General features: G+C 58.0%; 58 protein-coding genes and 4 tRNA genes. 19 read left to right on the plus strand and 43 right to left on the minus strand.

From position 1 onward, the window contains the following. From VN622_07770 to VN622_07800, 7 genes are all read right to left on the minus strand, one after another. Positions 1 to 138, minus strand: a 138-nt coding sequence (locus VN622_07770) for a GTP-binding protein (protein ID HWR35749.1), incomplete at its 3' end; no start/stop codon positions are given. Between the two features lie 11 nt (positions 139 to 149). Continuing rightward, on the minus strand, positions 150 to 500 hold the full coding sequence (locus VN622_07775) for a hypothetical protein (GenBank protein ID HWR35750.1): 351 nt from the start codon (positions 498 to 500) through the stop codon (positions 150 to 152). A gap of 99 nt (positions 501 to 599) precedes the next feature. Continuing rightward, positions 600 to 675 (minus strand) — tRNA-Thr (locus VN622_07780). A gap of 41 nt (positions 676 to 716) precedes the next feature. Continuing rightward, positions 717 to 791 (minus strand) — tRNA-Gly (locus VN622_07785). Positions 792 to 835: 44 nt separating this feature from the next. Then, entirely contained in the window at positions 836 to 1063 is a 228-nt protein-coding gene (locus VN622_07790) for a hypothetical protein (protein HWR35751.1), read from the minus strand. A 73-nt stretch (positions 1064 to 1136) separates the two neighbouring features. After that, positions 1137 to 1224: transfer RNA gene (locus VN622_07795), tRNA-Tyr, on the minus strand. Positions 1225 to 1474: 250 nt separating this feature from the next. After that, positions 1475 to 1550 (minus strand) — tRNA-Thr (locus VN622_07800). Between the two features lie 313 nt (positions 1551 to 1863). Between VN622_07800 and VN622_07805 the strand changes: the two genes are divergently transcribed. Next, positions 1864 to 2919: a hypothetical protein gene (locus VN622_07805; GenBank protein ID HWR35752.1), complete on the plus strand. Its 1056-nt coding sequence runs from the start codon at positions 1864 to 1866 to the stop codon at positions 2917 to 2919. Between the two features lie 330 nt (positions 2920 to 3249). Here the strand turns inward: VN622_07805 and VN622_07810 are convergent, their stop codons facing one another. Continuing rightward, complete coding sequence (locus VN622_07810) at positions 3250 to 4155, minus strand: M23 family metallopeptidase (GenBank protein ID HWR35753.1); 906 nt, start codon at positions 4153 to 4155, stop codon at positions 3250 to 3252. 455 nt (positions 4156 to 4610) lie between these two features. Here VN622_07810 and thiL point away from each other — a divergent pair, with 455 nt between their 5' ends. The 3 genes from thiL to VN622_07825 all read left to right on the plus strand — a co-directional run bounded on the left by thiL (position 4611) and on the right by VN622_07825 (position 7021). After that, entirely contained in the window at positions 4611 to 5570 is a 960-nt protein-coding gene (gene thiL, locus VN622_07815) for a thiamine-phosphate kinase (protein ID HWR35754.1), read from the plus strand. 7 nt (positions 5571 to 5577) lie between these two features. Then, a complete protein-coding gene (locus VN622_07820) occupies positions 5578 to 6180 on the plus strand; it encodes a phospholipase D-like domain-containing protein (protein ID HWR35755.1) in 603 nt (200 codons plus the stop codon). Between the two features lie 343 nt (positions 6181 to 6523). Further along, positions 6524 to 7021, plus strand: a complete 498-nt coding sequence (locus VN622_07825) for a hypothetical protein (GenBank protein ID HWR35756.1) — start codon at positions 6524 to 6526, stop codon at positions 7019 to 7021. Between the two features lie 80 nt (positions 7022 to 7101). On the opposite strand, the gene VN622_07830 is transcribed toward VN622_07825, so the two are convergent. After that, a complete protein-coding gene (locus VN622_07830; GenBank protein HWR35757.1) occupies positions 7102 to 7779 on the minus strand; it encodes a ribonuclease HI family protein in 678 nt (225 codons plus the stop codon). Between the two features lie 19 nt (positions 7780 to 7798). Next, entirely contained in the window at positions 7799 to 8554 is a 756-nt protein-coding gene (locus tag VN622_07835; protein HWR35758.1) for a metallophosphoesterase family protein, read from the minus strand. A 214-nt stretch (positions 8555 to 8768) separates the two neighbouring features. Here VN622_07835 and VN622_07840 point away from each other — a divergent pair, with 214 nt between their 5' ends. Continuing rightward, positions 8769 to 9515 carry a M15 family metallopeptidase gene (locus tag VN622_07840; protein ID HWR35759.1) on the plus strand — a complete coding sequence of 249 codons (747 nt, stop codon included), beginning with the start codon at positions 8769 to 8771 and terminating at the stop codon, positions 9513 to 9515. A gap of 15 nt (positions 9516 to 9530) precedes the next feature. On the opposite strand, the gene VN622_07845 is transcribed toward VN622_07840, so the two are convergent. From VN622_07845 to VN622_07865, 5 genes are all read right to left on the minus strand, one after another. Further along, positions 9531 to 10529, minus strand: coding sequence for an ABC transporter ATP-binding protein (locus tag VN622_07845; protein ID HWR35760.1), 999 nt, complete (start codon positions 10527 to 10529; stop codon positions 9531 to 9533). Positions 10530 to 10745: 216 nt separating this feature from the next. Beyond that, positions 10746 to 11591: a prohibitin family protein gene (locus tag VN622_07850; protein HWR35761.1), complete on the minus strand. Its 846-nt coding sequence runs from the start codon at positions 11589 to 11591 to the stop codon at positions 10746 to 10748. Positions 11592 to 11801: 210 nt separating this feature from the next. Beyond that, complete coding sequence (locus tag VN622_07855; GenBank protein ID HWR35762.1) at positions 11802 to 13385, minus strand: acyl-CoA carboxylase subunit beta; 1584 nt, start codon at positions 13383 to 13385, stop codon at positions 11802 to 11804. Positions 13386 to 13566: 181 nt separating this feature from the next. After that, positions 13567 to 14127 (minus strand): hypothetical protein, encoded by a 561-nt coding sequence (locus VN622_07860; GenBank protein ID HWR35763.1) that lies wholly within the window; start codon positions 14125 to 14127, stop codon positions 13567 to 13569. A gap of 131 nt (positions 14128 to 14258) precedes the next feature. Continuing rightward, entirely contained in the window at positions 14259 to 14711 is a 453-nt protein-coding gene (locus tag VN622_07865; GenBank protein HWR35764.1) for a GatB/YqeY domain-containing protein, read from the minus strand. Positions 14712 to 14871: 160 nt separating this feature from the next. Between VN622_07865 and VN622_07870 the strand changes: the two genes are divergently transcribed. Next, complete coding sequence (locus tag VN622_07870; protein ID HWR35765.1) at positions 14872 to 16092, plus strand: hypothetical protein; 1221 nt, start codon at positions 14872 to 14874, stop codon at positions 16090 to 16092. A 186-nt stretch (positions 16093 to 16278) separates the two neighbouring features. Here the strand turns inward: VN622_07870 and VN622_07875 are convergent, their stop codons facing one another. Then, entirely contained in the window at positions 16279 to 17385 is a 1107-nt protein-coding gene (locus VN622_07875; GenBank protein HWR35766.1) for a site-2 protease family protein, read from the minus strand. Positions 17386 to 17538: 153 nt separating this feature from the next. Here VN622_07875 and rsmD point away from each other — a divergent pair, with 153 nt between their 5' ends. Continuing rightward, the gene (gene rsmD, locus VN622_07880) at positions 17539 to 18162 is read left to right on the plus strand and encodes a 16S rRNA (guanine(966)-N(2))-methyltransferase RsmD (protein HWR35767.1); all 624 of its coding nucleotides are present in this window, start codon (positions 17539 to 17541) and stop codon (positions 18160 to 18162) included. 98 nt (positions 18163 to 18260) lie between these two features. Here the strand turns inward: rsmD and VN622_07885 are convergent, their stop codons facing one another. Next, positions 18261 to 18818, minus strand: a complete 558-nt coding sequence (locus tag VN622_07885; protein ID HWR35768.1) for a hypothetical protein — start codon at positions 18816 to 18818, stop codon at positions 18261 to 18263. Between the two features lie 328 nt (positions 18819 to 19146). On the opposite strand from VN622_07885, the gene VN622_07890 reads away from it, so the two are divergent. Both VN622_07890 and VN622_07895 read left to right on the plus strand, forming a co-directional pair. Then, positions 19147 to 19536 carry a RidA family protein gene (locus VN622_07890; protein ID HWR35769.1) on the plus strand — a complete coding sequence of 130 codons (390 nt, stop codon included), beginning with the start codon at positions 19147 to 19149 and terminating at the stop codon, positions 19534 to 19536. Between the two features lie 168 nt (positions 19537 to 19704). Continuing rightward, positions 19705 to 20118, plus strand: coding sequence for a CBS domain-containing protein (locus tag VN622_07895; protein HWR35770.1), 414 nt, complete (start codon positions 19705 to 19707; stop codon positions 20116 to 20118). Positions 20119 to 20179: 61 nt separating this feature from the next. Here the strand turns inward: VN622_07895 and VN622_07900 are convergent, their stop codons facing one another. Beyond that, positions 20180 to 20656, minus strand: coding sequence for a hypothetical protein (locus tag VN622_07900; GenBank protein ID HWR35771.1), 477 nt, complete (start codon positions 20654 to 20656; stop codon positions 20180 to 20182). 201 nt (positions 20657 to 20857) lie between these two features. On the opposite strand from VN622_07900, the gene hslV reads away from it, so the two are divergent. Both hslV and hslU read left to right on the plus strand, forming a co-directional pair. Next, on the plus strand, positions 20858 to 21442 hold the full coding sequence (gene hslV, locus VN622_07905; protein HWR35772.1) for an ATP-dependent protease subunit HslV: 585 nt from the start codon (positions 20858 to 20860) through the stop codon (positions 21440 to 21442). A 114-nt stretch (positions 21443 to 21556) separates the two neighbouring features. Continuing rightward, positions 21557 to 22999, plus strand: coding sequence for an ATP-dependent protease ATPase subunit HslU (gene hslU / locus VN622_07910; GenBank protein HWR35773.1), 1443 nt, complete (start codon positions 21557 to 21559; stop codon positions 22997 to 22999). Positions 23000 to 23117: 118 nt separating this feature from the next. Here hslU and VN622_07915 read toward each other — a convergent pair whose 3' ends face one another. From VN622_07915 to VN622_07985, 15 genes are all read right to left on the minus strand, one after another. Continuing rightward, positions 23118 to 23519, minus strand: a complete 402-nt coding sequence (locus tag VN622_07915) for a cytochrome c3 family protein (protein ID HWR35774.1) — start codon at positions 23517 to 23519, stop codon at positions 23118 to 23120. Positions 23520 to 23906: 387 nt separating this feature from the next. Then, the gene (locus tag VN622_07920; GenBank protein HWR35775.1) at positions 23907 to 24404 is read right to left on the minus strand and encodes a protein-disulfide reductase DsbD domain-containing protein; all 498 of its coding nucleotides are present in this window, start codon (positions 24402 to 24404) and stop codon (positions 23907 to 23909) included. A 6-nt stretch (positions 24405 to 24410) separates the two neighbouring features. Further along, the gene (locus tag VN622_07925; GenBank protein HWR35776.1) at positions 24411 to 25070 is read right to left on the minus strand and encodes a TlpA disulfide reductase family protein; all 660 of its coding nucleotides are present in this window, start codon (positions 25068 to 25070) and stop codon (positions 24411 to 24413) included. Between the two features lie 30 nt (positions 25071 to 25100). Then, the gene (locus VN622_07930; GenBank protein HWR35777.1) at positions 25101 to 25823 is read right to left on the minus strand and encodes a cytochrome c biogenesis protein CcdA; all 723 of its coding nucleotides are present in this window, start codon (positions 25821 to 25823) and stop codon (positions 25101 to 25103) included. 90 nt (positions 25824 to 25913) lie between these two features. Next, positions 25914 to 26354, minus strand: a complete 441-nt coding sequence (locus VN622_07935) for a hypothetical protein (protein ID HWR35778.1) — start codon at positions 26352 to 26354, stop codon at positions 25914 to 25916. Between the two features lie 244 nt (positions 26355 to 26598). Then, a complete protein-coding gene (gene fsa, locus VN622_07940) occupies positions 26599 to 27267 on the minus strand; it encodes a fructose-6-phosphate aldolase (protein HWR35779.1) in 669 nt (222 codons plus the stop codon). Between the two features lie 39 nt (positions 27268 to 27306). Continuing rightward, positions 27307 to 28140, minus strand: a complete 834-nt coding sequence (locus VN622_07945) for a fumarylacetoacetate hydrolase family protein (protein HWR35780.1) — start codon at positions 28138 to 28140, stop codon at positions 27307 to 27309. A gap of 84 nt (positions 28141 to 28224) precedes the next feature. Then, positions 28225 to 29322 carry a hypothetical protein gene (locus VN622_07950; GenBank protein ID HWR35781.1) on the minus strand — a complete coding sequence of 366 codons (1098 nt, stop codon included), beginning with the start codon at positions 29320 to 29322 and terminating at the stop codon, positions 28225 to 28227. A 257-nt stretch (positions 29323 to 29579) separates the two neighbouring features. After that, the gene (locus VN622_07955) at positions 29580 to 31328 is read right to left on the minus strand and encodes a glutamine--tRNA ligase/YqeY domain fusion protein (GenBank protein ID HWR35782.1); all 1749 of its coding nucleotides are present in this window, start codon (positions 31326 to 31328) and stop codon (positions 29580 to 29582) included. Between the two features lie 42 nt (positions 31329 to 31370). Further along, a complete protein-coding gene (gltX, locus tag VN622_07960; GenBank protein ID HWR35783.1) occupies positions 31371 to 32867 on the minus strand; it encodes a glutamate--tRNA ligase in 1497 nt (498 codons plus the stop codon). 431 nt (positions 32868 to 33298) lie between these two features. Further along, positions 33299 to 35152 (minus strand): M14 family metallopeptidase, encoded by a 1854-nt coding sequence (locus tag VN622_07965; GenBank protein HWR35784.1) that lies wholly within the window; start codon positions 35150 to 35152, stop codon positions 33299 to 33301. A 160-nt stretch (positions 35153 to 35312) separates the two neighbouring features. Then, the gene (gene ispF, locus VN622_07970; protein HWR35785.1) at positions 35313 to 35888 is read right to left on the minus strand and encodes a 2-C-methyl-D-erythritol 2,4-cyclodiphosphate synthase; all 576 of its coding nucleotides are present in this window, start codon (positions 35886 to 35888) and stop codon (positions 35313 to 35315) included. A gap of 74 nt (positions 35889 to 35962) precedes the next feature. Further along, the gene (gene ispD / locus VN622_07975) at positions 35963 to 36700 is read right to left on the minus strand and encodes a 2-C-methyl-D-erythritol 4-phosphate cytidylyltransferase (GenBank protein ID HWR35786.1); all 738 of its coding nucleotides are present in this window, start codon (positions 36698 to 36700) and stop codon (positions 35963 to 35965) included. A 99-nt stretch (positions 36701 to 36799) separates the two neighbouring features. Further along, complete coding sequence (locus tag VN622_07980; GenBank protein ID HWR35787.1) at positions 36800 to 37420, minus strand: outer membrane beta-barrel protein; 621 nt, start codon at positions 37418 to 37420, stop codon at positions 36800 to 36802. Positions 37421 to 37562: 142 nt separating this feature from the next. After that, positions 37563 to 38702, minus strand: coding sequence for a PIN domain-containing protein (locus tag VN622_07985; protein HWR35788.1), 1140 nt, complete (start codon positions 38700 to 38702; stop codon positions 37563 to 37565). Between the two features lie 815 nt (positions 38703 to 39517). Between VN622_07985 and VN622_07990 the strand changes: the two genes are divergently transcribed. Beyond that, entirely contained in the window at positions 39518 to 40516 is a 999-nt protein-coding gene (locus tag VN622_07990; GenBank protein ID HWR35789.1) for an NADPH:quinone oxidoreductase family protein, read from the plus strand. An 87-nt stretch (positions 40517 to 40603) separates the two neighbouring features. On the opposite strand, the gene VN622_07995 is transcribed toward VN622_07990, so the two are convergent. The 3 genes from VN622_07995 to VN622_08005 all read right to left on the minus strand — a co-directional run bounded on the left by VN622_07995 (position 40604) and on the right by VN622_08005 (position 42284). Then, positions 40604 to 41029, minus strand: coding sequence for a hypothetical protein (locus VN622_07995; GenBank protein HWR35790.1), 426 nt, complete (start codon positions 41027 to 41029; stop codon positions 40604 to 40606). A gap of 3 nt (positions 41030 to 41032) precedes the next feature. Next, on the minus strand, positions 41033 to 41485 hold the full coding sequence (locus VN622_08000; GenBank protein ID HWR35791.1) for a hypothetical protein: 453 nt from the start codon (positions 41483 to 41485) through the stop codon (positions 41033 to 41035). A gap of 67 nt (positions 41486 to 41552) precedes the next feature. Next, positions 41553 to 42284 carry a PEGA domain-containing protein gene (locus VN622_08005; protein HWR35792.1) on the minus strand — a complete coding sequence of 244 codons (732 nt, stop codon included), beginning with the start codon at positions 42282 to 42284 and terminating at the stop codon, positions 41553 to 41555. Positions 42285 to 42667: 383 nt separating this feature from the next. Here VN622_08005 and VN622_08010 point away from each other — a divergent pair, with 383 nt between their 5' ends. After that, entirely contained in the window at positions 42668 to 43012 is a 345-nt protein-coding gene (locus VN622_08010) for a hypothetical protein (GenBank protein ID HWR35793.1), read from the plus strand. Positions 43013 to 43269: 257 nt separating this feature from the next. Here VN622_08010 and VN622_08015 read toward each other — a convergent pair whose 3' ends face one another. From VN622_08015 to VN622_08030, 4 genes are all read right to left on the minus strand, one after another. After that, positions 43270 to 43776 (minus strand): hypothetical protein, encoded by a 507-nt coding sequence (locus VN622_08015; protein HWR35794.1) that lies wholly within the window; start codon positions 43774 to 43776, stop codon positions 43270 to 43272. Positions 43777 to 43894: 118 nt separating this feature from the next. Beyond that, positions 43895 to 44548, minus strand: a complete 654-nt coding sequence (locus VN622_08020; GenBank protein HWR35795.1) for an RDD family protein — start codon at positions 44546 to 44548, stop codon at positions 43895 to 43897. A 160-nt stretch (positions 44549 to 44708) separates the two neighbouring features. Then, positions 44709 to 46514: a single-stranded-DNA-specific exonuclease RecJ gene (gene recJ, locus VN622_08025; GenBank protein HWR35796.1), complete on the minus strand. Its 1806-nt coding sequence runs from the start codon at positions 46512 to 46514 to the stop codon at positions 44709 to 44711. Positions 46515 to 46517: 3 nt separating this feature from the next. After that, the gene (locus VN622_08030; protein ID HWR35797.1) at positions 46518 to 46982 is read right to left on the minus strand and encodes a hypothetical protein; all 465 of its coding nucleotides are present in this window, start codon (positions 46980 to 46982) and stop codon (positions 46518 to 46520) included. A gap of 227 nt (positions 46983 to 47209) precedes the next feature. Between VN622_08030 and VN622_08035 the strand changes: the two genes are divergently transcribed. Both VN622_08035 and VN622_08040 read left to right on the plus strand, forming a co-directional pair. Further along, the gene (locus VN622_08035) at positions 47210 to 47488 is read left to right on the plus strand and encodes a DUF507 family protein (protein ID HWR35798.1); all 279 of its coding nucleotides are present in this window, start codon (positions 47210 to 47212) and stop codon (positions 47486 to 47488) included. Then, a complete protein-coding gene (locus VN622_08040) occupies positions 47485 to 47760 on the plus strand; it encodes a DUF507 family protein (protein ID HWR35799.1) in 276 nt (91 codons plus the stop codon). Before VN622_08035 ends, VN622_08040 begins: the two co-directional genes overlap by 4 nt. Positions 47761 to 47822: 62 nt before the next feature. Here the strand turns inward: VN622_08040 and VN622_08045 are convergent, their stop codons facing one another. Both VN622_08045 and VN622_08050 read right to left on the minus strand, forming a co-directional pair. Continuing rightward, entirely contained in the window at positions 47823 to 49292 is a 1470-nt protein-coding gene (locus tag VN622_08045; protein ID HWR35800.1) for an NAD(P)-dependent oxidoreductase, read from the minus strand. A gap of 110 nt (positions 49293 to 49402) precedes the next feature. After that, entirely contained in the window at positions 49403 to 51304 is a 1902-nt protein-coding gene (locus tag VN622_08050) for an alkaline phosphatase family protein (GenBank protein HWR35801.1), read from the minus strand. 323 nt (positions 51305 to 51627) lie between these two features. Here VN622_08050 and queG point away from each other — a divergent pair, with 323 nt between their 5' ends. From queG to VN622_08065, 3 genes are read left to right on the plus strand one after another with little or no spacing between them, the layout of a single operon-like run. Further along, positions 51628 to 52740 (plus strand): tRNA epoxyqueuosine(34) reductase QueG, encoded by a 1113-nt coding sequence (queG, locus tag VN622_08055; protein HWR35802.1) that lies wholly within the window; start codon positions 51628 to 51630, stop codon positions 52738 to 52740. Beyond that, positions 52737 to 53105 carry a PilZ domain-containing protein gene (locus VN622_08060; GenBank protein ID HWR35803.1) on the plus strand — a complete coding sequence of 123 codons (369 nt, stop codon included), beginning with the start codon at positions 52737 to 52739 and terminating at the stop codon, positions 53103 to 53105. The genes queG and VN622_08060 overlap by 4 nt, the downstream gene beginning before the upstream one ends. Before the next feature lie 52 nt (positions 53106 to 53157). Then, a complete protein-coding gene (locus VN622_08065) occupies positions 53158 to 54999 on the plus strand; it encodes a tetratricopeptide repeat protein (GenBank protein HWR35804.1) in 1842 nt (613 codons plus the stop codon). Between the two features lie 58 nt (positions 55000 to 55057). Here VN622_08065 and VN622_08070 read toward each other — a convergent pair whose 3' ends face one another. Then, positions 55058 to 55261, minus strand: a complete 204-nt coding sequence (locus tag VN622_08070) for a cold-shock protein (protein HWR35805.1) — start codon at positions 55259 to 55261, stop codon at positions 55058 to 55060. Positions 55262 to 55727: 466 nt separating this feature from the next. Between VN622_08070 and VN622_08075 the strand changes: the two genes are divergently transcribed. Further along, a complete protein-coding gene (locus VN622_08075; GenBank protein ID HWR35806.1) occupies positions 55728 to 56645 on the plus strand; it encodes a YihY/virulence factor BrkB family protein in 918 nt (305 codons plus the stop codon). Positions 56646 to 56649: the final 4 nt, after the last annotated feature.

Raw genomic sequence — 56649 nt, forward strand, 5'->3', positions numbered from 1 at the left:
CCGGAACTTGATGTTCGGGTTGTGCTTCGCCAGAACCTTCGTGATCGCCGCCGTCAGCGTCGTCTTGCCATGATCAATGTGCCCAATCGTCCCAACGTTCACGTGCGGTTTGCTGCGGTCAAATTTCTCTTTCGCCATTGCCTTATGCCTTAGTAAGAACGGTAAATTCTTGCGAACTTTTCTCGCAGACTTTCGTCCACGACTTCTAACTGCGTCAGGTAGAACTCGCGCATCTGGCCCTTGTCGGCGACCGTCAGCGCTTCATACAGCGAATGCGCCGTCGCACTGGAGTTGCCGAGCACTTCATCGACCTGCTCCAGCACGCCCCTGGCGAGCACCGCGTCGAAATCGCGGATACCCACACCCTTCCGCTCCAACAACTTCAGAAACCGCTCGACTTGCCCCGAAGCAAAAACTCTCCGAAGCGAGCCCCGCAGTTCACCAAACTGCGCCTTGTTCTGAATCTCAATCCCGGCCTGTTGGAACTCTGACTGAGACATTCGTCCGTCTTCCGCAAGGATGTATCTACAGTGCCGTCGTCAAAGAACAAACAACCAGACAGCGACTCTCCGCTGACTGATTGTTGCTGGCCGAATCTATGGAGCCGATGACCGGGATTGAACCGGTGACCTCTCCCTTACCAAGGGAGTGCTCTACCAACTGAGCTACATCGGCCCGCATACTCATCGCGCAAATCGCGATGAAAACCTAAACTCTGGAGCGGGAGACGGGAATCGAACCCGCGACCAACAGCTTGGAAGGCTGTGACTCTACCACTGAGTTACTCCCGCCTGCCTCCACTACCAAACACAAAAAGAACTGCCGCGCGCCTAATTCAATTCGTACCAGAATCGCTGCTCTCGAGCCTGGCTCTCGCCCGCTCTTTCCAGAAAGCCATAAGCGTCAGCACGACCAAAACGGCCAAAATCGTCAGCGCAAGCTTTCGCGGACTCGCCTCGAAGTTCCCCCCGAACGGGATTGCCTCATCCGTCAGCGTCGTCCATTCAAGGACTGCCAGCACCGCGTAAACCGTTAGCACCTTGTAGAGCCGAGTAGTTGCCAAACCGCGCATTCCTATTGCTGTAGAGCATTGCATCCGGCACGCAGACTACAGCCTCCACTCGCCCGGAAAATACTGGTGCACAGGGGAGGATTCGAACCTCCGTAGCTCTATAGAGCGGCAGATTTACAGTCTGCTGCCATTAACCACTCGGCCACCTGTGCACATTCAAAACCACACGTCCGAATCGCGCACTCAGCGCCGACTGCCGGACCTGCACGCAACGTTTCAAAGAACAGGCCCGCGCACGCACAGCGAGTGACCGTTACTAAACTGCGGAGAAATCTCACGCTCGTGCGAACATACTTCCGCACGAAATCTAGAAGACCCTACTGGAGTGCTTCTCTTAGGAGAGCTGCGCGCCGTACGTGGATCCGTTCCTGTGCGCATCCGCTAGCGCACCGGTTGTCGAACTGGAGCTGGCGAAGGGATTTGAACCCCCGACCCTCTGATTACAAATCAGATGCTCTACCAGCTGAGCTACGCCAGCAGTTAAAAAAAGTACCCGTAACACGGGCGAAGTGGAAAGGTTAGCACAACGGAACTTCGCGTGCAACCGGAGCTCCCGCTCACAGTTGTTGCCGATGAAGATACCATTACTTTCCAGTGGCCTTGGGCGCTGGCCGCGCCACGTCACATTCGTCTCGCTGCTCCTGTCCTGGTCTTGGGGACTGCACAAGATTCTGCGAGGCATCCCACATACGCGGGGTGCTATGATGCGACTCCACAAGTGATTCTACCGGAAACACAGTCGGATGGCTATATGCTACGCGGCGATTTTCTGAACAGAATCACCTTCATTCATGAGAAGTCGAACCCGAAAGCTCATCGTCCTTGGCGTAGTCGTCGTAATTGTGGCGGCCGTCGCTGTTGCCATCTTCTTGCGCCGCCGTGGCGCCCCAGAACCAGCTCGCCTGCTGCCTGATGGCGAGGCGGTCATTTTTGTTAACCTCAAAACCTTCCGTCTTCTCACCGGGTTCGGCGACAAACAAGCGGCGGCACGGGAGCCGGAATATGAGCAGTTCGTAAGGGAAACCGGCTTCCAGTTCGAGCGCGATCTCGACCAGGCAGCTTTCGTCCAGCATCGTCGAACCAGCACAGGCGCGATTCGCTCCGGAAGCGCTCGCTATTCCGAGATATTCATCGGACGCTTCGACGCCCAGCGCGTATCGAACTACCTTCGCAAACTGAGCCGCAGCACCGAGCGTTACCGCGACACAGAGATTTTCAGCATTCCGGTGGAGGATCGCACCGTTCGTGTCGCCATTCTTGGCGTCGATACCGTCGCGGGCTCCAACGTTGAGGATGGCTCTGTGATCCATGGCATGATCGATCGCTACAAGCACGTCGCGCTTCCCTTCGCTGGACCAGAACTGCTGAGCGATCACTACAAGGATGTGCCACTCGCAAGTCCGGTCTGGGGCATCAGCAAATTCGAAGGCGATGTGAAAGCGGAACTGCCCGGCGGGTTCAGCGTCTTCGTGCCGACGCCGAGCGTACTCGTTGTCTCCGCCCGATTCACCGGAAATATTCATGCCAGGGCAGAGCTGTTTGCGAAAGACGAACAGGATGCCAACAAATTCGCGGACCAGGCGAGCACGTTCCTCGGCATCTTCCGCGCACTTGAAGGGAACATGCAGACCTCCGGCTCGGATCCAGACGTGAAGGCCGTCTTCGATAGCTTGAAGGTTGATCGCGAAAAGGAACGCGCTATTATCACGGCGTCAATTCCAATAGCGTTCTTCAAAAAGCTCCTGTCGGAACCGCCAGCGGAACTCACAATGCAGCCTGCGCCGTCGCCCAAAACTGACCAGCACACGCCCGAAAAAGTGCCCGCCGAGAGGAAGCCACAGCATTAACCGCATCCATCCCAGCACGTGCACAAGGCAAACGCCGGAGCGAGCAGCTCCGGCATTTTCAATTGCGAATTACACCTGACATCTTCAATTGCAGATGACTCAGTGACGCATCCTGTGCGGCATGCCAAGGTGGAGAGTCATCTTGAGCGAAGCGAAGGATACCTGCTTCCTGCCTGTCGAACAGCAGATCCTTCCCGCGTCAGAAGAGGGCGCGACCTCAGAATGACACGTACTCTCTCGATGACTTGCAAGCTCTCTAGATGACTTGCAAACCAGATGACTTGCAGGCTGAATTTGAAATGGCTTTTGTGAGTTGACTGACTTTGGTGCCTAACCGCCGGTATCGAACTTTGCGGCGTGCGAGGTGCGCAGGTACTTCGACGGATTCACCGGCGTGTCATGAATGCGGACTTCATAATGCAGGTGGGCGCTGGTCACGCGTCCGCTGGCTCCTACGTATCCGATGACCTGTCCGCGACGCACGCCCTGCCCAGAGGCTACGGCGAACCCGGAAAGGTGTCCGAAGCGTGTGCTCACACCATGTCCGTGATCGATCTTCACCAACCGTCCGTAGCCGCTCATGAAATTAGCGAACAGGACGATGCCGTCGGCGGGAGCAAGGATAGCTCGGCCATAAGCGGTCGATATGTCAACGCCGCTATGGAACGCACCTTCTCCGTTGAAGGGATCAATTCGCTCACCAAAGGAGCTGGTCACACGGCCTTCAACGGGCCAAAGCGTTGGCGCAGCCGAAGCGCGAACCCAATCTGAAAGCGTTGCCACGCGGCCGCCAACTCCCATGCCGAGCCCGGCAGTCGCTACGCCCGTCAGCGCCGACTTGCGAAGCGCATACAACTGATCCAGCGATGCGCGGAACTCCTCAGCATGGATTTCCGTCACACCGGGCGCCAGCTTCGAATCGGCCTTCAATCCGTAGAGAGTGGAGACTTCACTCGCGATGGAACCCAGCGAGGCAACCTGGATATCTTTTTCTTTGGAGACCTGCTCGAGCTGCGAGTACTGGTTCTTGATCTGGTCTTTCTCGGTACGCAGCTCGTTAAAGCGCGAAACTTTCATCAGCATGCGAGTGTAAGAGCCCGCCATGCCGGTAATGGAAAACATGCCGATGAGCGCACCGGCCAGAAACACGTAGAGATAGTGGATGGGTATCGGAATTTTGCGCAACTGCCCTTCCGAATCGCGGGCAACAAACAGTATGTAAAAACGCTTGCGCAAAAAGAACTCCTAAATAGGATCGCCTCGCCGAGCGGGCGCAACCCTGAACTGCGGTGGCCTTGTCCTCGGTAGTGGAGGCGCGCTGGCCGGGCGAACTCGCAAGCTCGCCGTGACAACTACAGCAGGACGGAGCGAATGGACCGTCCATTTTCCTCGGCCAGAGGAGTAGAGAAGCAGCCCGCAAACCTTAACAAAGCAGATTTCGCGGTGTCAACCGGTTACGTCCTGAACAACTGGTACTTAGGTGAATGTTCGAGTGTACCAGTTGTACACCGTCCCGTCGATTTTTTAAGTCGGTTCCGCTCCTGCCGGGCGATTGCAGGAGCAGCAATCCAAGCACGACGTTTCACTCCGAAGTGGCCATCCGTTATAGTTGTTCCGCTTTGTTGAAAACGGAAAAAGAACTCATCGCAGAAATTCGACAGCGCTCGCGTGGCGCCAGCAAAAGGGCGACCATGGCGGGCAACACCGGCGCTCACCTTGTAACCGGCATTGGCGACGATTGCGCCGTGCTCCGCCTGCCAAGCGGGTTGGACACGCTCGTCACCACGGATTTCAGCCTTGAAGGCGTGCACTTCCGCCGCGAATGGCACCCGGCCGAGGCCATCGGCCACCGCTGCCTCACCCGTGGCCTAAGCGACATAGCCGCCATGGGCGGAGATCCGGTCGCGGCCTTCCTCTCATTGGCTCTCCCGGCCAACACACCCAATCGATGGGTTGACGCGTTTTTTATGGGAATGCACGCGCTTGCCGCCACGGCTCACATTCCACTGGCGGGCGGCGATATCGCACAGTCGCCTTCCGGCGTGCTGGCCGACATCACAGTCGTTGGCTCAGTTCCCTCCGGCAAAGCCATCCTGCGCTCGACCGCCCAGGCCGGCGACCGCATCTTCGTCACCGGCGAACTCGGCGCGTCTGCGGCACTGCTTGAGCAGATGTTCGCGAATCCGAAGAAGCGATTCCGCCCGAAGTTCTATCCTGCTCACTTCTATCCGCAGCCACAACTCGCGGTCGCGCGCTACCTGCGCGAGAAGCAACTGGCGTCGGCCATGATCGACATCAGCGACGGACTCTCGACCGACCTCTCGCACATCTGCGCTGAGAGCGAAGTCGGCGCAGTCGTGCATGGCAGCGCCGTTCCCTGTGCCATCCTGGGTCGCCACGAGGTGGACCGGGCCTTTGCCCTGCACGGCGGAGACGAGTACCAGCTACTCTTCACCTCTCCGCAAGGACGGCGCGTGCCGAAGGAAATTGCGGGCGTCACCATTACCCATATCGGCTACATAACCGACGACCGCGAGATGCTGCTGGAAGAGGATAACGGCTATACCACCGAACTCGAGCCGCAGGGGTGGGAGCACTTCACGGAGCAAACGCCCGGTAGCCGCCGTCGTCTGGCCAAGCGACGCAAGTGAGCGCCCATTGAAGCGTGCGCGCCAACTCGTCCTGCTGGTCGTTATCTGCGTTAGCGGACTCGCTTACTGGGGTGTCTCGCAACGACCGGCCAGCGTCCGTGAACTGAGTTCCGTAGCGGAGTCGGGCTCCCTCACCGCCGAGACTCGCTACTCGCCCGGCGACAATCTCGAGCGACTGGATTTGGCGCGATTGGGCGAAGCCCAGCAGTCGATTGATATTGCAATGTACGCCTTCACCGACACGTACATCGCCGACGCCCTGGTCGACCTGGCCGAGCGCGGCGTCGAGATTCGCATCTACCGCGATCACCAGCAATTCGAGGACGAGCAAAGACGCTTTTCGGAGCGCGGAAAGCCATCCACCACGGCCTTGTTCGCTGGTCAAAAGAACATCCAGGTGCGCGTGAAAAACAGCCACGAACTCATGCACCTGAAAGCGTTCCTCACAGACGGCAGAGTCCTGCGCGACGGCAGCGCGAACTGGTCTCCAACGGGGCTAAAGCGGCAGGACAACAACGCGCACTACACGGCCGACCCGCTACAGGTGAACGCCTTCCGGCGTAACTTCGAACAAATGTGGGAGCGGCCCGACAATCTTCGCGTGCAGTAGCTATCCCGCCCTAGCAAAGCTGGGACGGGGCACCCTCAGCAGTGTTCTACATCCCACACTTTAGCTTGAGCCACCCGCCTCACAATGTAAGCTACGACCTTCTCGTATTTCTGTTGTTCTCTTTATAGGAACCTGCATTCACGTCGCATTCCACTTAGGTGCGCAGCTATACGCCTCTATGCTTATTCACCTCATGGCAGACACGGACATTGAATGGCAACGCCGTGTTTGTGGCCATACGATTGCCTCGTATTCTTCCCAACTTAGCGCGTGACTCCCGATAGGGCCCCCCAACAAATTGATCTGCGTCGTTAAGACGCAAGCGAGAGAAAGAGGAAACAAGATGCAGCGACTTAAAAGTGTTGCAGCGCTGGGACTGTTGCTTGGCACCGCTATTGCGATGTTGGCGGCAAGCGCCCACTTCATCCGCGTCGAGTCAGGTCTCAGCGGTGCCAATGTGGTGATTACATTTAAAGAAGCTGGCCTAGGCGACGATGAAACCATTCTTTACCAGGGTAGTGCCATCGCCACCGCTACTTACCAGTGCTTCACAAAGAGCGGCAATACGCCCGAAGCTGCAAACAAAACAGGGCCGGGCACGGTTCAAAGCCCGCCCACCCCATTCAATTCCGGGAAAAATGGTTCGATCGTCGGAAGCGTGACGCTGTCTCCGCCGGGACCGGATTTCTCCTGTCCTTCGGGTCAAAGGCAACGTTTGGTTTGCGCCACATACACAGACATCTCCATTAAAGACCTGACCACTCCGTTGGGACCGGTGTCGGCCACTCCATCGACGCAGAGTACAGGACTTCTGGTCCCGAACGGCACGTGTCTCCCGTAGTTGTTGGAGCAGGCGGGTGGCGGGTGGGCCGAGATTCACTAATCACTATCCCCTGGCTCTACAATCACGATCCACTAGCTTTACCGTACGGGGCGTATTCGTACGCGCGTTCCGTTGGGCAGGTCTTCGGCGGTGAACTCGACAACTCCGTCGCGCACCACGCCTTCCACCTCGCAAAGGGCCGGCCCACCGTCAGGGGCCGGCGCAGGTTTCGACAGAGCAGCGGGGGCACGTCCCGTGCCCCGATCCATGGCCAGATTCGCAAGCCGGTCGGCATCCTTGTTCTGCTCGCGCAGTGCATGGCGGATGGAAAACGAATCCAGCTTGCGGATCAACTCTTTCGCCTCGGCGTAGATCGGCGCAAGCGATTCGCTCTTCACCTTGTACTCGCCGCGTATCTGCTTCACCATCAGCTCAGAGTCGCTGACGACTTTCAGCGTCTTGTAGCCATGCTGGATCGCATACTCAAGCGCGGCGACCAGCCCCGAGTACTCGGCGAAGTTGTTCGTCTGGTGGCCAAGGTATTCGCTAAGTTCGGCCACCTTCTTGCCGGTGGCGTCCTGTATGTAAACGCCGTATCCGGCCGGGCCGGGATTGCCGCGCGCACCGCCATCGATGTGCGCCAGAAGCGCGTCTTTGCCGCTCCACTCTTTGCCTGCGGGTTCGGCGGCTTCAGGCCGCTGAGCACTGCGTTCCCCAAATAACCCGGGAGCGTCATGACTGCTTTTCGTTCTAAATGGTGCGCGACGGAATGGCATAAAGGGCGAGTGTAACTTATCAGCGGCCTTCGCGCAGGCGGGACGCCAGTCTCGGCGGAAGGTTGGCGGCAATGATGCGATGCTGCGCCAGGTCGATCGGATATGGCACGCGGTAGAACGTCACGGTGGCTGCATCGGAATCGTACACGGCGAATCCCGCGCGCCAGTCGCCGTCACGCGGTTGGCCGACCGAGCCTGGATTGATCAGGTATCGTGCTGCGCCGTCGATCTGCACCGTGTACTGCTCCAGCGTCTTTCGCGACTCCCACTGCAACGTCACCGCAAGCAAATCTCGATTTGTCAGTGCTGCGCCCCCCTGTATATGAGTGTGCCCGAAGAAGGTGATGGGCGTATCCACCAGGTCGAGCGCGTCACGCGCAGCGAGGCTGTTCATTATGTACTCATCCTCGTCCATCGGTGAACCATGAACGAACTGCACGCCGGGTAAATCCTCTGAGCGCAATGGCCCCTGCGGCAGTTTGCGTATCCAGAGCAGATTTTCAGCATGGAGCATGCTGCGCGTCCATAGCGCCGCGGTGCCTGCGATGGGATTGAAGTTGCGGATATCGATGAGACCGCTGCATGCGCGGTCGTGATTGCCGCGCACGACGATGCCGCTCAGCTCTCGCGCCGTCTCGATCACCTCGTTTGGACTGGCGCCATAGCCGATGAGGTCGCCAAGGTTCGCCACGCGGTCGTACTCCGGAGCGACTTCCAGGCACGCCTGAAGCGCTTCCAGATTCGAGTGTATGTCGCTAATGACGAGCAGGCGCACGGCGTAGCCTCACCTAGGGCGAGCATTATAGCCTCTGCACAGATTCGAAGCAGCCATCGTCTGCATGACTGCGGTCTATCACGCTGGTTCCGAGCGCTGGGTCGGAACGCCGGTCGGAAGGGCAATCGGAATACTGGTCGAAACACGCGGTCGGAACCGAGGCACCCTCTGCCCGTGCACGCAATTGCCACCCCGTTGTAAGCTTTCCGCCGTGATGAAGCGATATGCACTCGCCCTGATCCTGCTGCTGAGCATCGGCAGCATCCGTGTTCCGATGGTCGCCCAGACTCAGGGGTCGGCTGCTGACTTCCGTATTCAGCCCGTACGTCCGGTCGAGGAGTTGAGGCGCGAGGCGCTGAAGCAAGAGCCGCCACCGCAAAGCGGCGATCTCCGCAAGCCCGACCTGGTGGAACTGGTGACGCTCGACCCTACCATCAAGCTCGACATACGTTACGCCACGAAGAACAACTTCCTGAGTACGCCGATGTACAACGAGGCGCGCGCCTTCTTACAGCGTCCTGCCGCAGACGCCCTCGTCCGCGCCAACCGCGAATTGCACAAGCAGGGCTACGGACTGCTCATTCACGATGCCTACCGCCCCTGGTATGTGACCTGGATGTTCTGGCAAGCGACGCCGGAGAGCCTGCATAAGTTCGTCGCCGATCCCAAGACCGGCTCGCGCCACAACCGCGGATGTGCCGTCGACCTCACGCTCTACAACCTGAAGACCGGCAAAGCGGTCGAGATGCCAAGCGGTTACGATGAGATGAGCGAACGCGCGTATCCCAGCTACGCCGGCGGAACCGCAGAGCAGCGACGCCTGCGCGACCTGCTCCGAACGGAGATGCAGAAGCAAGGATTCGCCGTGTACGAATTCGAGTGGTGGCACTTCGACTACAAGGATTTCGACAAGTATCCGGTGCTGAATGTGCCGTTCGAGAAGCTGCGCAAAGCTACTTAACGTCAGCTGCGGCGTTCAATCTCTCTGGCTTAGACGCGCAGAGCCCAGGACTGGGCACCTCGCCCAGTGCCCCTCGCTCACTTCGACCAGTGCCGGAAGAGCGGTGGTGCACAACTCTTCGCGCCAATGGCAACGCGGCTCGAAGGCGCAGCCCTTTGGTAGCTGTCCAATCGATGGCACAGAGCCATCAATCGTCCGCAACGGCCGCGAACGATCTGTTTTCAGCGTTGGCACGGAATTCAGTAGACCCTTCGTGTAGGGATGGACGGGCTCGTGAAAGACCGCTGCCGACGGCCCCAACTCCACGATGGCTCCCGCGTACATCACCGCAATGCGATGCGAGACCTGCGACACCACCGCCAGGTCGTGCGAGATGAACAGCATTGCCAGCCGATACTTCTCGCGCAATTCCGCCAGCAAATCCAGGATTTGCGCCTGAATCGTCACATCGAGCGCCGTCGTCGGCTCATCGGCGATCAGCAACTGCGGACGATTTACGAGCGCCATGGCAATCATGACCCTCTGCCGCTGACCTCCCGAAAACTGGTGCGGATAGTCTCGCGCGCGCCGCTCGGCCTCCGGAATGCCGACATCCTTCAACGCCGCGACAGCTCGCTGCGAAGCTTCCTGCTTGGCAACGAGCTTGCCATCGACGGTGTGCGCCAGCACGGATTCGGCCACCTGGTCGCCAATTCGCATGACCGGGTTCAGCGCCGTCATCGGCTCCTGGAAGATCATGCTGATGCGTTCGCCGCGGACCTGCTGCATCTCATCTGGCGAGAGCGTCAACAGGTCGCGACCGTCAAACACGATCTCGCCGGTAACACCCGCCTGCGGCACCAGCAACCGCATAATTGCCAGCGATGTCACCGACTTGCCCGAACCGGACTCGCCGACAAGACCCAGTACTTCCCCGCTGTCGATTTGGAAACTGTCGTCGCGCACAGCGGCAACCCGTCCCTGCGACGAAGGGAAGGTCACGGTCAGGTTGCGAACATCAAGCAGTGGGCTCACGTCGTTATGCTACCAGTTGGCAGTAGGCAGTTACCGGTTGCCAGTTGCCAGTAGGCAGTGGCCAGTTGCCAGTGGCGAGTTGCCAGTGCCGGAGAAAGGCGCATTGAAATCGCGCACTTCGGCCAGAGAGCAAACGAATGTCGTTCGGCCTTACAGGCAACCTACATCTGGGCAACTTGCCGCTTTTACCGGCAACTGGCAACCGGCCGCCGACCCCTACTGCCCCAGAATCAGCGGCAGTCCACTCTTGCCGCCGCCGATCACGACTATCTTTGCGTTCGGACTCTTGGCGAGCGTTTCTGTTGCTTCAATGCCTTTCCACTCGAGCAGTTGCGGGCTGATGCCTTGCGCCACGATCTGCTGGAAGTCGCGAATGCCCTGTGCCTCAATGCGCTTGCGCTCGGCTTCCTGCTTTTCTTTTTGCAGACGGAAGCTCATCGCCAGCGATTCCTGCTCGGCCTGTTGCTTCTGCTCGATGGAAACCTTCAGTGTCGGCGGCAGCTGGATGTCGCGCAGCAGGATGTTCTCCACGATGATCCCCCGCTTCGCCAACTCGCCCGAAAGCTCGGTCAACATCTGTTGCGCCACCTTTTCGCGTTCGCCGCTATACAGCGCGTTGGCCGTGTGCATTGAGGTGACGGAGCGGATCGTGGACCGCAGGTTCGGCTCCACAACGACGTCGCCGTAGTGAGGTCCGACCTTCTGGAAGACGTCTGCGGCGCGGCTCGCGTCCAACCGGTACAGCAGCGAAGTATCGAGGGCGATAATCAAACCCTCGTTCGACGGCACGCTCGCCGTCTCCTTCAGCGTCTGCGTACGTACCGACAGCTTATTGTTCACCTTGAAGGGGTTCACAAAATGCGTACCCTCCGGCAGCACCTCCCCGGTGACGCGGCCAAAGATGGTTAGCACTCCGACATGGCCGGAAGGCACATAGGCAATCGACGCCCAGATAAGAACGATAAGCAGTACGACACCGATCAGCGTGCCCATTGCGCGAAGCGCCGAAGCGCCGCTAACGTTGATAACCTGCGGCGTGCGCGCGAAACCGTATTCCGACATAGAAAGCCTCCTGGATCAGCACCACCGCGAAACGGGGTGCAAGATGCCATTACGACAGCAGTTGGCTTCCAGCGCAATGAGAATCGGGTGCTGCTCCGAAGGTGGTGGCGAGTCGCGAGCCGCAAACTGCGCAGCCTACATGCGATCTTCGCATTAACCGGCAACTGGCATCTGGCTACTGACCGCTGGCAACCGGCTACTGACCAGGCCTTACAGCGGTATGTTCCCGTGCTTCTTCGGCGGATTCTTGTCGCGCTTCGTCTCCAGCATCTCAAGCGCCTGAATGATTTTGCGCCGTGTATCTCTGGGACGGATGACCGCATCGAGGTAACCGCGCTCTGCGGCGACGTAGGGGTTCGCAAAGCGGTCGCGGAACTCCTCGATTTTTTCGCTGCGGGCTTTCGCTACCGCCTCTTCGCCTTGCGATCCGTTCACGCCCTCTTTCCCGGCCTTCTCCAGATCGCGTTTGTAAACGATGTTGACCGCACCCTCGGGCCCCATGACGGCGATCTCCGCCGTCGGCCAGGCGTAGTTCACGTCGGCGCGAATGTGCTTGCTGGCCATAACGCAGTACGCACCGCCATACGCTTTGCGAGTAATGATCGTCACCTTCGGCACCGTGGCCTCGGCGAACGCGTACAGCAGCTTCGCGCCATGGACGATAATGCCGCCATGCTCCTGCTGCACTCCGGGTAGGAAGCCTGGCACATCTTCGAACGTGACCAGCGGGATATTGAAGCAGTCGCAGAAGCGCACGAAGCGCGCGCCCTTGATGCTGGAATTGATGTCGAGCACGCCGGCCAGCATCGCCGGCTGGTTCGCCACCACTCCGACGGGCTTGCCGTTGAATCGTGCGAAACCGATGACGATGTTCTTCGCCCAGTGCTCTTGCACTTCGAAGAAGTCGCCGTCATCCACGATGCGCGTGATGACGTCCTTGATGTCGTATGGCCTGTTCGACTCAGTCGGGATGATCGTGTCCAGCGCCTCGTCCGCGCGGTCGATTGGATCCGTGCACGCCTTTCGCGGCGGATCTTCCAAATTATTCGAGGGCATGAAACTGAGCATCTCGCGAATTATCGACAGGCACTCGGCATCGTCGTGCGCCAGGAAGTGCGCCACGCCGGAAACCGAGTTGTGCGTCACGGCGCCGCCGAGTTCTTCCTTCGTCACCTCTTCGTGCGTGACTGCCTTGATGACGTCCGGTCCGGTGATGAACATGTAGGACGTTTTGTCTACCATCAGCGTGAAGTCCGTAATTGCCGGGGAATACACCGCGCCACCCGCGCACGGTCCCATAATGGCCGAGATCTGCGGAATCACTCCGGACGACAGCGTGTTGCGCAGGAAAATGTCGGCGTAGCCGGCCAGCGACATAACGCCTTCCTGGATGCGCGCTCCACCGGAATCATTGAGGCCGATAACCGGCGCGCCGACGCGCATCGCCATATTCATAATCTTGACGATCTTCGCGGCATTCGTCTCGGAGAGCGAGCCTCCGAAGACCGTGAAGTCCTGCGCAAAGACGAAGACCAGTCGTCCTTCGACTCGTCCGTAACCGGTAATGACTCCGTCGCCGTAGTACTTCTGCTGGTCCATGCCGAAGTCCGTGCAGCGATGCGTCACCAGCTTGTCGGTCTCTTCGAAGGTGCCCTCGTCCAGCAGGAACTCTACGCGCTCACGCGCCGTCATCTTGCCGAGTTTGTGTTCACGGGCCCGGCGCTCTTCGCCGCCACCTGCTTCAGCCAAGGAATCACGACGCTTCAATTCAGCGAGCTTCTGCTCCAGATTCATGCGGGCGATTATAACCACGAACCAGTGATTTGGATCATGTGCGAAGGAGAGATGCCGGGCGGCAATGGCGGCGGCCTCGCGTGCGGCAACAGGCGGCTGAACAAAAGCCGTTTGCAAACGCAGGTCATCCTGAGCGCAGCGAAGGGTCTGCTGTTCAAACTATGTACTTACGCGGGCTGTCCTACTGCCCCATCCCCAGCGCTTCCCAGCGATATTTCTTCCCATCCCAGAACAGCGCCGACATTAACCCCTCGCTCTCCTCGGCGGTGATGGAAGCAACGGGCTTCTTTTTCACCAACACACTGCCCAGCGAAATCTTCTTGAAGGGCAGGTTGACGACCGCGAATTTCGACTTCGGCGTGGCCTCGCGCCACGAATGCAGAATGAGGATGTACTTCGGCACGCCGGGCTCCGCGGAGAAGGCTGACGTGAGCTTGGGGTTCCCGTATCCAAAATAGGAATTGTAGGGATCGATCACCTTGAAGCCGCGTCCCGCCGCAGTCGCCAACGGGTTGTCTCCGGTGACGGCGAGAGCAGCGTCCTCCACAGCATCACCGTCAAAGTCGGCGGTCAGCGCAGCCAGTCCGGGCACCATCTTGTAGCTCTCGCCGAACTCTCGTGCGAACACTTTCATCAAGTTAGGCATCGCCTGGTCAGGCGCGGAGGCCTCCAACTGCTGAGCGTAAGGAAGCGTCGTGAGGAGAGAAACAACCAGAAGGACCAATAACAGGCGCGAATGCATGGGCCTACTCTATCGCGATTCCGTGGCGGCGGCACCGCCGTGGTGCCGTCGCAATCAACAGATCAGCCAAACCCTCACTCCCGGCCGGGTAACGAAAGCCCCTGTCCGGCAGTACATCACGCGCACAGATCCTACTTCCCGGCGAGCTCTTTCTTGACCGTTTCGCTCACGATCTTCCCATCGACGCGCGCGCCGCCGAACTTCGCCATCGTGTTCTTCATGACGGTGCCCATGTCCTTCATTGTCGGCGATTCCATCTCTGCGATCGTCGCTTTCACGGCCGCCACGATCTCCTCTGCGCCGACAGCATTCGGCATGTAGGCCTCTATGATATCGATTTCCAAAGCCTCTTTCTGCGCCAGTTCCGGCCGATTGCCGTTCGTGAACTGCTCGATAGAATCCTTGCGCTGCTTCACCATCGTGCTCAGCACCTGCACGATTTCGCTGTCTTCAAGCGGCGCGCGTTTATCGATCTCTTTGTTCTTAATCGCCGACTTCATCATGCGCAACGTAGAGAGCCTCAGCTCTTCCTTACTGCGCATCGCGGCAATCATGTCCGTCTGAATTCGTTCGACCATGCTCATAGGGACAAGATTATACGAAGGCTACCCCGTCCGGGAACTTGGTTGCCTCTGCCGCCGGAGCGGGATATGATGCGGCCCAAAGCCAAGCTCCGCTTTCGGAAGAGCACGCATCGCGAATTCGCGTTCTGTGCGCATTCCGCAAACGGAACTGCAGCACTTTATGGGATCCCTTTCGCCACTCGCGACCTCGTTGCTCATCATCTGTTCCGTCGCATTCGTCGGCGCATTTCTCGCGTATTTCCGCGACCGCCGAATGTATGCCGGACATCAGGGTTACGCCGCCGAAGCGCGTACGCTCGCCAAGAAACTTAATGGCGAACTCTTCCGCGACGGCGAGGACCTGGTCGTCAGCGGCGAACTAGGCCGCCTGCCTGCCGTCATTCGCTTCTCGTATGGCGAGAACACGCCCGGCATGAACATACGCGTCAATGCGCCCGCGACGTTCACCATGAGCATCGTCCCCAAGGGCGCAAGCGCGACAGAAGGACGCGTCCTGGTGCGCACGCCGGACGACATGTTCGATGCGCGTTTCGTTACCCGCTCCGACCATCCCACTCAGGCCAAGATGTTGCTGTCCAGCCGTGGGGCAATGGCGCTGCTGAAAAAGATCTGCTGCTCTTCGAATACATACATTACCGTCGCCAACGGTGGGATTGAACTGAGCGAACTGGCGATCCCTGCGCCCTACACGCTACGGCACATACTCGATCACTTCGAGGAACTAGCGGCGCTCGCCTCGGAACTCGGCAGGATGCCCGGAGCCGACCGCTTACAGGTCAAGCCAGTGCGCCGCGAACGTCGCCTGGCGCTGCGTACGGCTATCCTCGTCGGCACCATCGCCGCTCTCGTGGGCGTCATTACGGCCAGCAGGACGCCAACAGAAACTCCGTTGGCGGACATCGTCGGCGAGGCACCGCCAAATGGCGTCACGCCGATCGACGCACTCCGGATCTCCGGCGTAAACAAATGGCACGTGGCCATCGACTCTGAACTGGAGCCCGACGCTGCTGCGTGGCTGCGCAGCTTTGGGATTAAGACCAACGGACGCGCGCAGGGCAGCTACGACCATGACGGCCCGGCGCACGACACTGCGTATCTTCTCGTAGGCGAAAAAGGTGAGCGCAGAGTGGTGATCGTCACCGGCGGCGAGAACCGCTACGACATAACGTACCCATACATCGGCGCCATCGCTCGAGTCCCCAAGTCTGCATTCCGCAACACAGCATGGGTGAACCGTCCAGCCACAGAACCAGATGGCGACGGGCTCCTCATCATCCGTAAGCCGCAGGACCGCGCATCCGGCCTGGTCCTGTACTTTTCCGGATCACGCCTCGCTTCGGCCGCTCCCGTGGACTACCAAACTTTGAAGTTATTGGAATAGAAAAGGCCCGCGATAATGCGGGCCGAGACTGCTGACACCGCGGTAATCGAACCACCTTGTGTTTCCGCGCCCACAAACACAAGGCGTCTCCACTTCGTGCCTTCGGCGCTCCGGTCGACATGACGCCCTAGTGTGTCAGCAAACTGAATTGGGCCCGCCGGTATATATTGGTTCGAACTATTCTATTTATCCTTCCACGATCTCGCGACGCAATTTACGGGTTTCTGCAAGCAGAGCCATACTGTGCATCAAATTTTGTAGCGTGACGATGCCTACGAGATGGTCTTCGTCCACTACCGGCACCAACGACAGGCCTTTCTGTCCGACTTTCTTAAACACGGATGCCAGAGTCTCCGACCGATTCGCCACCTGGAACACGCGGTTCATCGCACCCTGAACATAGCTGTTTCCGTCGCTTCGCAAAGCCTCCATGATGCCCTGCCGCGAAATCACGCCGACCAGGTCGCTGCCGCGCACCACCGGAAAGTCATCTTGCAACGAGTGCACCGCCTTGTGCAGTGCATCTTCCAAGGTGTCCGCCGGGGAGAGCGTCCGGAAATCCGTCAGCATCACGTCTTCCATCCGCACCGTTTCCAGCACGGACTGGAATACCACGGAGCGATCCTCAAGTTGCGCACCGAAGAAGAGGAACACGCCAATCAGCATCAACCACGTATTGGCGACCGCGCCCACCAGGATGAATGCCATCGCGAAAACCTGGCCGACCGTTACCGCGCGCCGCGTCGCGCGAAGGTAGTCCATGCGTTCCGCGAACCAAGCCCGCAGAACGCGCCCGCCATCCATCGGGTAGGCCGGGAGCAGGTTGAAGGCTCCCAGGAAAAGGTTCGCCCAGAAGAGACTTCTTGGCAGATTGCCGGAGTGCACGAACGGACGCGCCAACAAATCTACTTCGGAAAATAACAGGATCGCACTGCCAACAAACGCTGCAATGAGCAAGTTGACGACCGGACCGGCCGCAGCAATCCGTATGTCGCGCCTAGGGTTCGGCTTGCGCAGGGATTCGTCGTCCATCACCGTGACGCCGCCGATAGGCAGCAGCACGATGGAGCGCACGCCGACGCCGCTCGACAGCGCAACAATCGCGTGTCCTAGTTCGTGCAGCACTACGCTGCCAAACACGATGGCTACCAACGCCAATCCGCGCGCTGCTCCGCGGGCTCCCGACGTCGCCGATTCCGTTACCCACACGAACAGCAACAGGAAAGCAAAAGTCAGGTGTATCCGCAGGTCAATCCCGAAAATCCGCCCTGCCGAAATGGACCAATTTCTCATCGATGGTTGTACGATTCCGTCCTCCGCGGCGTTCCCAGCCGCCTTCAGTTTGATTCTACGCCCCAGCTTTTTGAGCCGGGAGCGAAGCCCCTCTCTATACCTTAGACGTTCGAACGCCGTTTGCCGATTCTCCTCGCCTCCGCCGAGTGTAAAGTGAGCAGAGAGAATCAGAGGGAGTTCTCATCGACGATGCGAGTCATCGCAGGAAAGTATCGCAGCCGCCAAATAAAATCTTTACCTGAACTTGACACACGGCCGACTTACGACCGGCTCAGGGAAACGCTCTTCAGCATTCTGGCTTCCAGCGGGAAGCTGGAGGGCGCGGTGTTCGTCGATCTCTTTGCCGGCACCGGTTCGATAGGAATCGAAGCCCTGAGCCGTGGCGCTTCCATGGCCTACTTCGTCGAGTCCAACCGCAAGGCAGCAAACCTGATTCGTGAAAACCTACGCGTACTCGGCATCAGCGCCGGAGCGGAAGTTCAGGAACGGGAAGTCGTTCCCGCCATCGGACGCCTTTCGGCAGCGGGGGTGCGTTGCGACGTTTGCTTCCTCGATCCGCCGTACGCGATGCAAGGTGCGTACGAGCAGGTGCTCCGCGTGCTATCCACTTCCGAGTTGCTGAGGCCTTCGAGCATCGTGATTGCCGAACACGACAAGCGCTTTGATCCCGGGGAAGGACGCGCATCAATCAAACGCTATCGACGCCTCGATCAAGGCGAAAGCTCATTAAGTTTCTATCGCGTAGAGGTGGATCAGGAGGAGCTGCTGAGCTGCTGAGCGCCTGAGCTGCTAAGCTTTTTCTGAGCTGCTGTTAGCTGAGGCAGTTCCGTTACTTGAGCTGTCGAGAGTTTGAAGCTAAGCAGCGCAGCAGCTGACTACATCACAATCTCGTCTGCCCGGCGCACGATCGGATGCTGCAGTTCAGCAAGATCGTTTTTCACCATGTTCAGCCCAAAGACGCAGACTTCAAACTCGCGTGAGAGCTTCGCAAACAGCGGCGCTACTTTTTTGTATTCGAAGTGCTCGAACTTCGAAACGATGTAGTAACTCTCCTTGCCGGCCTTCATCCAGTCGATGAAGTTCTCCAGACGCTGTCGCCGCAAGCGAAGATGATTGATGCTCTCCGGGAATATCCCCGCAAAAAATAGCGTGTAGTCGCCAATATGTTTTCGCACCTGCCGTTCGCGATCGAACGAAGGCGCGTCGCCGTACACCGGGTTTGACTCGAGCAGCATTTCGCCAACGTCATGCAACGGCCGTCCCGTGGCATTTCGAATCTTGTACAACTGCTCAGTGTTGCAGAAGTCCGTCAGCATATTGGCTACATAGCCCTTCAGCGCCGGGTCGCGCAGGCCCAAGTCACGATCGAAATGCGCTTCGACCAGTTGGGCAAACAACTGCCGTAAAGGATGAGATTCAGTAATTGATTCCATCCAAGTCCCTCCACCTGGGCTCGCCGCATCTCATGACGCAAAGTATCTGTGGCGCGGTCGCCGTCACTTCTCGCTTTCTCTCGGCCAGGGGTTAGTGATTGGAAGGCAGGCGCATGCATAATGGTTGCTGGAAAGGCGCGCAACGCCAATATCGGGAAATGTGGAATCGGGGAATCGAGGAATTTGAACTCGATGTCACCGGCTATTGGAGCAACGGAAACTCGAAACCGTTGCTGTTTTGTTTCGAATTACCAGATTACAAATTACCGATTTGCAATTTTACGAATTACCCGATCTGCAATAATGTCAGGCTTTCCTGGGAGGGATCATGCAGAGGCGAAACATCTCAAGCGGTGCGCCCTGGGAGTCCGTGGTTGGCTATTCTCGAGCTGTTTGCGTTGGCTCCTACGTACATGTGGCCGGCACAACGGCGACGGGAGCAGACGGCAAAATCGTCGCTCCAGGCGATGCCTATGCCCAGGCTGTGCAGGCGCTGCGAAATGTGGAGAGCGCACTCGTTCGTGCCGGAGCCTCCCTCCAGCAGGTCGTGCGTACGCGAACTTTTGTGACGGACATCTCGCGTTGGGAAGAAGTTGGCCGCGCCCACGGTGAGTTCTTCGCCGACATTCGCCCGGCAGCCACGCTTGTCGCCGTCAGCGCATTGGTTTCACCCGAGATGCTGGTCGAGATCGAGGTTGATGCATACATCGGCGAATAGGGCCGTGCCGTCTTCTGTACTTATTCCAGCAGCAGTGTAGTCAGCATCGACCCAGACGGTGCATAATTACAAATCTTTCAGCGCTTCTCCGCATACGGAGCGAAGGCAGAAGTATGCCAAGGTTCCTGGGCGGTTATCGGCCAACGAGAGAATAGGAAGTGCACTGATATGAATGTCTTATCGCTTTGCGATGAACACCCGGCATCCGTGCCGCTATCGGCCACGGTTGCAGACGCGGTTCGCGCTATGCTCGAACTTGGGGTCGGCGCCGTTGCTGTTGTCGATGACGATAACGTAATTGCGGGAATCTTTACCGAACGCGACGTGATGCGCAAGATGGTATTGAGCGGTCGCGATGCTTCGGCGACTCCCATCGGCGATGTGATGACGACAGCCGTCGTCATGGCCACGGCTGACATATCTCCGGCTGATGCTTTGGCCGTGATGGTCAACGCTCACCATCGGCATCTGCCTATCGCGGACGAGAACGGGAAGCTGCTCGGGATGCTATCGATCCGCAATCTGCTCCAGGCGCAGATCGATTCCCTTGTCACTCAACTCGGAACCATGCACAACGCCTGAGCGCAATTCTCGCGACTGAAACAGGGCGCAGCACTATGCTGCGCCCTTTGCATTTCAGCAACTACTGCGGGTACTGCGGGGCCTTGCTGGTTGGGCAGGTTTGCGAGATCATATCCACCCGGGTCACCTCGAATGCCGTCATAGCCTTCGACGGAGCCCCTGTGGTACCCGCCGCGCCCGTACTGGCGGCGCTTGAGCTTTCGCCTGCTGATGATCCCTTCTGCGTTGTTCCTTCCAGGCGGACATGCTGGCCCACATGAGAACTCATGTCCTGCCCCCCGCTCAACTTCACGCGGTCGCCACCGCCGATTGGCTGGATATAGTAGTCGCGCTCGGCCTGGACTACGCATCCTTCCAGAACGTTGCTCTGAGCAGTACCAGCCTGTCCCATAGCGCCTGTCTGCCCAGCCGTGCTTTGCGACTGGCTTGTCTGGGGTTGGCTGCTCTGGTTTGAAGTTGACGATCCGTAGGTCTGAGCTGTTGCGGCGAGCGCAGACACCACGACCATGAACACTAACAGCACGATTGTTCGCTTCATCGCTGCTCCTTTCAGGACACCTGGCCAGCAATCGCAGGCACAAGTGGAAGAGGGTAGGGTGGTAGTGGCGCGCTGCTGATAGTGATGCCGAACCCAATGGCTCTAGTTTTCCGTGGAACTCCTCGCCATTGGGCTTTTAGGTGCTGCTGGCGTACGCCCCGCTAACTCCGCTCTGCGCTGCTATAATCGGCAATTAGTCTCATGATAAGAAAGTCAGAAGCTACCCGCCCACTTCCTCAAGGCGAACCGCGCTCGCAGAAGATTCGCTCCACCACCGTCCTGTGTATCCGCCGCGATGGCAAGGTCGTTATGGCCGGCGACGGCCAGGTTACGCTCGGCGAAGGCATCATCAAGCACGGCGCGCGGAAAATTCGTCGTCTCTATGGCGAGAAGATCCTCGCCGGCTTTGCCGGCTCTACCGCCGATGCGTTTTCACTGTTCGCACGCTTTGAATCTAAGCTTGAGCAGTACCACGGCAATCTTGGCCGTGCTGCTGTCGAACTGGCCAAAGATTGGCGCACGGACAAGATGCTTCGCCAGCTCGAGGCTCTGCTTCTGGTCGCCGACCAGAACCAGACGTTCCTGCTGAGTGGGCAAGGCGATGTGATCGAGCCGGATGGCGGCATTGCCGCGATCGGCAGCGGTGGCCCGTACGCAATGGCTGCTGCTCAGGCGCTCATCGACCATACGACGCTTCCGGCGCGCACCATCGCCGAAGAGGCCATGAGGATCGCCGGCAAGACCTGCATCTATACCAACGATCACGTCACCATTGAGGAGCTCTAACCGCGCACAAACTGCGCTCGTTTCGTTCCGGCACATTGAGTGCCCGCCTGGTTTTCGCACGCCTTTACGCCCTGTGCGTCTGGCAACCCGGAACCGGCAATTGGAGTTTTTGAAGTGGCTATTTATCTTCCCGCTACCGCTGAAGAAGAACAGCTCGTGCTGGACGAGCTCACTCCGCGTGAGATCGTCGTCGAGCTCGATAAGTATGTTGTCGGCCAGAACGCCGCAAAGCGCGCCGTAGCTATTGCGTTGCGCAACCGCATGCGCCGCCAGAAACTGTCGCCCGAGTTGGCCGAAGAGGTGATGCCCAAGAACATCATCATGATCGGACCCACCGGCGTCGGCAAAACGGAAATCGCGCGCCGTCTCGCCAAGCTCGCCAACTCACCGTTTCTCAAGGTGGAAGCCAGCAAGTTCACCGAGGTCGGCTACGTCGGACGCGATGTCGAGTCCATGATCCGCGACCTCATCGAGATCGCGATCGAGATGGTGCGGGAAGAGAAGCTCGAAGACGTCGCCGACAAAGCAGAACTGAACGCAGAAGAGCGCCTGCTCGATCTTCTGCTGCCGGCGATGCCTCCCGCGAACGCACCGGCAGCTCCGGCCGCCAGCTACAGCGAGAGCAGCACGGTCGGCTTCGCTTCGCAGCCCACTCTGGTTGGCGAGTCCGCAGGCTCGCGCACGCGTGAAAAATTGCGCCAGCAGTTACGCGAAGGCAAGCTCGACGACCGCATTGTCGAACTCGAAGTGCGCGAGAAGAGCACGCCTTCGTTCGAGATCATCTCCAACCAGGGCGTTGAGGAGATGGACGTCAACATCAAGGACATGCTGCCTAGCATCTTCGGCCAGCGCACCAAGAAGCGGAAGATGAAGGTTAGCGAGGCCTTCGAGTACCTTATCCAGGAAGAAGAACAGCGTCTCATAGACATGGACCAGGTCACGCGCACGGCGCTGGAGCGGGTCGAGAACTCGGGCATCATCTTCCTCGATGAGATCGATAAAATTGCCGGACGCGAGAGCGGCCACGGCGGGCCCGACGTTTCGCGCGAAGGCGTACAGCGCGATATCCTGCCGATCGTAGAAGGCACGACGGTGAACACTCGATACGGAATGGTCCGCACGGATCACATCCTGTTCATCGCCGCCGGAGCCTTTCACGTTTCCAAGCCCAGTGATCTCATCCCTGAACTCCAGGGACGCTTCCCGATTCGCGTCGAGTTGCAGTCGCTCACCGTCGAAGACTTTATCAAGATTCTCACGGAGCCGAAGTCTTCGCTTGTGAAGCAGTATATTGCGCTGCTTGAGACCGAAAACATTAAGCTCGAATTCACCAGCGACTCTTTGCAGGAGATCGCGAACTTTGCCGCTCGCGTCAATGAAGGGACAGAAAACATCGGCGCGCGACGCTTGCACACCATCATGGAACGCGTTCTCGACGAGATCAGCTTCTCCGCTCCCGACCTCAAGGACAAGGACGTGAAAATTGACGCCGAGTACGTCAAGAAGATGCTGGTAGACATTGTGAAGGACCAGGATCTCTCGCGTTACATCCTGTAACCGGCGACGAGCAGAACGACAAAAGGCGCGGATCATCTCCGCGCCTTTGCTTTGTGCAAAGCATGAGGGCGCGTCGACTAGCGGCGCGCCCTCGAAAATGCCTGATTGCAGCGTCGCTTTAGACGTTCTCTTTCTTGTGGCAATCGGTACACTTCATCGGAACCTTTTTGCCCTTTGCGTTCTCGGCTTTGTGGCAATCGATGCAAACACCAGCCTGCGCAGCCGGGTTGTGGAAAGCAGCCTGCGCCTTCGTCTTCATCGGGGCCGCTACGGTCTTCGTGTGGCAATCGGCGCAAGCTTCGAACTTCGCTTTCGCCGGACGCTCTGGCTTCGAAGCGTGGTGGCAGATAGCGCACTTGTTGGTCGCGTGGGCCTTGTGATCAAACTTCACGCCACCCATCGCCGCGCCTTTCAAGATAACGGTTCCCGGAGCTTTTTCCTGAGCGAACAACATCGAGCCGCACACCAGAACAACAAGAGCACACACCACAACAGCAATCATCTTATTAGTGTTCTTCACGTCGCCTCCAACTAGTAGCTGCAATTTCCGCATGGACCAAACAGAGTCCGGCCTCAAGCAGCGTCGGATTATAACTCTGCTGGCAAACATTGTTCTGTGACATTGAGCTACTTACTGCATGTTGCGGGTAATCTACATCTCTCAATCCAGAAAGCAAATCGGGCGTGAGTACTGAGCCGCTAAGCTGCTGAATGGCTGATCCGGGCACAAGCGCCTCACCCAAGCGAGCCAGCTGCGTTGCCTGCGTTATCGAGTTTCATTGTCTTCCTAAGCGAAGCGACGAAGGCGCGAGGTCGAAGGATACCTTTCATCTGCACCGTGATGGCAACGGGGATCCGCGGACTTCGGGCTTACACGCCTCGCTCAGAAGTATGACAACGCTCTCTGTTAGCGACGGCTGCCTTTTGCGATTCTTACGTCAAAGAAAACTGGAACCGTTTTCGGCGGGAAGCATTGGCGGTTGTTGCACGCCTGGTACTTGAGTTCGCCGTGCACGCGATAGGTTCCGACTGGCGTTCCCCGCGCGGCGCGGACGAGCGCCGACACCTTGAAATCGCCAGAGTACACGCTGAGCTTTTCGTCGGGCGAAAACGGAAAGACAAGTTGCTCGCCTGCAGGATACTTTACGCCGGCGATCATGACCTCCGTTGGTGGACTGAGCTTGAGTGAGGTCGGAATGAGAAGCTCGGAATTGGGCTTGTTGGAGTTGATGTGGAAACCGCTGTTGACGCGAAACACAAGCTGCGCCGGGGATGAAGAACCAGCACGCACCACAACGGGGTCGGCCGGCACGATCGTTACGCTTGGCTGAGTATTGGCATTTTGCGCGAGCGCTGAGCCAACAAGAACAAGTACGAAAGCGAGTGCAATGGAGATACGTTTCATGTTTTCTTAGTTCACCTTGACTGCGGGCGGATAGGACGGCGTGGGATCATCCGGTGGGGTTGATTGCGGCACGCTCGAAGGCAAGGCCTGCGTGCTGGGCGCGTTTCCATCGGCTTCGGCAACTTTCGATTCCAGAGCCTTTTTGACGTTGTCTTCAATCTCCTTGCGATTCACGATGCCGAAGACACGGTCCACTATCTTCCCGTTCCGGTCGATGTAGAACGTCGTGGGCAGGAAATTCACGCCGCCATAGAGTTCCGAGATGGACTCCTTGCCAAGCAGGACGGTGTAGTTGAGGTTCATGTCCTTCGCAAACTTCGAAATCGTGTCCAGTCCGGCATCGTCCATGGCGACGCCGATTACCTGGAGACCGTCGCCGCCATAACGCTCCTGGAGGTCAACGAACCAGGGCATTTCGGTCTTACAAGGAGTGCACCACGTCGCCCAGAAATTGAGCAGGATGGCTTTGCCACGGAATTGCGAGAGCTTAACGGTGTTGCCGTTGAGGTCCTTCAATTCAAAGTCAGGGGCTGTTTTCCCTTTGACATCGCCGACAATGTTCTGGCCGTCGGCACCATTGCCTGAGCGGTTGAGCAGGCGTCCGCTAAAAAGCATGACGGCGATCACAACGATGATAATCGCGAGAATAATCGCGTTTCGATTCACGCAAAAACCTTTCCCGATGAACCCGCGGCGCTAAAGCGCGAACCGGTTCAAGAATCCAAGATAGCCGGATAAGCGGCTGAACTGGCCCAGGGCTATGAGCGTGCCAAAAACGATCAGCAGCACGCCGCTGATAACCTCCACCGTGTGCAGATGCCGGCGAAATCTACTGTAAAAGCCTAGGAAGCGCTGAACACCCAACGACGTGATGAGGAACGGCACGGCAAGGCCGAGCGAATAAATGCCGAGTAGCAGAATGCCCTTCGCAACCGTGTCCTGCGAGCCCGCTAGTATCAGGATGCCGGCAAGGATGGGCCCGATGCAGGGAGTCCACCCGAAGGCGAAGGCGAAGCCGACCAGGAATGAACCCAGAGGGGTGCTGCCACCCTTGACGCCGTGCATGCGCTTATCGCTATAGAGCGCGTTGATCTTGAACAGTCCCGTAAGGTGCAGGCCAAACACGATGATTATGATGCCAGCAATTTTCGCAAGCACACTGTGATATTGGCGAGTGACCTGGCCCAGCGTAGTAGCGACAGCGCCCAGAAGAATGAAAACGATGCTGAAGCCCAGAATGAACATGAGCGAGTTCAGCATGACGGAACGCATCAGTTTGCGGTCAGCAGCCTGTAGCGTTTCAACGCTTGCGCCGGATATAAGCGAGACGTAGCCGGGAACCAACGGAAGCACGCACGGGGAAAGAAACGAAAGCACACCCGCAAGGAAGGCGGCGATTGGTAAAGGAAGGCTGGACATTCCTGTCTATTCTAGCAATCCGGGGTAGAGGACCGGCGCACGAAGGTACCTAAAACTCTTAAGAGGCTTAGAAATCTCGGGAAAACCCAGCTATAGAAATTCCGTTTGCTTGTCCATGGACGCCAGAGAGCGCGTCGACGACTTGCGCAAACCGCTCCACTCCTCTGAGATGACGATAGAGTTACCGGGATTGTGCGGATCGTACTTGATCGAGGTGGGCAGCCCGATGCGGCAGGAGTGCAAATCGATGAACTGCCGCAAGTACGTCACGTCCTGCGAACATTCGTAAGAAACTCCGGCCACGTCGTACTGATAGATGAGCAACTGAATGGTGCCGTGTAGCTCATCCGTGCTCTCATGCACGTCAATGACGGTCCCATCGGTGATCCGTCCGGTGAGGCTGATTCGCTGACGGCGTTCGTGTTCGCGCTGCTCCTCGGTCTTTTTATGACTGCGCAGCCAACAGGTGACTCCGACAAGCGCAACGGTGGCACCGCCCAGCACGACAGAATAGAGGCGAAGATTGCTCATAAAGAAAACTGAAGACCTTGGACAAGGTACCACCAGCCGGGGAGATAAAGGCATCCGGCCATATACCTAGGCAGATAGATATAGGCTGAGCCCAACACCGGTCCTGCGCAGAATTAGCCCGAAGGGGCGATACTCCTAAGTCCAGGACGGCAGTCCCGGAAAGAAGTTTGGCTAGGTGCGGCACGACGGAGGCGCCGTGCCGCCTGCCTGAAGTCGTAGCGTCTCAAACTGAGGAGCCGCCTGACTAAACTTTCGCGTACTCCAATTCCTTCATCTTTTCCCAGTCCTTCAGGAATGCGGCCAGGCCCTTGTCGGTGAGCGGATGGTTGAACATCATCTCGAGCACCTTCCAGGGAATCGTGGCAACGTGCGAACCGGCGAGCGCGGCATCGACGACGTGCAACGGATGACGCACGGAAGCCGTGAGCACCTGCGTCTGGTATCCGTAGTTGTCGTAGATCTGGACGATCTGACGGATGAGATCCATACCGTTGTGGCTGATGTCATCAAGGCGTCCAACAAAGGGGCTGACGTAGGTGCCGCCGGCTTTGGCCACGAGCAACGCCTGGTTGGCACTGAAGCAGAGGGTCATGTTGGTCTTGGTGCCCTCACCGCTCAGGACTTTGCAAGCCTTGATGCCCTCGCGCGTGGTGGGCAACTTGACGACGACGTTCTTGTGCCAGGTGGCGAACTCGCGCGCTTCCTTCAGCATGCCGTCTTTTTCAGTCGCGACCACCTCGACGCTGACCGGGCCATCGACGATGTTGCATATCTCGAGGATGGTGTCCTTAAAAGACTTGCCTTTGCCTTCCTTGGCAACGAGCGACGGGTTCGTTGTAACGCCGTCCAGGATGCCGAGAGCTTCGGCTTCGCGAATCTCGTTGATGTTTGCGGTGTCGATAAAGAATTTCATGTTTGGCTCACTGCTTTCGCGCTGCGTCAGAGTCGAAACTCAGTCGTTCACGACTGGATTGCGAAGCGTACCGACGCCCTCTACCGTGATTTCGACGACATCGCCTGGGTTGAGCGGGCCGACTCCGGAAGGGGTTCCGGTGGCAATCAAATCTCCTGGTAACAGCGTCATTACCTGCGAGATATAGCGAATTATAGCATCCAGCGGGAAGATGAAATCGGCCGTTGAACCGCTCTGGCGCACCTCTCCGTTGACGCGCGTCTCGACCTTCACGCCCTTCCACGGATCGATGTCCGTCGATATTGCCGGGCCGACGGGGCAGAAAGTATCGAAGCCCTTGGCGCGTGTCCACTGGCCATCGGTCTTCTGCAGATCGCGGGCGGTGACGTCGTTCACGCAGGTGTATCCGAGGACGTAGTCGCGGACATCTTCGTCGTCGCCGAGCTTGTGGCAGGTGCGTCCGATGATGACGCCGAGTTCGCCTTCGTGATCTACGCGCTGCGAAAGAGCGGCTGGACGGCGAATTTCTCCGCCATTCGACAGTAGCGATGATGGCGGCTTGGAAAAGATCAGCGGCGATTTCGGGAGATCGTTGCCCATCTCATGCACATGGTCCGCATAGTTGCGGCCAACGCACAGGACTTTGCTCAACAGCGGAAAAGGAATGAGGACGGTGGCTTTATCGAGCGGTATGGCGGTTTCGAGCGCCTGAATAGATTCCACAGCAGGCAGCATGATTCGCTGCGGGATTCCGAACTCCGAGACTTGAAGCTGCGGTCCCGGCATTGAAGCCGTGATGGTGTCGCGTCCATCCACTGTGGAGATGATGCCGTAGCGGGCGCCTTCGGGAGTCATGTATCGGCAGAAGCGCATAAGACCTCGGAGGACCGTTCACCGCAGAACTCGTGCGAGGAAGGCCCTTTCATTATTGATAATCGGAATACGAAAGCCAGGCGATCATTTTACTTCGGGCACCGTCTCGCTCGTTTCTTCCGAACGCGGGCTTTCGTTTCCGCGGAGGTCGATGGCGGAGACGGCATAGAAATATGTATGTCCGGCGGCGACCTCTGGATCGCGGTATGCCGAAGACTTCACCGGTTCTGCGTTGATCTTCTGTGGCGCGGTACCGGCTTCGTGCCGGAAGACGTTATAGCCGGCAACGTCGCTCTCGGCATTGGGAGCCCAGGTGAGATCGATGGAGGGCTTTTGTCCGACACCGGAGAAGACGGCCTGAAGACCCGTCGCTTGTACGGGCGGAAAAGTATCGTGCACGAAGATTTTGATGGCGGGAGAATCTTCGCCTTCCACTTCGGCGGTGGCTTGTCCGGATTCAACGACCTCCGTGACGGAAGTGACCTTGTACTCGTAGGTCTGTTCCCACTCGAAGCTGTGATCTGGAACTGTGCGGACAGCGCTGTCGAGGGGCAACTCTTCAACAATCACAAAGCTTCCCTGTCCGGCGGGGCGGCGGAGCAGGCGATAGCGGAAGCCGAGAGCGGGCGACTTTGGCGCTGCGCTGCGCGTGAGCCCTGTCCAGGAGACGGCAACGCCCTCAGGCGACAGTTGCGCGCGAACGTCTTGCGGCGCGGGTAGAGTGGGCGCGAGCGATACGCGCACCTGGTTCGACAGTCCGGCGCTGCGGTCGCGCGGGCTTAGGGCTTCGATGGCGTAGGTCGCGAAGCCAGTGGCGGAATTCGCAGCGGGAAGCGTGTCGTTGAACACGACGTGCGGGCGCTGCCCTTGCGACGTCGCGGAAGTAATCTGTTCCGGGGTCAGCGAAGCGACAATGTCGCCGCACTGCGTCAACGCAAGCTGTCCTATGGCGCGGCAGACACGCGTTGCAGCAGGCCTGCGGATGTTGCGACGATCGGTGGTCTGGCTGGGCTGCGTCCATTCGAGAACAACAAGGTTGCCCTTGCGCGTAGCGGCAAGGTCCTCGACGGGGCGCGGCAGGTCGAGAGACGGAGGTTGCGGCGCACCGGGCGTGCCGCAGCCTGCGCCGGCGAGCACAAGCAGGGATATAGAGATGAAGCCGAGCAGTCGTGTGATTCGCATGAGAAAAGCTAATCAGCGTATCAGTGGAGAGCAGGATGGGACAAGCAGCGATAAATGTTGATCTGAGAAATAGCTTCATGTCGACCGGAGCGCCGAAGGCGCGAAGTGGAGACACCTTGTGGTTTGTGTGCGGCGGAAACACAAGGCGGTTCGACTACGCGCCCGCGGGGCGCTACGCTCCATGACGCATATTCTGAATTAGCTCTAAGCACTCTCAGTCCAGCCTGCGCTGGAAAGACGGTCATTCAACGCCGAAGCTATCCCTGATTGCCCTTTCCGCGTTGCCCTTTCTCGATCTTAGCCCAGGTATCTTTCAGCGCGATGGTGCGGTTGAACACTGGCTTTTCGGGAGTCGAGTCGAGATCGACGCAGAAGTAGCCGAGACGCTCGAATTGGTAGCGGCTTTCCACCGGAGCTTTTGCCAGCATCGGTTCCAGCTTGCAGTGGGTCAGCACCTCCAGCGAAGCTGGGTTCAAATTGGAAGTGAAGTCCTGCCCCTCTTCCGTCTGGTTCGGATTCTCTTTGGTGAAGAGCTTGTCGTAGATCCGCACCTCGGCATCTACGGCATGAGCCGCTGACACCCAGTGCATGGTGGACTTCACCTTGCGCCCATCGGGAGCATTACCACTGCGGGTTGCCGGATCGTACGTGCAGTGCACTTCGACAACTTCGCCAGTTTTCTCGTCCTTCACGACGCTGGTACAGGTGACGAGGTAGGCATAGCGCAACCGAACCTCGCGCCCGGGAGAGAGCCGGTAATACTGCTTCGGCGGATTCTCGCGGAAGTCGTCCTGCTCGATATACAGCACGCGGGAGAACGGCACCTTGCGAGTGCCCGCCCCGGGATCTTCCGGATTGTTCACCGCGTCCATCTCTTCAACCTGACCCTCGGGGTAGTTGTCGATCACAACCTTCAAGGGTCGTAGCACGGCCATTGCGCGCGGGGCGCGCTTGTTCAGGTCCTCCCGGACAAAGTGTTCGAGCAATGCCAGTTCGGTCGAGCCGTTCGTTTTCGAAACGCCAACGGCCCCGCAGAAATTCCGAATCGCTTCAGGCGTATAGCCGCGTCGCCGTATGCCGGAGATGGTTGGCATCCGGGGATCGTCCCATCCGCTCACGTAATGTTCCTGCACCAACTGGAGCAACTTGCGCTTGCTCAGCAGCGTGTACGTGAGGTTCAGGCGGTCCATCTCTATCTGCTGAGAGGGGAAGATGCCCAACTGCTGGATGAACCAGTTGTAGAGCGGGCGATGATCCTCGAACTCCAGGGTGCAAATCGAATGAGTGATCCGCTCCAGCGAGTCCGATTGCCCGTGTGCAAAGTCGTACATCGGGTAGATACACCACTTGTTGCCCGTGCGGTGGTGCTCGGCGTGCAAGATGCGATACATCACCGGATCACGCATGTTCAGGTTCGGCGAAGCCATATCGATCTTGGCGCGCAGAGTGCGTGAACCGTCAGGAAATTCGCCCTTGCGCATGCGTTCAAACAGGCCGAGATTTTCTTCGACCGACCGGTCGCGATAGGGGCTCTCCTTGCCGGGTGCGGTCAGCGTGCCGCGGTACTGGCGCACCTCGTCGGCCGAGAGATCATCGACGTAGGCCTTGCCGGATTTGACGAGCTGCACGGCCCACTCGTAAAGCTGGTCGAAGTAGTCGGACGCGTAGAAAAGACGGTCTTCCCAATCGAAGCCGAGCCACTTCACGTTTCCGATAATGGAATCGACGTATTCCTGCTCTTCCTTGGACGGATTCGTGTCGTCGAAGCGCAGATTGGTCTTGCCGCCAAACTCGGCTGCCAGTCCGAAATTTATACAAATCGACTTAGCGTGGCCGATGTGGAGATATCCGTTCGGCTCCGGTGGGAACCGCGTCTGGACTCGCCCGTCGTATTTGTTCGTCTTCAGGTCTTCGATGATGATGTCGCGAATGAAATTGGACGGAGTGGTTACCGGCTCTGCGGCCGTGTTCGCGCCAGTCTCGGTCTCGGAAGATGGGTTATTCATAATTTCTGTCCTCGGCCGCAGCCCGAAGCTGCGTACCCGTGCTCATTGGATTCTCTGAATTGCCTGGTCGATTCGCGCCAGGGTAGTGTCGCGGCCAAGCACTTCCAGTGTTTCAAACAGTGGCGGCGCATTCTTGCGGCCGCAAACGGCAACCCGGATGGGCTGAAACATTTGCCCTGCCTTCAAGCCCATATCCTGAGCGGCACGGCGCAATGCTTCTTCTAACGCCTGATGCTTGAACTCGGTTTGCGCCAGCACTTCGCGGGAATGCTTCAGGGCTTTAAGGGCCATTGCGGCATCTCCCTTTTGCGGGATGAGCTCGGCGCTGTCATACGGCGGCAACTGCTCTACAAAGAAGAAGTCGGCCACGGTCAGCACATCGCAAAGCAACTTCATGCGCTCGCGGATCAGCGGCGTAATTTGAAGCATCTTGGAGCGTTCGACCTCGAACCCGGCAGCGCGCACGATCGGCAGCAGGCGCTCACTCAGATCCTCTACCGGCAATGCTCGTATGTGTTCCGCATTGAGCCAGAGTGCCTTCGAGTCAAACGTGTCATCTATCGTGACGGCCGGTTCCTTGAAATTAATGACGGCATTCGCGCGATTGATCCCTTCCAGGGAAAAAGCTTCGATCAATTCCTGTCGCGACATCTGCTCGCGGTCGTTCTTGGGCGACCAGCCCAGAAGGCACAGGAAGTTGACGAACGCCGCTGGTAGAAAGCCTGCGTCTCGGTACGTCGTGACGCTCACGACCGGTCCGTGGCGACGCTTTGACAGCTTGGTTCCATCCGGCGCGACCAGCAGCGGAAGGTGCGCGAATTGTGGCTGTGTTACTCCAGCGGCCTCGAAGATCAGAATATGCTTGAACGTGTTCGAGAGATGGTCCTGCCCGCGAATAATGTGGCTGATAAGCAGGTCGGCGTCATCGGCGCATGATGCCATGTGATACGTCGGCATGCCATCGCTGCGCAGCAGGGCGAAGTCTTCGATGTCTGCTGCCGACTTCGCCTGCTCGCCATAAACGCCATCGACGAAGCGCACCGATCTGTCGCCGTCGCGAGGCACGCGGAAGCGCAACGCGAAGGGTTCTCCGGTTGCGGCCCGGCGATCGCTCTCTGCGCGCGGAAGCTCTCGCATTCCGGCGTTGAACAGCCATCCCTGAACGCCCGATTTCTCGCTCTCACCGGCGTGCGCGGGAGTGAAATCACGGTAGGCTAGGCCTTTCTGGAAAATGGCGTCGGCAATCTGTCGATGCAGCGACAGGCGCTCGGATTGCCTGTACTCTTCGTCCCAGTCGAGATTGAGCCAGCGCAATCCTTCAAAGATAGATGTGAGCGAGGCTTCTGTATTGCGCTCCACGTCGGTGTCGTCCACGCGGAGAACCATGGTCCCGCCAAGATGGCGGGCATAGAGCCAATTGAAGATGAAGGTACGCGCACTCCCAACGTGCAAGAACCCAGTGGGAGAGGGCGCAAAACGCACTCTTAACATTTCAAATAAGTATACAAGGTGCTTTTGGGGCGATACAGAAACGGGCATTGAACTGGAACGGAACTTGCGCGATGGAGACCCCGCAGGGCGCGGCTTTTCCGCGATTCTGCCTGCGGAGTGCAATTGATGGCAAACTTGTACGAATCTTCGCCGGACGTTTATGCGGGAACGTGGCAGAGGCGGGTGGCTAGACCCAAGTGTCATCCAACGTCGTTATGAGATCAAGAGCAGCACTGGCGGTGGCTAGGCAGTGTCATCCTGAGATTGCGCCCGCCTTGGCGGGGTCGAAGGATCTGCTCTGATTCCGCAACGGCACAAAAACAGATCCTTCGCTTCGTTCAGGATGACACTCAAGTTCTTCCATCTGCAAAACTACAAAGGCTGAGTTCCTTCTTTCGGAGGGCCGTTCTCTAGCCTTATCTTCCTCTGCTCCTCGGCGGTCACTTCAAAGTCGCCCAAGACTCGCGACCCGCAGCTTGCTACTTCGCTAACGGCAGGCCGTCCATGGAATCGAGCCGCCCGACCGGGTAGAAGCCGATGCGATCGTCCCACCAGGGCGAGTGCTTATAGAACCAGTTGAGCCGACCGTAAGGATTGGCCGAAAACTCGTGATCGCTGACGACCTTCTTTTCGAACTCAGCTTTGAGTTTCGGGTCTTTGGCCATCATGTCGCGCGCGAGCTTCTCCAGCACGTAGGCTTCGCCGTATTCCTTCTGCTCAAAGATAGAATCGAAGTAGCCCCAGGCGACGGCGGAATCCGGGGCTTCGGGTTCCAGGAAGTGCATGGCGATTTTTGCCGCGCGCTGGGCAGTAGGGACCACAACCGATCCGGCAGGAAACGTCTGTTTCTCACGAACCGGCTCGCAGGCTTCGCCGCGCTGGTTGCGTTTATCGCGCGGCCACGTCGCAAGATGATGCCCCTCGAAAGGCTGCACGGCCCATTGCGGCGTCTGGCACCGATAGAACTCGGCTACGCCTGTCCATGATGCCGTGAGCTTGCGCATAGCAATGCCGTGAGCAGAGAGCACATCGATGACCGTCGTCCACTGTGCCGGGATGACGTATGCGGCGGGCACAGTGACAGCGCGCGTCACTTTGAGCGAAGACTGGCGCGGGATATCGAGTTCCACAGGCTCATGCGTGTACGTGGTGCGCATCGACCCGGAGATTTCACTAAGACCCGTCTCCCATTTATATCCTTTGTAGCGGAATGGCTGCGTTTCGCCGCTTGGCTCCATGAGTAACGGGAAGATAGTGCGGGAGTTCTTCGCGGCGATGGTGGCCTGGTCGGCTTCGCGATTCAAGCGGATGAGGTTGTCGGCTTCGCGGTTCACAAGCTCTAGGACAACGCGCAGCGTCTCGTAATTGCCGAGCACACGTGTCTTGTAGTCCTTCATCATGTGCATCTCGACCAGCATCGAGGGACGGTTCTGGTTGTTGATGTATCCGGTGGCGAAGCGCGTTGTGCTCTGGCCAATGGAGATGCCGGACTCCGGTGTAGCGCCGATGAAGTCCATGTAAGGCGCGATGAGATGTCCGCTGTCGTTGACGCCGGTTTCCAATTGCGGCACGAACGTCTTGCGAATCCATTCTCCCACCGGCTGATAGCTGCCGGCGTCGGCGTCGAGGAAGTAGGTAACGTCGTATTGGTAATCCGCTCCGTCGGTCACGTGGTCATCGACGAAGAAGTCGGGAAGGTAACGGTTCCACAGCTTCAGGAATGCGCGCGTCTCGGGCGCGTCGGCCTTCATGTAATCGCGGTTAAGGTTGAGTTGGCGTGCCTGTGTGCGCCAGCCCATCTGCTCTGGGCCGTTCTGGTTGATGCGGTTGTACGGACCAAAGCGCTCGTGTCCGTCGGCGTTGTAGATGGGAATCACAACCAGGACAGCACGATCGATGAGGTTGGCAAGTTTCTTCGTAACCACGATCTCGCGCAGAAGAGCGAGTGAGGCGTCTTTGCCGTCCATCTCGCCGGCGTGTATGGCGTTCTGGATATATACGATGGGGCGATTAGCTGCATGCACCTTTGCTGGGTCGAACTCGCCATCCTTGCTGACGATAATGGCAACAAGGTCGCGCCCTTCCCCTGTTGCGCCGAAGGTCTCAATCTTAATCTGCTTTGGCGCGGCGGCCGCGAGACGATGAACGTACGTCATGGTCTCTGCGTATCGGGGCGTGGTCCGGTAGTCCGAGATTTCGGCCGGCGTGCGCCAGTCCGTTGAAGAGGTGGCAACGTTTTCAGCCTTCTTCGGACCGGGATCGCGGGTGACTTTGGTAGTCTGCGCCGAGGCGCAGACGGCAACGAACAGGGCGAATGCGACGATACTTTTCATAGGTTGTGTGTAGAGGAAACATAGTTTACGGCGGGAGGCAGCGGGGGACAACCGTTGAAGAGATTATCGTAAAACAGCACCTTTCGACGTGCCAGCAGGCGACCGCCGGAGGCGCTGCGGATACGAGTAGTATCTGTAAGTTCTTAGACTTTACTTCCCCCTACTTCTTAACCTCGGGCACCACGTCTTCCAACACCTTCTCGACGACAACATCTACCACAGGCTGCGGCAGGGCTTCGGCTACCTGCATCTTGCGCTCGTTGGAATCCGAATTCCTAATGAGCAGCACCGCTGCATGAGCGATGGCGGCGTTGTCTGTGCCCATGCCCTCTGGAGTTTTCGCCTTTATGCCAACACACTCCGCTTCGACCTTCAGCAGTTCAGCAACGCGCTTCTGGATGCGAAGGGAGTGTGGGCCAATTTTGGGAGCAGCAACAATGATCGTGGTATCGCAGTTGCCGACCCTGTACCCTGCACGCGCGATGTGGCGCATGGCTTCTTCAATAAAGAGCACAGAGTTAGCGCCCTTCCACTTGGGATCGCTCGGAGGGAAGAATGCGCCGATATCTCCGGCGGCAACGGCTCCCAGCAGCGCATCGGTCAAGGCGTGCAGGAGTACATCGCCATCAGAGTGGCCAGCCAGCCCTTTCTCAAAGGGCAGTTCGACGCCGCCGATCATGAGCGGGATACCGGGCTTGAACTCGTGCGAATCCCAACCGTAGCCGATTCGAAACATCAATTGTCAGTCACCCGTTGGCGAGTTGCCAGTTTAGGACGCCGGAGGTCTGACGTCTATTGCCGTGATCACTCCTACGCACCCGTCCGGCGGCGGTTCTCCTGTGCAAGAAAGAACTCGGCCAACTCCAGATCGGCGGGCGTAGTGATCTTAATATTATGCGCCGAGCCCATGACGACGTGGACAGAGTGCCGCGCGCGCTCGAGTAACGATGATTCGTCGGTGCCCAGAAAACCCTCAGCAGCGGCATCGTCAAACGCTTTCTTTAGCAAGCCGAAACGGAAGCCTTGCGGCGTCTGTGCCTGTACGATGTACTCGCGCGGGATAGTGGACGTGACGACAGCGCCGTCGGCCGTGCGCTCGACCTGCTTAATCGTATCCACGGCAGGCACGCCTGCGATGGCCGCGCCGTATCTCCTCGCGGCTTCAATTACGTTGACGATCGTCTCGTTATCGACGAACGGGCGCACGGCATCGTGCACGAGCACGACATCGTCTTCCGCCGCCTTAATCGCGTCTAGCGCGTTCGCGACAGATTGCTGGCGGTGTTCGCCGCCTTCGACGGTCTGAATGGCCTTCTTCAACCCGTGCTTCTGCAGTTCGGGCATAAAGACCTCAGCATCGGCACGACGCATGGCAATGCATATCTCATCGACGGCTTCGCAAGCGGCAAACTTACGGAGCGTGTGTATGAGGATGGGAGCGCCATCGAGCTGGAGAAATTGTTTACTGCGTGCGGGCGTTGCCGCCGCTCCGGCGGCGCCCATGCGCGTTCCGAACCCGGCTGCGGGAATAATGACGATAACCTTCATAAGGGAGAGGAAGTATACAGGGCGGCAACGAGTCAGTTCAATGAGCGTAGAAAAAGGGAGCCGCTCAGGCTCCCTTTTGTTCACAGCAGCTTGAGTTTATCAATGAGCGCCGAAGCGGAATACGATGCCGGCGGAGGCCTTTAAGTGGTTCTGCCTGTCGTCTGCGAGATCGTTGAAGCGGGTCTGAATCCAGTCCACCTGCCCTCGGATAGCTACACTCGGACTAAAAGCGAAATCAGCGCCACCACCAAGTTGCATTGCAAAGGCATTCTCCGAGTTGGAGGTTCCCGGCAGATTGAAGCCGAACAAGTCGGTTTCGATCTTCCTGTGCCCTCCGCCGAACAGAGCATGAGCAAAGGGCTGTACGCCTGTCATAGCTCTGTACGCGATAGTCGGGCCAAAGGTATAGGTGTAGAGGTCTTGCTTAAGTTCAACAGCCTGTAATGCGCCCCCAATTAGCCCGCCGATATTGATGTCGGGTCTTGCGTAGACGCCGTTGACCTCGCCCTTGATACCGAACCAGCGGTTTAAAAACCCGGCTCCTCCAGCCATCCAACCGTGCGAGTTGGGATGATCGAGACCGACCAGTTTGAATTGAGGGCCCACGTCCTGGCGAATGTAGCTATAGCCTCCGAAAATCTCGGCTGAGGGTGCATCCTGCGCGGCTGCGAGGACGGACAGCAGCGCTATAGCGAGCACAACCCTGATGAACATGCGCATCGGTAACTTCTCCTGGACCGCAGAATTTACCTCTTAGATGCGACACTTCCGAAATAGAGAACGGTCGCGGCGCATAAAGGTGCATAAGTCAGCAGAACAAAAATGCCCGGCGCACACGCCGGGCATTTGCAAGAACGAATGATCAGTGCTGGTTATGGCCGTGCGGCTGTACGGGGGCGATTGTCGGCTCAGATGGCGGAGCGGGCTGCCCCTGACTGTCAACCAACGTGGGCTGCGGAATGCTCTTTCGCGTGTCCGGCGGGCGCGGTTCCGGCCGAACATTAGCCGTGCCACGCTCGTCGAATTTGCCAAAGATCATCTTGCCAGCGGTGGTTTGCAAAACAGACGTGACCGAGATGTCGATCGTCTTGCCAATCATCTTGCGCGCGTTATCGACGACCACCATGGTGCCGTCATCGAGATAGGCCACGCCCTGGTTGTATTCCTTGCCTTCTTTCAGGATGAAGACCTTCATGATCTCGCCGGGTAACACAATGGGCTTCAGCGAGTTGGCCAGCTCATTGATGTTGAGCACCTCGACGCCGTGCAGTTGCGCGACTTTGTTGAGGTTGAAATCGTTGGTGACGATCTTGCCTTCGTAAACCTTGGCGAGTTCGATCAGTTTCATATCGACTTCGCGCACGGCCGGGAAGTCGTCTTCCACGATCTGAACCTGAAGCATGGCAATCTTCTGAATGCGTTGCAGAATGTCCAGGCCACGGCGGCCCCGGTTACGCTTGAGCGCGTCAGCGGAGTCTGCTACGAGTTGAAGCTCTCGCAACACAAACGACGGAATGACGAGGATTCCATCCAGGAAGCCGGTCTCGGCAATGTCCGCAATGCGGCCATCGATAATGACGCTGGTGTCGAGAATTTTGAACGTCTTCTTGGATTGCTTTTCTCCGCCGAAGATTCCACCGAGCGCGGCGAGATTCAACAGTTCGCCTTTCGTCGCGCCGACGGCAAGACCTATGTATGCCATGAGCAGCATGATGAAGAGCTGCAGGAAGCTTTGGAGTGCCCCGGCGTTGATGCTGTTGCGGATGACGACGCTGAAGAGGTAGGCGCCGATGATGCCCAGGACGCTGCCAATCGCTGCGCCGATAAGCCGCTTCAAACTGACGGAGCGGAGACGCATCTCGAATAGAATGACGGCTGCACCCAGCAACGCTCCGACGGCGGCATCGGCTATGCGGCCAAAACCAAACGGATGCAGCAGCAAGCACGCGATTGCTACAACGAGGACAAAAACTGTCCTAATAATGACAAGATCCAAGCGCACCTCCTAAGCGGCCCTTTCTGTGCGACCCAAAACTGAACCAGCTGGCTCGCAGCAGCACGGCCCGGGCACGTACAACGCGGAGCAGAGACGCTCCCGTCCGCCACGCAACAGCAGCGCGACGGCTTAAAAGTACCGGATTATATACCAGAGCTGCGAGCCGGGTATTTTGATTCCGCAGGAACACGGAACGATGCACGATAAGCGCTGCTCCGCCTAAGCCCCTCCTACCTAGATTAGTGCAGGCTGCGGCGTGCCGTCCCGAATTGAGTTTTGGAAGGCCAAAACACGGAATGCGCCGAGAATGGCGGCTCCGACTGCTCCCCTCGGTACACGTAGTTATCAAAAGCGTAAACATAGACTCTGGCGTTTGTTGTTGACGATGCCCGTGAACCGAGGCAGTTTGGTAATGCCAGCCACATGGCACAATCGTGGTGTATTGGCGAGCAAGCCACGGAGCAAAGACTCTAAACAGAACAACTAATTCGGCCGACCCGCAAGGGACAGATGAGCGGCCTTTCCTCCCAGATTACGGGAGGAGAAGAACCGGCGCGGAATTTCTCGGGGGAGAAAACAGCGTCGGTTTTTTCCTGCCCGGAAGCTGTGGTGCAGACAAGATCCTTCTCTGCACGTTCCCACGTACATACATGAGACGTGCTTAAGGTGCGTTTAGATACAAAGAAAAAGAGGTCAAGGAAATAAGGGGTCAAGACGGAAGTCCCGTGCAAGCTGTTGAGCACTGAATTCCTAATGTATGGCTGCCTAACCGCCTCTGGTCCGCAGCGTTCGCCCGCGTACAATCCAGTTGAGGTACAGCGATGAAAGCACTCGTAGTAACGCGAATTGGCGGACCCGAGGAACTGCCCGATATGCTGGAGATCCGGGAGATTCCGGAGCCGGTAGCCAACGAAGGTGAGGTGCTGGTCCGGGTGGAAGCCGTTGGCGTCAACTTTGCTGACGTGCTCGGCGTGAAGGGCAAGTATCCCGGCGGCCCGCAGCCGCCTTACGTCCCTGGACGCGAATTCTCCGGCGTAGTGGAAGCAACGGGCGAGGCCGTCATGGGCTACGCGCAGCATAGTGCGTGCGCCGAAAGGATTGCTGTTAGCCGCAAGATGGTGTGGTCGCGTCCGCAGAACTGGGACGCCACACTCGGGGCGGCCTTTCCAGTGAACTACTTCACTGCCTGGCTGGCGCTTTGGAAAGGCGGCGTGGTTCCGGAAATCGCGCCAGCCGACCCTTCCCCAATCGGCGACGCCAAGCCCTATCGCGCGCTCATTCACGCGGCTGCCGGTGGAGTCGGCACAGCCGGAGTGCAACTCGGCCGGCTGATGGAAATTGAGACGTTTGGCACAGCTTCGCAAGACACGAAGCTCGAGCGGCTGAAAGAGTTCGGACTGGACCACGGCATCAACTACAAGCGCGAAGACTACGAACAGCGCGTGATGGAACTGACGAACGGAGAAGGCGTCGACGTCGTCTTCGACAGCCTCGCCGGCGAGCACACGGCGAAGAGCCTGCGGTGTTGCCGCTTCCTCGGGCGCGTAATCATGTATGGCAACACCAGCGGAGAGCGCCCGAAGTTCGACACCATGGCAATGTATTCGAAGGCGGCGAGCCTGCACGGACTGTGGCTGAGTAAACTATCGTTGAACGAAACGCTCATGCAGCAAGCACTCCGCTCAATGACACCCTGGATCGATAGCGGCAGGCTGAAGCCAATCGTCGGCGCGACGCTTCCGTTCGAGCAGACCGCGGATGCGTACAGGATGCTTTTGGAGCGGACGAATTTCGGCAAGGTCGCGCTGACGCTCGGGTGAGCCAACGAAGGCAATCCGCAGATTTCGTAGATAAGAAATCGCAAAGGGAGCGCCTCGGCGCTCCCTTTGCGATTCATAGTTCTGCTACTACTTCTTTATGGCTTCCTTTAAATGCTTCGCACAAGCTTCGGCGGTACTCTGTTTTCCGCGCGCCGAGCTCTTTTTATTGACGTTGTAGGCGAAAACCACTTCCCCGTTTTTCAGGTCTGAGACAGAAATGCTCGCCTGCTCGTCGGAATGCCAGTCGAGCATAATTATCTTCTTCGCTTTGCCGGCTTTCTGCGTCTCGGAGACACCAGTTATCTGGTATTCGGCTTCTTCCTTTCTCTCAACAACATTGACCGGCACCTTTTTCTTCGCAATCGCTGCCTTCAAATACGTATCGAAACCGTCAGGCATAGGTGCGACGTAGACCTTCGCTCCGGCGGGAACCTTCTGATCAGCCGCAACAAGCGCTGTACAGGCAAACGCAATCAATAAGACGGCCAGGAATATTCTTTTTACAGTCGTCATCGCTTACCTCCCCTCTTCGATCTTCTTCTTCAGATGTTTCGCGCAGGCTTCAGCTGCGCTTTGCTTTCCACGAGCGGAGTTCCGTTTGTTCACGTTGTAACCGAATACCACTGCCCCTGTACTGATGTTCACGACCTTGATGCTGGCCTGCTCGGCAGTTTGCGAGGAGCCCAAGAAAAGCATTTTTGCCCATCCAGCTTTCTCGCTCTCACCAATTCCGGCGATCTCAAATTCCGCTTTGCTGCGGTCAGTCACTACGATAATCGGAACGCTTTTCCTTTGAATGCCCGCAGTGAGGTATATGTCGAAACCGTTGGCGATTGGCGCGATGTAGAACTTAGCGCCTTTCGGTATGCTTGTGTCCGACACGTTTACTTCTTTACCTGTTTCGTCATCGGCGAATGCGGCCGATGCCATAAGAAGAAGCAGCATCACGAGTACAACACGTCTTGCCATCCTCACCCCCCTTTATGCACGCCAGCAATAACGTCTGCTGGCGCGCAACAGCTTGCTGCGTACTGCGTTACTCCGCCTTCTGTTCCCGTACCAGTTCTGCCATCAAGTTCACATTGCCTCCACCGACGCGCAGTGTGCGCTGCCAGGCGGTATAGCCGCGCTTGCTTACGGTAATTCTGTATTCGCCCGGTGCAAGATTGAGCGCCGACGGCGTGTTGCCGACGAATGCTCCGTCAACTTCAATGTCGGCGGCTGCCGGATCAGATGAGACTTGCACGCGCACCAAGGCTTGCGAGGATGTAAGACCACGCGCTTCGGGCGAAGCGGGGGCGCCCGTCGCGGGTGCGTTGAGAGACTCTACATCGGCGTTGGTGCGGGCCGCGGCGTCGCGCCGAGACCAGTCTTGATAGATGGCGGAGCACCCTTCCTTGATGGAGTTGCCGAGCGACCGTGTTGAACGGCTGAAGATGGCATCGCCGGTCGCTTGGTTGAAGATTGCAATTTTATTGTCGCGACGGATGCTGGCTTTTCCGCCTTCGTGATCGAGCACGACGATGTAGTCGGCCTTATCGCGACGGTTATTCAATATCACATTGGAACAGCGCTCGTGGAAGGTCTTGATGACTTCGGCGGTTTGCGGACGCGCACCGCCACTGCCGGCGCTACCGAATTCGCCGGAACTTCCGCCAGCCCCAGCGCCTACTTCCCATGATTGACTGTCCGTAACAAAGACCCGGGGATTCTCGGCGCCAAAAGCGGTCGACGCGAACAGCAACACAATAAGTGCGAGAGAGCGCATGGGTACCCCTCCTGTTCAAAAGCAGGTACATCTTTGAATGGAGCGATGCGGTTGTCAATACGTTCGCGAACGACGGCATGCAACAAAAGATGGTTATGCGGGCGCTAACTTTCGAAAACAAAATTCGTCTAACGAGACAAAGATGGAACTTTGTAGACGCCAATTACGTCTGTATTAACAGAGTTTCACAACCCTCCTATGCTGAAAACGAGGGGAACGGAGGCCAACGCCGGGCGTGCGCAAGCACGCAGCGACTTTGGCTTGCAGTACGAGAAACGGTGAAAGGGCAGTTTGCTCTCATCAATGTAACGGCCCTCTTCATAGCCCGGCCGGTTTACAGAGACCGGCCGGGATTCATTTGAAATTGCTCGGAGGAAAGTTCAATGAAGACAATTTCTAAGGTACTTGCAGTTGCGCTGCTGATCGGTCTTGCGATGTCGGTATTCGCCGCCAATTCGGCGAGCCTGGTTCTGCGTAATGAAGCCACAATGAACGGCACAAAACTGGCTGCCGGCGAATACAAAGTGACTGTTGACGGAACGGGTAGCGACGTAAAGGTTACGTTCCTGCAAGGCTCCAAGGTGATCGCGACCTCGTCCGGCACATTGGTCGAGCGGCCAGTGGCCCCCGAGTTCAGTGCAGTAGTTCTGGACAAGGTGAACGGCGTAAACACCATCCAGGAGATTCGCCTGGCAAAGCTGAAGGGCTCTGTCCTTTTAGGCAAATAGCAGTAAAGGTTCGAACCCAGGGTTCAAGACGGGAAGCCCAGCGCACAGCCAAATTGGCGAGTGCAACGCAAGGGCTTCCCGATCTTATTTGGTTGGTCCACGATTACAGTCCGACAATCGCAATAAAACAAGAGCGTCATGTCGACCGGAGAGCCCATGGCGCGCGTTCCGGATTGGCTTCGTCAGCAGTCTCAGCGCTCCTTCCGGAGCGCGTTTCTACTCATGCCGCTTTCGTTTTCGGTGGCGAGCTATGCGAATTACTTCAAACGCAGATTGGTGAAGCGAATGTCGGGTGCGTTCTGGTTCCAGTCTGCCGAAATATGTTCGAGCGAGACACGCACCGGCTTGGTCTGCCCGGGGCTTAGCGGCGACGTCGCGAGATCGATCAGGTCGGGATATCCGCCAAGCTTGTTGGGTTGGAGGACGTGGATGGGCACGACCTCTTTTTGCACGACCTCATTCAACGTGTTGCGGAAAGTGGCCTCTATCTGGCCGCCTACGAGCACGCGGTTGCCGGTGTTCGTCAGGTTCATGTCAAGGTAAGTAACGGTCGCGCCGATGAAGTTGTCGGCCGCACTGAGTTTGAGATCCGATACCTGGAGACTCGCGGCATAAGGATCCGGAAGATTACTGGTGTTTTGTTGATTGCGGCCGATGAGCGCGATGGCGGCAACAATGGCGATGACCAACCCGAGGCCGATGACAAGAGGCACCCAGTTGCGTTCCTGCGCTGCGGGTGTGGTAGGTGCGAAAGGATCTGCCATAGCCTCAAGATTCTAGCGCACCGATGCAAGCGCCAACTGCAATGCATGTAAGTTACTGAAGAACGAAGACTTGCTTCGCCGACTCGTCTGGCTACACTTGTCCTGTCTGTCGGCTGCGTTAGCGACGGACGACCAGCGTTCCGGCCACCATATCATGCAGCGCCTGGCTGCGTTTGCTTAGGATGGTGATGAAAAATCCCACGAAAGCGGCGAACGTGGAGAGAAACTTCGCGAAATGGCGTGCGGTCGCCTGCGCAAACGAAATGCGCTCACCGGAAAGATCCGTAACCTTCAACCTCATGAAGCGCTTGCCGATAGTTGCCTGCAAAGAAGAGCTCTGCATCCGGGCGTTGTACAGCCAGTCAGCAACCATCCAGAGCACCACGGCTACCATGCCGCAGAGAAAACGACTGTCCTCGCGGTCCAGTCCAAGCGCGGGCGACACAACTTCCATCGTCCAGGTAAACGCAATCGCAACAGTTGCAACCACGCTCATCACGAGCACGGCATCAATGGCCGAGGCAAGGAAGCGCCGCCAGATCGCACCATACTCGACCGAGTCCCGCACGAACGCTCCGAACCTGTGCGCAGACTCACCGCCCCCCAGCGTGACGCCGCAAAGGTGACAGTAGTGCGCCTCCGTCGTAATCTCATTCCCGCACCCGGGACAGAACGCGGCTAACACAACAGGCATGGCGGAGGAATATAGACCGCCAGCGCCCTCACTGTAAAGAGTCGCGGCTGAACCGGGGTTCGGAAGGAATGTCGGCATCGTTTTTTTAGTCTGCAAAAATGAGTCGGAAACGCATGTGTACCAGTACCTCAAAGCGAACGTGCAGTAAACCGGGTCGCAGAAAAAGCACACTCCGTTCAGGACGACTCTTTCTGCTTTCGTGGGCGTTCTTCCGCCTCCAAGTTCGCCAGCAGTTTGGCTATGAACCAGCTGCACTCGCTGCGGAGCTTTTTGCTGCCATGGCAAAGTCACAAAGATTCAACTGCAAGCCGCCGCCGAAGTCAGGATGATTGTTGCGTTCGACGGTGAAGACTACATCGAGCATGTCGCCGATCTCAAGCGGTTCGGCGCTTAATCGTTCTGCCATCCGCCAACCCAAACCGTCGATGCCGCGCGAGAGGCCTCTTGGATCTCCCTGTGCTTTGCGTCCAAGCGAAAGCTTGATGTGCTTCTCCTTCATGATGCGCGGCGCCAGGAGAACACGGGCATTCCGAGCAAGAAATTTTGGTGTGGGATTCCCCATGCCGAAGGGCTCAAGCCGCGTCAGCGCTTCCCACAGATTTGGATTCACGTCTTCAAGCCCAATCTCGGCGTCGAATTCGATCTCGGGGACAAAGTCCGCCTCCGTCAGATGCTGCCGCGCATAGGCGTCCAGCCGACGACGTAACTCTGGAACGGCTTCCGTCGGCAGAGCGAAGCCGACGGCGTGCGCGTGCCCGCCAAAGCGCGTGAACAGTTCCGGGCAGGACTCCAACGCATTCAGCAGATGGAACGATGAGATAGAGCGCCCGGAACCGTGCGCCTCCGGGCCATCGACGGCGATGACCAACGCCGGACGGCAATACCTCTCCACCACGCGCGATGCGCAAATGCCGATTACTCCTCTATGCCACTGCTCGCCGCCCACAACGATGCAGTAAGCGTCGCGCAGTTCCGACGATTCATCGACCTGCTTGCGAATAGCGTCCGAAATCCGCGCCTCTTCCTCTTGGCGATCGCCGTTGAGCTGGTTCAGATGCAGCGCAATTTCCTGGGCGCGCTGAGGGTCTCGCACGGTGAACAGGTCAATGACGTCGCGCGCCACGTCCATGCGTCCTGCAGCGTTCATGCGCGGAGCTATGCGGAACGCGACCTCCGATGCCGTCAATGGACGGGCACGATTGAGTTCGCAAAGTTTCAGCAGCGCCTTCAATCCGGCATTCACCGGATGGCTAAGGCCTTCGAGGCCCAACTTCACGAACACCCGATTTTCGTCTATCAAAGGCACGGCATCGGCGATGGTCGCGATCGCCACAATTTTCAGAAACGAAAGGATAAGCCGCCCCCGGCCCGTCTCCTCGAGTAGGGCCTGGGCCACTTTGAACGCCACACCCGCTCCGCACAGGGCCTTGCACGGGTACTCACAGCCGATTTGATTCGGATTGAGCACGGCGAGGGCGTGCGGAATGGACTCGCCCTGAGGCAAGTGATGATCCGTTACGATCAGGTCCAACCCGAGGCGCTCAGCGGTTTCCGCCGCCGCAAAGGCGCGAATGCCGGTATCGACGCTGATGATGAGCGTGACGCCCTCGGCAGCGGCGCGCTCGATCACCTCGTCGCGCATGCCGTAGCCCTCCAGCAAGCGGTGCGGCACGTGGAAGTCACATTGCCCCCCGCAAAGCTCGATAACCGTTTTCAGGATAACGACCGCCATGGTTCCGTCCACGTCGTAATCGCCGTAGATGAGAATCTTTTCGTGTTTCGCAATCGCAGCGCGCAAGCGCTCAACAGCGGCCTTCATCCCGCACATCAGGTAGGGCGAGTGCAGTTGCGCGAGCGATGGTTCCAGGAAGCTGCGCGCCTGCTCCACTGTGGAGATACCACGCAAAGCGAGCAAACGCGCCACGATGGGCGAGAGATGAGCTTCGCGTTCCAGCGCGGCAGCCGCTATTTCGACCGGCGAGGACGCCGATATTCCAGCAACTTTGAGCAGAGATTCTTGGGGCCTGCGCGGGATCCAAAGCACGTGTCAGCGCTCGTCGTCCTGATCGGATTCGTCAATGGTGAGGCTGCCGAAGTCGTCGGCAAGATCGAGCAGTCGCTGGTACCGGTCGTACCAGTCATTAGAGACTTCGAAGAGGAACATCATGCCTTGGTAAGGAAATCCAAGCTGAATAAAGCCAGTCTTCCCCATATGCGTTCGCAGCCATCGCGCTTCTTCGACATCTTCTTCGTTGGCGTAATTCGAGCGCTGCAGGCGCGTGACAAGGTAGTCGATGTCCGTGCGCTCCAGAACCATGTCATTCATGGTGAGGAAAGGCGCGGATGCAGCCTTGGCTAGTTCGACAAAATCCTTCCAGCTTTCCTGGTTCTCGCCTCCATCCCAGAGCACGCTCTGGACATCATCGGAGACGTAGCCTTGGAAACGGCGCATGCCGTGACCCTCGATGAAGGCCGTCATATCGTCCTTAAGTCCGGTGAGATCGTCGATCATAGCTTTGTAGCCTACTCAGCCTGGGATGCCGGCAGATGTAGATGTGAGAACACATCTTCGCTGCTGCTGTCATCATACTCCCAATCCAGCACTGGACCGGCGAGCGGCATGGTGCCTCAAAGGCCGCGCGCGGTGCAAGCAAAGAGGAACGGGGATCCTCCCCGTAGGCCGACCGTGAGTTGGCGTGTGCTAAACTAACGTCTTTCTGCACGGACTATCAAACCAACATGCTCTTGTCTAAGGAATACGTGGGCTACATAGCCCGCCAAGTTACCAACAAACTGATCGAAGGCGAGTTCATCGAGACCAGGGAACTTAACAAGGTCACGGAACGCGTCAACGCCGCTCTCGTGGATGAATTGAGCCTGGAAGACCGCATCAACGAAGAGGTGCGCGTCATCCTGGAGGCTTATTCCGACGAGATGCGCCGGAGCGGAGCCAACTACCAGGAGATGTTCAAGAAGATCAAGAACGAACTCGTTCGCAAGTACAAGGCGGTACTATGAGGATCAGCCGCGATAAGGTCAATAAACTTGCGCACACAGTCGCCGACGCACTGGCCGACTCGCCAGAAGTCGATTTCCTGGAAGACCGCAATACCATCCGCGTAGAAGCCCGGCGCATTCTTGAACAGCTCATGCTGGAAGAAGCGAATATCGACAAGGCCGCTCGCCACAAGATCGAAACCCAGCGCCGCACGATCCTCGAAGGCTCCCAGGAATGGGACATCCTTTACAGGAAGTACTACAACGAGGAAGTGAAAAAGCTGGGGATCTAGGGCACCGGACACTCAAGAAAGTGACGCAAGAGCGGCTACGTGCCGCTCATTTTTTCGCCTCCTTACAGTCCCCCGGCGGCGTCCGCGAACCTGGCCTTCCGGTCCGCGATTCTCACGAGCTTCTGGTGCATCTGCCGCGCGACGTTGCGGGCTGCGGCTATGGCCGTAACCACCAGGTCGGCGCCACGCACGTTATCACCAGCGGCAAAGACCTCTTCGCGCGTAGTCTCGCCAGTCTCTTCGCTCGCCACCACAACGGTTCCCCATCGCGTTGCCTGCAGGTTGCGCGTGCTAGATGGAATGTCGGTTTCCGGGCTGTATCCAACGGCCAGCACCACCGTGTCGCATGGCAGCAAAAAGTTCGAGCCCTCGACGGGTGCCGGGGTTCGCCTACCCTTTTCGTCCGGAGCACCGAGTTTCATCCGAACGCACTCGATCGCGCTGACTTCCCCTCGCTCGTTGCCGACAAACCGCACAGGCGCCGTAAGCCATTCGAAGAGCACGCCCTCTTCTTTGGCGTGGACGCGTTCCTCGATACGTCCCGGCATCTCCGCTTCCGTCCGCCGATACATGCAGTACACCTTGCTCGCAGGACTCAACCGGCGCGCCGTGCGAACACAGTCCATCGAGGTATCTCCGCCGCCGATGACGACCGTTACCTCGCCCGCATGTGGCCTTGGGTTGGCCGCATCCCTCCAGTAGCCCGGAATGAGATCCTGCGGGACGTTGCCGCGCACAAGGTATTCCGTCGCCTGGTAGATGTAGCGGTAATCGTCCTCGCCCGGGATTTTGACCTCGCCACCCTTCACCGCGCCATGACCGAGGAAAACCAGGTCGAATCCATCGGCAATAAGGCCGTCGACGGTGCGGTCGTATCCTACGCGGAAGTTCGGCACAAAACGCACACTGAGCGATTCGAGATACTTAATCTTGGTGAAGACAATCTCTTTGTCGAGCTTGAAATTCGGTATGCCGTAGAGCAGCAGTCCGCCGGGAAATGGCCACGCGTCGAACACCGTAACCTGATGACCTGAGACAGCGAGTTCTTCGGCAACCGCAAGTCCCGCAGGGCCCGCACCCACGATGGCCACTCGCATACCGGTATCTGGTTCACGGCGGCGCGGCGGATAGCCGTAGTTCCGACGCACGTAGTCGATGACGAACGCTTCCAGCTTGCCTATGTTTACAGGAGGCTTGCTCGCGCCGACGATGCACGAGCCTTCGCAGAGCTTCTCCTGCGGGCAGATGCGCCCGCAAACGTCCGGCAGGTTCGACGTGTCTAGAAACTTCTGTGCAGCGCCCAGAAAGTCACTCTGTCCGAGAAGGAAGAACGCCGCCGGAATGTCGTTGTGAACTGGACAGGCACGCTGGCACGGCGCGTGTTCGCAGAGCAAACAGCGCTGCGCCTCCAGCACAGCCAGTTCCGGCACATACGACTGGTATACCTCGTTCCAGTTGCGTACGCGCGACTCTGGCTCTTGCTTCGCTGGCTTTATGGCGTCGATCGCATAGCGCTCGCGACGAGACAACATGATGTGCGGCCCCCACATTCAGCACCGGCGCAAGACGCCCACGTTAGGCCCAGAAAATGCGCTAGCGTATTCCGATGCGCAACGCAACGAAAGCGACTGCTCGATACGCACTAATGTCCAGGCGCCTTCTCCGCATTGAACGAACACAGCCCGTCGGTTGGCTGGTTCGGCAGGGCCGGAGGCGTGAGCCACGCCGGATTGCTGAAGTCGAAGAACTCGGTCATGTCCGGCGCATTCGCATCACGCGCTGTCAGGGATGGCACGGCGAAGCGCTTTTCGATCAGCCTGAGAATTGAGGTCAGCTCCATCGGCGTGTGCGATACGTAGTGCGGCTTCGCCCACGGCGAGACGACGATCAGCGGGACACGGAATCCCATCTGGTTGAAGTCCCCCGGCCTGTCGGTGGAACGCAGCATGGGCGCGATTCCGTCCGGCTTCACCACCGCCGGCGGATTCACGTGATCGTACAAACCTCCACCCTCGTCGAAGCTCCAGATGAACGCCGCCGAGGCCCAGGAGGGACTCTGCATCAGTGCGTCCAAAATCTTCTTCACAGATGCAGCGCCCTTCTGGATGTTGTTGGTCGGGTGCTCATCCAATCCCAATTTGCCCGCACGTTCGATGAAGATGACCTTCGGCAGCGTGCTCTCGTTGTTTACGTCGCTGTACCAGTTTGAGATGTTGTAGACCTTGCCCGAATCCTTGGCCCATGTTTGCCACTCAGCCAGGTACACGCTGTTGTCCTGGTAGTAGTAGCGCCAGGAGACTCCAGCCTTGTCCAGGGCGTCGAAAATCGTGGGCTGCGTCCAGCCTCCGCTCGGCGCAGCGTCAGGACGGATGTGCCCAAACGACGTTGCGGCAAACAGGTACATACGGTTTGGTATGGTCGGCGCCAGCACGGAGGCGAAGAAGCGATCGCTGGTTGCAAACTGGAAGGCCAGCTCATAGTAGTACGGCAGGTCCGTCCAATCGTAGTACCCCATCGCGCGCGTGCCGTCAGGATCGATGGTGGAAGGAATCGACCCGGTCGTCTTCATGAAGTTGTCCATTTTGCCGCCATTCACGTCGTAATGGCTTTCGTTCCACCCAGGGCTGAGGTTTTCATGACAAACGGTTTCAAAGTGGTAGGGCTGCACGGGATGTCCGGCGCGGTCCAGCGGTGCCACGTTCAGCGGAAGTGAATCGTACGGATCCATAAACCCGCGGTCTTGCCTGTACTGCACCATCCTGCCGAAGTAGTTATCCTGCGAACGGTTTTCCTGAATCATGAAGATAATGTGCTCCAGATTCGTAATGCCGCCCGTGGGCAGCGGCGGCGTGCTGCCCACGGTCACGTACACCACAGACTTGAACACCTGTCCCGCCGAGTCCCACGCCTGCACCGCCAAGCGGTGCGTGCCCGAGGACATCGAGACATTCGTGTCGAGAGTGCTGGCGGCAGTGCTGTACACGGCCGTGCCGTCGAGATAAATCTTCATCAACGTCACGCTGTTCGAATCCGTAGTTCCGGCCACGACATGCACCGGGGAGGTGACCGTCGCATTATTGGCTGGCGTGCAGATCGTCAAAGACGGATTGACCGCGCTCAGCGTGCACGGCGCACTGCTGCCACCGCTGCTCACGTTGATGTAAATCGTCTGCTTGAATATGGCCCCCGTGCTGTCTTGCGCCTGCACGGTCAGCCGATGCGTGCCGGTTGACATCGCCAGGCTGGCATTCAACTCGGCGGCGCTTACCTGGTAGGCCTTCACCCCGTCCACGTAAATCTGCATCAGCTTCACAGAATTTGAATCCGTGGTGCCGGCGATGATGTTCACCGGAGATCCCACGGTTGCGTTGTTCGAGGGCGTGCAGATCGTCACCGAGGGATTTGCCGTGCTGGACGGACACGGCGCGGCGCTGGCTGACAGCGCGGTAAACGTTAGAGCCAACGCTATGCAGACTATGAACAGGCGCAGCAGTCTGTTTGCGGAAAGAGACAGAGAACGCACATCGCAGTAAGACTTCATCATAGGCACAGACACCTGGCACTCTGTTGACTGCATTGTTCGCAGCAAGCGAGCGGCCAATCAGCCCGGAAATTCTGCTTTTCACGAACCGCGCGCCTATGCTGAACCCGTTCTCCTGCAACAGTTTGGGAAACCACGATCGGTTTTTGCGTGAACCGGCACTCGGCCGGTGATTGTTTCTGGAGCGAGGGGCCGGAAAGTGTGACACTTCTGAATCCAGATGTTTGCATTCTGGTGCTCTCGTCGGCCTCAGTGCGCTGCGCCTACTCACATGTCGCTTTACAATGTTTTGAACGCAAAGTATTGAACACCCTTCTGGTATTCGCATGAAAGTCTCCGAACTCGCCTCGACGGTGAAGCAGTCTGCAATCGACGCAGGCTTCGACGTGGCCGGAATTTCCGGGGTCAGAGACTATCGCGAACTCGACTACTTTCCTGAGTGGATCGAGAGCGGATATGGCGGCGAGATGCAATACCTCGCCAAGCGCGATGAACAGGGACGGCTCAAGCGTTCTTCCCTCAGTCACGCTGCTCCGTGGGCGCGCTCGGTCGTCGTCTGTGCGATCAACTACAACAGCGCTCAGCCCTACTCCACCGAAGACCCTGACCCGAGAAACGGATGGATTTCCCGGTACGGCTGGAGCCAGACTGACTATCACGATGTCGTTCTGAAGAACCTAAGACGAGTCGAATCCGAGCTTCACCAGGGTGTCGCGGAGTCTGGCGAAACCGTCCGTACCTGGTGTTATGTGGATACCGGTCCCCTCGTTGAGCGCGTTTACGCGAAGTACGCCGGCATTGGCTGGATCGGCAAGAACGCCTGCATCATCAACCAGCAACTTGGATCGTGGCTCTTCCTTGGCGTCATCCTCACATCGCTTGAACTTGCGCCCGACCTGCCCGCTGCTGACCGTTGCGGCACCTGCACTCGCTGCCTCGATGCTTGCCCGACAGACGCCTTCCTTGGTCCTCACCAGCTTGATGCCACGAAGTGCATTTCTTACCTCACCATAGAGAAGCGTGGGGCCATCCCCGAAGAGTTGCGAGAAGGCGTTGGCCGCCACGTCTACGGCTGCGATATCTGCCAGGACGTCTGCCCGTGGAATCGCAAAGCGCCTATCGGTCGCACACCGCAGCTTGCGCCGCGTCAGGAACTGGTGAACCCATCTCTCGAGTGGCTGGCCGGCATCAGCGTAGAGGAATTTCGCGAGTTATTTCGTGACTCGCCCGTGAAACGCGCCAAGTATCAAGGCTTACGCCGCAACGTTGTGATTGCCTTGGGGAACTCCGGCGACCTAAAATTCGCTGCGAAGCTTGAGACGCTTGCAAACGATCCGGACGAAAATCTGGCCGAACACTCGCGCTGGGCGCTGCGCAGGCTGCGTGAATCCGCTACCGAATCTACGGCAAAGAAAGAAGTGGAGAACCCTGGGAAATGAAGTCGGGAGACCTGGACACCAAGAAGTGGTCTGCAAGCCGCAAGTATCAGCGCTTCAAAGCCGACCTGCGCCTCAAAGTCATACTATGGCAGAACGGCAGGTTGGAAGTGATCCATGGTCGAACGAGCCATCTAGGCCAGGGCGGAATCGGCGTCACTCTAACACGCGAACTCGAACTCGGCACCATCGTTACGCTCGAATTCAGCCTCCCCGCTTGCGAACCTTTTCAGATTCCTGCGGAGTTGCGCCACCGCGCCGGCTTCCGTTGCGGCTTTCAGTTCCTGGAACTTACGGCCACACAACGTGCCCAGATCAGGCAATTCTGCAACGAGTTGCCCATGGAAGTTGCTGCCGCAACTCGCTGACGCGACCGTACGGTGATAGCATCGGCGCAGCTACGAACCGGTGGAGGAACCCATGGCTGTCCGCCGAATCGCAATCCTCTTCTTTTCCATGCTGATGCATGTGCTGGCGCTGCCTGCACATGCGCAACAATGGATTGAAGTCCGCTCGCCGAACTTCGTCATCGCCACTGACGGCAGCGACCGCCAAGCCCGCGAGATACTGAACCGCTTCGAGCAGATGCGCGGTGTCTTCGCTTCGATGTTCCGCCGCACCAAGGTCAACTCTCCTGTTCCGCTATCGATCGTGGCATTCCGTTCCAGCAAGGATCTGCGCGCTGCCGGACCGGTTTACAACGGAAAAGCCGTTGAGGTCGCCGGCTTCTATCAGCAGGGTGAAGACCGCAACTACATCGCGCTCGACCTCTCATCGGAGAACAACTCCGTTGCCTTCCACGAATACGCTCACACGCTGCTGAACTCAAATTATCCGCGAACCCAGGCGTGGTTCGACGAAGGCTTTGCCGAGTATTACGCGTCCATGAAGGTCTCGGCAAAAGACGTCGAGATCGGACAGGCCCCTCCGTCGGCCTCCGTGCTCAACCAAGCGAATTCGCTGACTCCCATGGTTGACCTGTTCAGCGTGGCGCACGAATCCAATGCTTACAACGAAAGCGGACACGCGCGACAGCTCTTCTATGCGCAATCGTGGCTGGTCGTTCATTGGATCTTCGACAACCAAAAGATGAACGAGTTGGGCCAGTACTTCGATCTCTCGATGAACCGCAAGGTTCCGATCGCCGATGCAATCCGACAGGCGTTTGGAATGGATGCAAAGCAGTTCGACAAAGTGATTTACGAATACTGGCGCGCCGGTCGCGGAACCATGCATCGCGTGCCCGCCCCAGTACCTCTGGAACTCCCTTCATTCACGGTGTCCAAACTTACTGACGCGCAAGCGCTCGCCATTGTCGCCGACCTGCACGCGCACGTGGCCGACCACCACGCGCAAGCTGTCGAGGAATTCAAGCAGGTTTTGGCAAATGATCCCAACAACCCCATTGCGCACCGGGGCGTGGGGTTAGCGTATCTGCGCTCGGGCGATTTCGACCTGGCCGCACAGCACCTTCAGCGCGCCGCCCAATTAAACCCTAACGATTCCCGCGCACACTACTACTATGCTGTGCTGCTCAACCGCGGTTCGCAAACCGACGTGCGAATTGCGAGCAAAGCGCAGCAGATTCTGTTCGAGTTGCAGAGGGCCGTCGATCTCGATCAACAGTATGCGGACGCCTACCACCTGCTGGCATGGACCAGCCTCTTGCTGGATCGCCCGGAACCAGCGCTGGCACAGATGCGGCGTGCCGTGGAACTCAGTCCGCGCAACGAGGTTTACCTCCTGAACCTGGCGCAGATGCAGATGTTCAACAACAAGTACGACGACGCGAAGGGTCTGCTCCAGCACCTGCAAAACAGCCAGGATTCAAAGATCGCAACGCAAGCCACAGAAGTGCTCACATCGCTCGACACCAGGCGGACGCAGCAGACTCGTTGGTCGGAGCAACACATTGGAGCCGACCGCGACCCCACGGCGCCACAGTGGCGGCCCAAAGAGAATCCAAACGCTGAAGCCATCAATGATGCCGAGCCTGAAACCAAAACTGCAAGGCCGGATATGCGCAAAGTCGAGTTTGCGAAGGGCACTCTGCTCTCGATCGATTGCTCTGCTGCACCGCGTGCCGTACTCAACATGACGAGCGGCGGCAAGCACCTGAAGATGCAGACCGCCGACTCCCGCACGCTGGTGCTGATCGGCGCCGAGAAGTTTTCCTGCGAATGGAAGAACGTGAAAGTAGCGGTGAATTACAAATCCGATGGCCCCGGCCAGGGCGAATTGATTTCGCTGGAGTTGCAGTAGGCTGAAAAAGGAAACCCTCCCGGTTTCCCGAGAGGGTTTCAGGTATGTATAGCGCCAGTTAGCCGCGGCTCACGTTCTGTGCCTGTAAGCCTTTGGGACCTGTCACACATTCAAATTCGACGGTCTCGCCCTCGTTCAATGTGCGATACCCGGTTTCCTGAATGACGGAAAAGTGCACGAAGACATCCTCGCCCGTGGCGCGCTGGATGAAGCCATAACCCTTGGCACCGTTGAACCACTTGACTGTTCCCTTTTCTTTCACGACGAACTCCTTTCGCCTCAGTACTCTGTTAGTAGCTCCTGCCAATGTGCGGCTCCGGGCGTGAAGTCTGCCCAAAGCTCCGCTCCACAGTGGCTCCAAGGTTGTCGCTCCGGTCCAGCACCTTCTTCGCGCAAAAAAATAAGGACTCCCGAGTTTTACGCCACGATTGCGCGGCGCAAAGCTCCGGAGCCCGAATTCATTTGCTTCACACACTGCTGACGAAACATCAACCTGCACTCCTGACCTGTCGGCCAGTCCTACCTTATTCCGTAGGCAGGGCATGATTGCAGGAACTCTGGACTTTGGCAAGTACTCAGAACAACACGATTTAGCGTTTTCCCGAAACGGGCTTGGTGGCCACAAACAGGAACTCGTCTCATAGGGTCTTCGTGTTGGACCTCTCGGTTGTTTTCTCCTGCCTGTTCAGGCCGACGAAAATTACCTACTCTGTTACGATTCAGAAGAGATGTCACTCGCCGGTGAAGACGTTCAACACGCTGGAACCGCGCCCGTCGCTGCTTCTGCGGCCGAGGCATGGCCTACGCCCGTCCAGAGTCATGGCCCCCTTTTCGGCGCAGTGCATCGCCAGGCCGCCCCAACCTTCAAGTACCTGATGACGACCGAAGTGCATACCTATGCATTTTCGGTTGCAGCCAACGCAATTCTCTCGTTCTTCCCTGCTATCGTGCTGCTGCTCACGATCACGCGGCGCGTCTTTCACTCGCAAACCATGTACGAGGTCGTGCTCGGCCTGCTCCGCGACTACCTGCCGAGCAACCAGGATTTCGTCATCAAGAACCTGCGCGTGCTTGCCGCCGGACACACCGTGCAGGTCTTTTCGATCATCATGCTGATCATCAGCTCGACAGGCATATTCCTACCGCTGGAAGTCGCGCTGAACAAGGTCTGGGGATTTAGAAAAGACCGCTCCTATCTTGGCAACCAGATTATGTCGCTGGGCCTCGCCTTCGGATGCGGCTCGCTGGCGATGCTCTCCATCGGCGCAACAGCCGCGAACTGGCATCTACTCGGGCAGGTTTTCGGCGGAGGCATTCTGTTCCGCGCCCTCGCTTACTTCGTCATGAAGATCTTCTCTATCGTCGCGTCGGTTGGAATCTTCTTCCTAATCTATTGGGTGTTGCCGAACGGCAAGGTGCCACCGCGGGCCGTGTTGCCGGCTGCTGCCGTTACCGGCCTACTCTTCGAGTTCGCCAAGTGGCTCTACGTAGCGGCCCTTCCGTGGCTGGATTTCCAGGAAGTCTATGGCCCATTTTCGATATCCGTCACACTGATGTTCTGGGCCTTCGTCTCCGGCCTGATGCTGCTCGGCGGAGCGTATCTTTCCGCAGCCGAGCACACAGCGCAACAAGCTCCGAAACATTAATTTC

Source organism: Clostridia bacterium (genome assembly GCA_035561135.1).
Lineage (GTDB): Bacteria > Acidobacteriota > Terriglobia > Terriglobales > Acidobacteriaceae > DATMYA01.

Excerpts from the sequence above, each read along its gene's own strand:
- VN622_07805 (HWR35752.1), top strand. The coding sequence starts at position 1,864 with ATGAGAAGTCGAACCCGAAAGCTCATCGTCCTTGGCGTAGTCGTCGTA.
- VN622_07830 (HWR35757.1), bottom strand. The coding sequence starts at position 7,779 with ATGCCATTCCGTCGCGCACCATTTAGAACGAAAAGCAGTCATGACGCT.
- VN622_07850 (HWR35761.1), bottom strand. The coding sequence starts at position 11,591 with ATGTCGGAATACGGTTTCGCGCGCACGCCGCAGGTTATCAACGTTAGC.
- VN622_07825 (HWR35756.1), top strand. The coding sequence starts at position 6,524 with ATGCAGCGACTTAAAAGTGTTGCAGCGCTGGGACTGTTGCTTGGCACC.
- VN622_07980 (HWR35787.1), bottom strand. The coding sequence starts at position 37,420 with ATGCGCATGTTCATCAGGGTTGTGCTCGCTATAGCGCTGCTGTCCGTC.
- VN622_07955 (HWR35782.1), bottom strand. The coding sequence starts at position 31,328 with ATGAATAACCCATCTTCCGAGACCGAGACTGGCGCGAACACGGCCGCA.
- VN622_07900 (HWR35771.1), bottom strand. The coding sequence starts at position 20,656 with ATGAAGCGAACAATCGTGCTGTTAGTGTTCATGGTCGTGGTGTCTGCG.
- VN622_08015 (HWR35794.1), bottom strand. The coding sequence starts at position 43,776 with ATGGCAGATCCTTTCGCACCTACCACACCCGCAGCGCAGGAACGCAAC.
- ispD (HWR35786.1), bottom strand. The coding sequence starts at position 36,700 with ATGAAGGTTATCGTCATTATTCCCGCAGCCGGGTTCGGAACGCGCATG.
- VN622_08000 (HWR35791.1), bottom strand. The coding sequence starts at position 41,485 with ATGGCAAGACGTGTTGTACTCGTGATGCTGCTTCTTCTTATGGCATCG.
- VN622_07870 (HWR35765.1), top strand. The coding sequence starts at position 14,872 with ATGGGATCCCTTTCGCCACTCGCGACCTCGTTGCTCATCATCTGTTCC.
- VN622_07885 (HWR35768.1), bottom strand. The coding sequence starts at position 18,818 with ATGGAATCAATTACTGAATCTCATCCTTTACGGCAGTTGTTTGCCCAA.
- VN622_08010 (HWR35793.1), top strand. The coding sequence starts at position 42,668 with ATGAAGACAATTTCTAAGGTACTTGCAGTTGCGCTGCTGATCGGTCTT.
- queG (HWR35802.1), top strand. The coding sequence starts at position 51,628 with ATGAAAGTCTCCGAACTCGCCTCGACGGTGAAGCAGTCTGCAATCGAC.
- VN622_07890 (HWR35769.1), top strand. The coding sequence starts at position 19,147 with ATGCAGAGGCGAAACATCTCAAGCGGTGCGCCCTGGGAGTCCGTGGTT.
- gltX (HWR35783.1), bottom strand. The coding sequence starts at position 32,867 with ATGCCCGTTTCTGTATCGCCCCAAAAGCACCTTGTATACTTATTTGAA.
- VN622_08065 (HWR35804.1), top strand. The coding sequence starts at position 53,158 with ATGGCTGTCCGCCGAATCGCAATCCTCTTCTTTTCCATGCTGATGCAT.
- VN622_08020 (HWR35795.1), bottom strand. The coding sequence starts at position 44,548 with ATGCCGACATTCCTTCCGAACCCCGGTTCAGCCGCGACTCTTTACAGT.
- VN622_07990 (HWR35789.1), top strand. The coding sequence starts at position 39,518 with ATGAAAGCACTCGTAGTAACGCGAATTGGCGGACCCGAGGAACTGCCC.
- VN622_07860 (HWR35763.1), bottom strand. The coding sequence starts at position 14,127 with ATGCATTCGCGCCTGTTATTGGTCCTTCTGGTTGTTTCTCTCCTCACG.
- VN622_08075 (HWR35806.1), top strand. The coding sequence starts at position 55,728 with ATGTCACTCGCCGGTGAAGACGTTCAACACGCTGGAACCGCGCCCGTC.
- VN622_07875 (HWR35766.1), bottom strand. The coding sequence starts at position 17,385 with ATGAGAAATTGGTCCATTTCGGCAGGGCGGATTTTCGGGATTGACCTG.
- VN622_08040 (HWR35799.1), top strand. The coding sequence starts at position 47,485 with ATGAGGATCAGCCGCGATAAGGTCAATAAACTTGCGCACACAGTCGCC.
- VN622_08045 (HWR35800.1), bottom strand. The coding sequence starts at position 49,292 with ATGTTGTCTCGTCGCGAGCGCTATGCGATCGACGCCATAAAGCCAGCG.
- VN622_07965 (HWR35784.1), bottom strand. The coding sequence starts at position 35,152 with ATGAAAAGTATCGTCGCATTCGCCCTGTTCGTTGCCGTCTGCGCCTCG.
- VN622_07950 (HWR35781.1), bottom strand. The coding sequence starts at position 29,322 with ATGCGAATCACACGACTGCTCGGCTTCATCTCTATATCCCTGCTTGTG.
- VN622_07855 (HWR35762.1), bottom strand. The coding sequence starts at position 13,385 with ATGAATCTGGAGCAGAAGCTCGCTGAATTGAAGCGTCGTGATTCCTTG.
- VN622_08060 (HWR35803.1), top strand. The coding sequence starts at position 52,737 with ATGAAGTCGGGAGACCTGGACACCAAGAAGTGGTCTGCAAGCCGCAAG.
- VN622_07945 (HWR35780.1), bottom strand. The coding sequence starts at position 28,140 with ATGCGCTTCTGCCGATACATGACTCCCGAAGGCGCCCGCTACGGCATC.
- VN622_08035 (HWR35798.1), top strand. The coding sequence starts at position 47,210 with ATGCTCTTGTCTAAGGAATACGTGGGCTACATAGCCCGCCAAGTTACC.
- thiL (HWR35754.1), top strand. The coding sequence starts at position 4,611 with ATGGCGGGCAACACCGGCGCTCACCTTGTAACCGGCATTGGCGACGAT.
- VN622_07995 (HWR35790.1), bottom strand. The coding sequence starts at position 41,029 with ATGACGACTGTAAAAAGAATATTCCTGGCCGTCTTATTGATTGCGTTT.
- VN622_07840 (HWR35759.1), top strand. The coding sequence starts at position 8,769 with ATGAAGCGATATGCACTCGCCCTGATCCTGCTGCTGAGCATCGGCAGC.
- VN622_07865 (HWR35764.1), bottom strand. The coding sequence starts at position 14,711 with ATGAGCATGGTCGAACGAATTCAGACGGACATGATTGCCGCGATGCGC.
- VN622_08050 (HWR35801.1), bottom strand. The coding sequence starts at position 51,304 with ATGATGAAGTCTTACTGCGATGTGCGTTCTCTGTCTCTTTCCGCAAAC.
- VN622_08005 (HWR35792.1), bottom strand. The coding sequence starts at position 42,284 with ATGCGCTCTCTCGCACTTATTGTGTTGCTGTTCGCGTCGACCGCTTTT.
- VN622_07935 (HWR35778.1), bottom strand. The coding sequence starts at position 26,354 with ATGAGCAATCTTCGCCTCTATTCTGTCGTGCTGGGCGGTGCCACCGTT.
- fsa (HWR35779.1), bottom strand. The coding sequence starts at position 27,267 with ATGAAATTCTTTATCGACACCGCAAACATCAACGAGATTCGCGAAGCC.
- VN622_07895 (HWR35770.1), top strand. The coding sequence starts at position 19,705 with ATGAATGTCTTATCGCTTTGCGATGAACACCCGGCATCCGTGCCGCTA.
- VN622_07775 (HWR35750.1), bottom strand. The coding sequence starts at position 500 with ATGTCTCAGTCAGAGTTCCAACAGGCCGGGATTGAGATTCAGAACAAG.
- VN622_08030 (HWR35797.1), bottom strand. The coding sequence starts at position 46,982 with ATGATCGACGATCTCACCGGACTTAAGGACGATATGACGGCCTTCATC.
- VN622_07920 (HWR35775.1), bottom strand. The coding sequence starts at position 24,404 with ATGAAACGTATCTCCATTGCACTCGCTTTCGTACTTGTTCTTGTTGGC.
- ispF (HWR35785.1), bottom strand. The coding sequence starts at position 35,888 with ATGTTTCGAATCGGCTACGGTTGGGATTCGCACGAGTTCAAGCCCGGT.
- VN622_07930 (HWR35777.1), bottom strand. The coding sequence starts at position 25,823 with ATGTCCAGCCTTCCTTTACCAATCGCCGCCTTCCTTGCGGGTGTGCTT.
- hslV (HWR35772.1), top strand. The coding sequence starts at position 20,858 with ATGATAAGAAAGTCAGAAGCTACCCGCCCACTTCCTCAAGGCGAACCG.